The 55,644-nt window shown below is 74.5% G+C and carries 49 protein-coding genes and 2 pseudogenes (2 of these 51 only partly in view); 28 read left to right on the top strand and 23 right to left on the bottom strand.

Going from position 1 to position 55,644, the window contains the following annotated elements:
• The 3 genes from ACGF1Z_RS15545 to ACGF1Z_RS15535 form a co-directional block, all read left to right on the top strand.
• Positions 1 to 659 carry the 3' portion of a thioesterase II family protein gene (locus ACGF1Z_RS15545; RefSeq protein ID WP_393004009.1) on the top strand. It extends 91 nt beyond the left edge of the window, so 659 of the gene's 750 nt are visible here — the last part of the coding sequence; the start codon falls outside the window, past its left edge; its stop codon occupies positions 657 to 659.
• A 4-nt stretch (positions 660 to 663) separates the two neighbouring features.
• Positions 664 to 1,806, top strand: a complete 1,143-nt coding sequence (locus tag ACGF1Z_RS15540) for an acyl-CoA dehydrogenase family protein (protein ID WP_393004007.1) — start codon at positions 664 to 666, stop codon at positions 1,804 to 1,806.
• 338 nt (positions 1,807 to 2,144) lie between these two features.
• Positions 2,145 to 2,747, top strand: coding sequence for a helix-turn-helix domain-containing protein (locus ACGF1Z_RS15535; RefSeq protein WP_393004005.1), 603 nt, complete (start codon positions 2,145 to 2,147; stop codon positions 2,745 to 2,747).
• Between the two features lie 62 nt (positions 2,748 to 2,809).
• On the opposite strand, the gene ACGF1Z_RS15530 is transcribed toward ACGF1Z_RS15535, so the two are convergent.
• A complete protein-coding gene (locus tag ACGF1Z_RS15530) occupies positions 2,810 to 3,802 on the bottom strand; it encodes an NAD(P)/FAD-dependent oxidoreductase (RefSeq protein ID WP_393004003.1) in 993 nt (330 codons plus the stop codon).
• A 217-nt stretch (positions 3,803 to 4,019) separates the two neighbouring features.
• Here ACGF1Z_RS15530 and ACGF1Z_RS15525 point away from each other — a divergent pair, with 217 nt between their 5' ends.
• The 7 genes from ACGF1Z_RS15525 to ACGF1Z_RS15495 all read left to right on the top strand — a co-directional run bounded on the left by ACGF1Z_RS15525 (position 4,020) and on the right by ACGF1Z_RS15495 (position 10,055).
• Complete coding sequence (locus ACGF1Z_RS15525; RefSeq protein WP_393004001.1) at positions 4,020 to 4,877, top strand: HipA family kinase; 858 nt, start codon at positions 4,020 to 4,022, stop codon at positions 4,875 to 4,877.
• Entirely contained in the window at positions 4,874 to 5,257 is a 384-nt protein-coding gene (locus tag ACGF1Z_RS15520; protein ID WP_393003999.1) for a DUF3037 domain-containing protein, read from the top strand. The genes ACGF1Z_RS15525 and ACGF1Z_RS15520 overlap by 4 nt, the downstream gene beginning before the upstream one ends.
• A gap of 174 nt (positions 5,258 to 5,431) precedes the next feature.
• Positions 5,432 to 6,193, top strand: a complete 762-nt coding sequence (gene fabG, locus ACGF1Z_RS15515) for a 3-oxoacyl-ACP reductase FabG (RefSeq protein WP_393003997.1) — start codon at positions 5,432 to 5,434, stop codon at positions 6,191 to 6,193.
• Between the two features lie 26 nt (positions 6,194 to 6,219).
• The gene (locus ACGF1Z_RS15510; RefSeq protein WP_393003995.1) at positions 6,220 to 6,987 is read left to right on the top strand and encodes an SDR family oxidoreductase; all 768 of its coding nucleotides are present in this window, start codon (positions 6,220 to 6,222) and stop codon (positions 6,985 to 6,987) included.
• A 148-nt stretch (positions 6,988 to 7,135) separates the two neighbouring features.
• A complete protein-coding gene (locus ACGF1Z_RS15505; RefSeq protein WP_393003993.1) occupies positions 7,136 to 8,716 on the top strand; it encodes an ABC transporter substrate-binding protein in 1,581 nt (526 codons plus the stop codon).
• Positions 8,717 to 8,807: 91 nt separating this feature from the next.
• A complete protein-coding gene (locus tag ACGF1Z_RS15500) occupies positions 8,808 to 9,491 on the top strand; it encodes a uracil-DNA glycosylase (RefSeq protein ID WP_393003991.1) in 684 nt (227 codons plus the stop codon).
• Between the two features lie 120 nt (positions 9,492 to 9,611).
• On the top strand, positions 9,612 to 10,055 hold the full coding sequence (locus ACGF1Z_RS15495) for a hypothetical protein (protein ID WP_393004203.1): 444 nt from the start codon (positions 9,612 to 9,614) through the stop codon (positions 10,053 to 10,055).
• On the opposite strand, the gene ACGF1Z_RS15490 is transcribed toward ACGF1Z_RS15495, so the two are convergent.
• From ACGF1Z_RS15490 to ACGF1Z_RS15480, 3 genes are all read right to left on the bottom strand, one after another.
• Entirely contained in the window at positions 10,043 to 10,495 is a 453-nt protein-coding gene (locus tag ACGF1Z_RS15490; protein WP_393003989.1) for a hypothetical protein, read from the bottom strand. The genes ACGF1Z_RS15495 and ACGF1Z_RS15490 overlap by 13 nt on opposite strands.
• Before the next feature lie 111 nt (positions 10,496 to 10,606).
• On the bottom strand, positions 10,607 to 11,143 hold the full coding sequence (locus ACGF1Z_RS15485) for a DinB family protein (protein WP_393003987.1): 537 nt from the start codon (positions 11,141 to 11,143) through the stop codon (positions 10,607 to 10,609).
• Positions 11,144 to 11,187: 44 nt separating this feature from the next.
• Positions 11,188 to 11,796, bottom strand: a complete 609-nt coding sequence (locus tag ACGF1Z_RS15480; RefSeq protein ID WP_393003985.1) for a TetR/AcrR family transcriptional regulator — start codon at positions 11,794 to 11,796, stop codon at positions 11,188 to 11,190.
• A gap of 122 nt (positions 11,797 to 11,918) precedes the next feature.
• Here ACGF1Z_RS15480 and ACGF1Z_RS15475 point away from each other — a divergent pair, with 122 nt between their 5' ends.
• Both ACGF1Z_RS15475 and ACGF1Z_RS15470 read left to right on the top strand, forming a co-directional pair.
• Complete coding sequence (locus ACGF1Z_RS15475; protein ID WP_393003983.1) at positions 11,919 to 13,103, top strand: FAD-dependent monooxygenase; 1,185 nt, start codon at positions 11,919 to 11,921, stop codon at positions 13,101 to 13,103.
• A gap of 41 nt (positions 13,104 to 13,144) precedes the next feature.
• Entirely contained in the window at positions 13,145 to 14,050 is a 906-nt protein-coding gene (locus tag ACGF1Z_RS15470) for a Gfo/Idh/MocA family protein (RefSeq protein WP_393003981.1), read from the top strand.
• Here the strand turns inward: ACGF1Z_RS15470 and lnt are convergent.
• The 4 genes from lnt to ACGF1Z_RS15450 all read right to left on the bottom strand — a co-directional run bounded on the left by lnt (position 13,974) and on the right by ACGF1Z_RS15450 (position 17,580).
• Positions 13,974 to 15,545 (bottom strand): apolipoprotein N-acyltransferase, encoded by a 1,572-nt coding sequence (gene lnt / locus ACGF1Z_RS15465; protein WP_393003979.1) that lies wholly within the window; start codon positions 15,543 to 15,545, stop codon positions 13,974 to 13,976. The genes ACGF1Z_RS15470 and lnt overlap by 77 nt on opposite strands.
• Before the next feature lie 65 nt (positions 15,546 to 15,610).
• Positions 15,611 to 16,048 (bottom strand): nuclear transport factor 2 family protein, encoded by a 438-nt coding sequence (locus ACGF1Z_RS15460; protein ID WP_393003977.1) that lies wholly within the window; start codon positions 16,046 to 16,048, stop codon positions 15,611 to 15,613.
• Between the two features lie 81 nt (positions 16,049 to 16,129).
• Complete coding sequence (locus ACGF1Z_RS15455; protein WP_393003975.1) at positions 16,130 to 17,005, bottom strand: undecaprenyl-diphosphate phosphatase; 876 nt, start codon at positions 17,003 to 17,005, stop codon at positions 16,130 to 16,132.
• 113 nt (positions 17,006 to 17,118) lie between these two features.
• Positions 17,119 to 17,580: a winged helix-turn-helix transcriptional regulator gene (locus tag ACGF1Z_RS15450; RefSeq protein ID WP_393003973.1), complete on the bottom strand. Its 462-nt coding sequence runs from the start codon at positions 17,578 to 17,580 to the stop codon at positions 17,119 to 17,121.
• Positions 17,581 to 17,692: 112 nt separating this feature from the next.
• Between ACGF1Z_RS15450 and ACGF1Z_RS15445 the strand changes: the two genes are divergently transcribed.
• Positions 17,693 to 18,862 (top strand): thiolase family protein, encoded by a 1,170-nt coding sequence (locus ACGF1Z_RS15445; protein WP_393003971.1) that lies wholly within the window; start codon positions 17,693 to 17,695, stop codon positions 18,860 to 18,862.
• Positions 18,863 to 19,497: 635 nt separating this feature from the next.
• Here ACGF1Z_RS15445 and ACGF1Z_RS15440 read toward each other — a convergent pair.
• Positions 19,498 to 20,238, bottom strand: a complete 741-nt coding sequence (locus tag ACGF1Z_RS15440; protein WP_393003969.1) for a TVP38/TMEM64 family protein — start codon at positions 20,236 to 20,238, stop codon at positions 19,498 to 19,500.
• A 638-nt stretch (positions 20,239 to 20,876) separates the two neighbouring features.
• Between ACGF1Z_RS15440 and ACGF1Z_RS15435 the strand changes: the two genes are divergently transcribed.
• From ACGF1Z_RS15435 to ACGF1Z_RS15425, 3 genes are all read left to right on the top strand, one after another.
• Positions 20,877 to 21,587: a DNA alkylation repair protein gene (locus ACGF1Z_RS15435; protein WP_393003967.1), complete on the top strand. Its 711-nt coding sequence runs from the start codon at positions 20,877 to 20,879 to the stop codon at positions 21,585 to 21,587.
• Between the two features lie 259 nt (positions 21,588 to 21,846).
• Positions 21,847 to 23,025, top strand: coding sequence for an elongation factor Tu (locus ACGF1Z_RS15430; RefSeq protein WP_393003965.1), 1,179 nt, complete (start codon positions 21,847 to 21,849; stop codon positions 23,023 to 23,025).
• 517 nt (positions 23,026 to 23,542) lie between these two features.
• Positions 23,543 to 24,388, top strand: coding sequence for a spermidine synthase (locus ACGF1Z_RS15425; protein ID WP_393003963.1), 846 nt, complete (start codon positions 23,543 to 23,545; stop codon positions 24,386 to 24,388).
• Here the strand turns inward: ACGF1Z_RS15425 and ACGF1Z_RS15420 are convergent.
• Together ACGF1Z_RS15420 and ACGF1Z_RS15415 are read right to left on the bottom strand one after the other, a co-directional pair.
• Entirely contained in the window at positions 24,350 to 25,759 is a 1,410-nt protein-coding gene (locus ACGF1Z_RS15420) for an MFS transporter (protein WP_393004201.1), read from the bottom strand. The genes ACGF1Z_RS15425 and ACGF1Z_RS15420 overlap by 39 nt on opposite strands.
• The gene (locus ACGF1Z_RS15415) at positions 25,756 to 26,832 is read right to left on the bottom strand and encodes a hypothetical protein (protein WP_393003961.1); all 1,077 of its coding nucleotides are present in this window, start codon (positions 26,830 to 26,832) and stop codon (positions 25,756 to 25,758) included. Before ACGF1Z_RS15415 ends, ACGF1Z_RS15420 begins: the two co-directional genes overlap by 4 nt.
• A gap of 94 nt (positions 26,833 to 26,926) precedes the next feature.
• Here ACGF1Z_RS15415 and ACGF1Z_RS15410 point away from each other — a divergent pair, with 94 nt between their 5' ends.
• From ACGF1Z_RS15410 to ACGF1Z_RS15400, 3 genes are all read left to right on the top strand, one after another.
• The gene (locus ACGF1Z_RS15410; RefSeq protein WP_393003959.1) at positions 26,927 to 27,379 is read left to right on the top strand and encodes a DUF4442 domain-containing protein; all 453 of its coding nucleotides are present in this window, start codon (positions 26,927 to 26,929) and stop codon (positions 27,377 to 27,379) included.
• A 142-nt stretch (positions 27,380 to 27,521) separates the two neighbouring features.
• Positions 27,522 to 30,071 (top strand): glycoside hydrolase family 3 C-terminal domain-containing protein, encoded by a 2,550-nt coding sequence (locus ACGF1Z_RS15405; protein WP_393003957.1) that lies wholly within the window; start codon positions 27,522 to 27,524, stop codon positions 30,069 to 30,071.
• Positions 30,072 to 30,135: 64 nt separating this feature from the next.
• On the top strand, positions 30,136 to 30,807 hold the full coding sequence (locus tag ACGF1Z_RS15400; RefSeq protein ID WP_393003955.1) for a DedA family protein: 672 nt from the start codon (positions 30,136 to 30,138) through the stop codon (positions 30,805 to 30,807).
• 55 nt (positions 30,808 to 30,862) lie between these two features.
• Here the strand turns inward: ACGF1Z_RS15400 and ACGF1Z_RS15395 are convergent, their stop codons facing one another.
• Positions 30,863 to 31,402, bottom strand: a complete 540-nt coding sequence (locus tag ACGF1Z_RS15395; RefSeq protein ID WP_393003953.1) for a gamma carbonic anhydrase family protein — start codon at positions 31,400 to 31,402, stop codon at positions 30,863 to 30,865.
• 113 nt (positions 31,403 to 31,515) lie between these two features.
• Here ACGF1Z_RS15395 and ACGF1Z_RS15390 point away from each other — a divergent pair, with 113 nt between their 5' ends.
• The gene (locus ACGF1Z_RS15390; RefSeq protein ID WP_393003951.1) at positions 31,516 to 32,316 is read left to right on the top strand and encodes an acyltransferase; all 801 of its coding nucleotides are present in this window, start codon (positions 31,516 to 31,518) and stop codon (positions 32,314 to 32,316) included.
• Positions 32,317 to 32,386: 70 nt separating this feature from the next.
• On the opposite strand, the gene ACGF1Z_RS15385 is transcribed toward ACGF1Z_RS15390, so the two are convergent.
• A complete protein-coding gene (locus ACGF1Z_RS15385) occupies positions 32,387 to 33,256 on the bottom strand; it encodes an EamA family transporter (protein WP_393004199.1) in 870 nt (289 codons plus the stop codon).
• A 104-nt stretch (positions 33,257 to 33,360) separates the two neighbouring features.
• On the opposite strand from ACGF1Z_RS15385, the gene ACGF1Z_RS15380 reads away from it, so the two are divergent.
• Together ACGF1Z_RS15380 and ACGF1Z_RS15375 are read left to right on the top strand one after the other, a co-directional pair.
• Complete coding sequence (locus ACGF1Z_RS15380) at positions 33,361 to 33,933, top strand: helix-turn-helix domain-containing protein (protein WP_393003949.1); 573 nt, start codon at positions 33,361 to 33,363, stop codon at positions 33,931 to 33,933.
• A 168-nt stretch (positions 33,934 to 34,101) separates the two neighbouring features.
• Positions 34,102 to 34,692, top strand: a complete 591-nt coding sequence (locus tag ACGF1Z_RS15375; RefSeq protein ID WP_393003947.1) for a YbaK/EbsC family protein — start codon at positions 34,102 to 34,104, stop codon at positions 34,690 to 34,692.
• On the opposite strand, the gene ACGF1Z_RS15370 is transcribed toward ACGF1Z_RS15375, so the two are convergent.
• Positions 34,685 to 35,113, bottom strand: coding sequence for a CoA-binding protein (locus ACGF1Z_RS15370; RefSeq protein ID WP_393003945.1), 429 nt, complete (start codon positions 35,111 to 35,113; stop codon positions 34,685 to 34,687). The genes ACGF1Z_RS15375 and ACGF1Z_RS15370 overlap by 8 nt on opposite strands.
• A gap of 153 nt (positions 35,114 to 35,266) precedes the next feature.
• On the opposite strand from ACGF1Z_RS15370, the gene ACGF1Z_RS15365 reads away from it, so the two are divergent.
• From ACGF1Z_RS15365 to ACGF1Z_RS15355, 3 genes are read left to right on the top strand one after another with little or no spacing between them, the layout of a single operon-like run.
• Positions 35,267 to 35,893 (top strand): YigZ family protein, encoded by a 627-nt coding sequence (locus tag ACGF1Z_RS15365; RefSeq protein ID WP_393003943.1) that lies wholly within the window; start codon positions 35,267 to 35,269, stop codon positions 35,891 to 35,893.
• Positions 35,894 to 35,947: 54 nt separating this feature from the next.
• Positions 35,948 to 37,120: an exonuclease SbcCD subunit D gene (locus ACGF1Z_RS15360; protein WP_393003941.1), complete on the top strand. Its 1,173-nt coding sequence runs from the start codon at positions 35,948 to 35,950 to the stop codon at positions 37,118 to 37,120.
• The gene (locus ACGF1Z_RS15355; protein WP_393003939.1) at positions 37,117 to 40,164 is read left to right on the top strand and encodes an AAA family ATPase; all 3,048 of its coding nucleotides are present in this window, start codon (positions 37,117 to 37,119) and stop codon (positions 40,162 to 40,164) included. The genes ACGF1Z_RS15360 and ACGF1Z_RS15355 overlap by 4 nt, the downstream gene beginning before the upstream one ends.
• On the opposite strand, the gene ACGF1Z_RS15350 is transcribed toward ACGF1Z_RS15355, so the two are convergent.
• From ACGF1Z_RS15350 to ACGF1Z_RS15320, 7 genes are all read right to left on the bottom strand, one after another.
• A complete protein-coding gene (locus tag ACGF1Z_RS15350) occupies positions 40,154 to 40,603 on the bottom strand; it encodes an Lrp/AsnC family transcriptional regulator (protein WP_393003937.1) in 450 nt (149 codons plus the stop codon). The two genes, ACGF1Z_RS15355 and ACGF1Z_RS15350, sit on opposite strands and share 11 nt — an antisense overlap.
• Positions 40,604 to 40,726: 123 nt before the next feature.
• Positions 40,727 to 42,454, bottom strand: coding sequence for a DUF885 domain-containing protein (locus ACGF1Z_RS15345; RefSeq protein WP_393003935.1), 1,728 nt, complete (start codon positions 42,452 to 42,454; stop codon positions 40,727 to 40,729).
• 657 nt (positions 42,455 to 43,111) lie between these two features.
• Complete coding sequence (locus tag ACGF1Z_RS15340; RefSeq protein WP_393004197.1) at positions 43,112 to 44,545, bottom strand: GNAT family N-acetyltransferase; 1,434 nt, start codon at positions 44,543 to 44,545, stop codon at positions 43,112 to 43,114.
• Between the two features lie 85 nt (positions 44,546 to 44,630).
• On the bottom strand, positions 44,631 to 47,342 hold the full coding sequence (locus ACGF1Z_RS15335) for a DUF6493 family protein (protein ID WP_393003933.1): 2,712 nt from the start codon (positions 47,340 to 47,342) through the stop codon (positions 44,631 to 44,633).
• Positions 47,343 to 47,353: 11 nt separating this feature from the next.
• Positions 47,354 to 48,745, bottom strand: coding sequence for an SWIM zinc finger family protein (locus ACGF1Z_RS15330; protein ID WP_393003931.1), 1,392 nt, complete (start codon positions 48,743 to 48,745; stop codon positions 47,354 to 47,356).
• A gap of 81 nt (positions 48,746 to 48,826) precedes the next feature.
• Positions 48,827 to 50,422, bottom strand: coding sequence for an alkaline phosphatase D family protein (locus ACGF1Z_RS15325; protein ID WP_393003929.1), 1,596 nt, complete (start codon positions 50,420 to 50,422; stop codon positions 48,827 to 48,829).
• Positions 50,423 to 50,614: 192 nt separating this feature from the next.
• Positions 50,615 to 52,015, bottom strand: a complete 1,401-nt coding sequence (locus tag ACGF1Z_RS15320; RefSeq protein ID WP_393003927.1) for a PLP-dependent aminotransferase family protein — start codon at positions 52,013 to 52,015, stop codon at positions 50,615 to 50,617.
• A 454-nt stretch (positions 52,016 to 52,469) separates the two neighbouring features.
• Between ACGF1Z_RS15320 and ACGF1Z_RS15315 the strand changes: the two are divergent.
• Positions 52,470 to 53,306, top strand: a pseudogene (locus tag ACGF1Z_RS15315) (DMT family transporter); the annotation flags it as partial.
• A gap of 51 nt (positions 53,307 to 53,357) precedes the next feature.
• On the opposite strand, the gene ACGF1Z_RS15310 reads toward ACGF1Z_RS15315, so the two are convergent.
• On the bottom strand, positions 53,358 to 54,191 hold the full coding sequence (locus tag ACGF1Z_RS15310; protein ID WP_393003925.1) for an alpha/beta fold hydrolase: 834 nt from the start codon (positions 54,189 to 54,191) through the stop codon (positions 53,358 to 53,360).
• 150 nt (positions 54,192 to 54,341) lie between these two features.
• Here ACGF1Z_RS15310 and ACGF1Z_RS15305 point away from each other — a divergent pair.
• Positions 54,342 to 54,512: pseudogene (locus tag ACGF1Z_RS15305) on the top strand (RNA polymerase subunit sigma-24); the annotation flags it as partial.
• A gap of 237 nt (positions 54,513 to 54,749) precedes the next feature.
• Positions 54,750 to 55,490, top strand: coding sequence for a GntR family transcriptional regulator (locus ACGF1Z_RS15300; protein WP_393003923.1), 741 nt, complete (start codon positions 54,750 to 54,752; stop codon positions 55,488 to 55,490).
• Positions 55,491 to 55,575: 85 nt separating this feature from the next.
• Here the strand turns inward: ACGF1Z_RS15300 and ACGF1Z_RS15295 are convergent, their stop codons facing one another.
• Positions 55,576 to 55,644: the final stretch of an ROK family transcriptional regulator gene (locus tag ACGF1Z_RS15295; RefSeq protein WP_393003921.1), read on the bottom strand. The gene runs 1,089 nt beyond the window's last position; the window shows 69 of its 1,158 coding nt (coding positions 1,090-1,158); the start codon falls outside the window, past its right edge; it ends in the stop codon at positions 55,576 to 55,578.

The raw sequence follows: 55,644 nt of genomic DNA, 5'->3' as shown, positions 1-55,644 counted from the left end.
GCGAGCCGCACCTGCTGGTCCGGGGCGTGGACGCGCCCGGCCGCGGCACCCGCCGCCGTGAGCGCAAGGCGGCCGGCTTCCACGCGCTCGTCCGGTGCATGGCCGAACAGCTCGTGGCCGACCTGCTGACCGAGCGGGAACGGACCCCGGGCCTGCGCTGGGCCACCTTCGGGCACAGCTTCGGCTCGACCACGAGCCTGGCGGTGGCCGCGGAGGTGACCCGTCAGGTCGGCGTGGCTCCGGAGCGGGCCGTGCTCTCCGGGGCGGTCCCGCCCCGGCTCCAGCGGCCCGGGCCGCTGCTCGACTCCGTACCCGACGAGGAGCTGCTGGCCCGGACGGCCGCCGACGGCGGCACCCCTCCGGCCGTGCTCGCCGACCCGACGATGAGCCGCATCCTGCTGCGGATGCTCCGTGAGGACGACGCCGTACGGGCCGAGTTCGCCACCGAGGCGGCCGGGCTGCGGGTGGACTTCCCGCTCACGCTGATCGGCGCCCGCGAGGACGTGCACGCCCCGCCGGAGAAGGTCTGGCAGTGGGCCGCGCACAGCTCGGTACCGGCCCGCCGGACCGAGATCGACGGCGGCCACTTCGCGGCCGTCCAGCGCCCCAAGGACACCCTCGCCGGCATCCTCGACGACATCGACCCCGGGAAGGGGTGAACACATGGCACGCAGCAGGTACGAGGCGGAGCACGAGCAGTTCCGGGCCACCTGCCGGGAGTTCCTCCACCGCGAGGTGCTGCCGCACCACGCGCGGTGGGAGCGGGACGGCATCGTCGACCGGGAGGTGTGGCGCAAGGCCGGCCGGGCGGGACTTCTCGGCATCGGCGTGGACCCGGCGTACGGCGGGGGCGGCGAGCCCGACTACCGCTACCCGGCGGTGTTCGCGCAGGAGATCATGTGGGCCCGCGCCACCGCCCCCGGCTTCGTGGCCCACAACGACGTCATCGCCACCTATCTCGCCGAGCGCACCACCGAGGAACAGCGCAAGCGCTGGCTGCCCGGGCTCTGTTCGGGCGAGCTGATCGCGGCGATCGCGATGAGCGAGCCCGACGCCGGCTCCAACGTCGCCGACATCCGCACCACCGCCGTCCGCGACGGCGACTCCTACGTCCTCAACGGGCAGAAGACCTTCATCACCAACGGCGAGAACGCCGACGTGGTCGTGGTCGCCGCCAAGACCGCACCCGAGCGCGGTGCGCAGGGCATCAGCCTCCTCGTAGTGGAGCGCGGCACGCCCGGATTCACCCGCGGGCGGCGCATGGAGAAGCTGGGCTGGCACGCCAGCGACACCTGCGAGCTGTTCTTCGACGACTGCCGGGTGCCGGCCGACAATCTCGTCGGCAGGGAGAACGCCGGTCTCGCCTACATGATGGCGGGGCTGCCCCGGGAACGGCTCAGCATCGCCACCGTGGCGGTCGGCGCGGCCGAGCGGATGCTGGCGGACACCCTCGAATACGCCAGGACCCGCGAGGCCTTCGGTCAGGTCATCGGCAGCTTCCAGCACAACCGCTTCCAACTGGCCACGATGGACACGGAACTGACGATCGCCCAGGTCTTCCTGGACCACTGCGTCGCCGAACTCAACGCCGGGCGCCTGTCGGTGACGGACGCCGCCAAGGTGAAGTGGTGGACCACGGAGCTGCAGGTGGACATCGCCAACCGCTGCCTCCAGATCCACGGCGGCTACGGCTACCTGAAGGAGAGCGCCATCTCCCGGGAGTGGGCCAACAGCCGGGTGCAGACGATCTACGGCGGGACGACCGAGGTGATGAAGGAGCTGATCGGCCGCTCCCTCGGCCTCTGACCGGCCCGGCTTCCGAGCCGTCCCGCGGCCTCCGACCGGCCTCGGGCCTCTCTGGGTCCCGCGGCTTCCGACCGGCCTCGGGCCTCTCTCGGTCCCGCGGCCTCCGACCGGCCCCGGGTTTCGTCGGTCCGCGGCCTCCGACCGCTCCCTCGGCTTCCGGCCGGCCCGGCTTCCGGGACACCGGGATACCGGTCCGCTGTCCCGGTGTCCCGGGCACCGCACCACCCCGCCCCGCTCCCGGCACGGATCCGTGCCGGGAGCGGGGCGCACTTTCGGCCATGTCCCGAAATCAGCACCTATGATTGCGATTTCGGGAACGCGCACGATCTAATGGCGGGATGGAGCAGTCACCGGCCATCACCCAGGCCCTGTCCGCTGTCGGTCCCCGGCTCAAGCGGGTGCGCACCGCCCGTGGTGTCACGCTCGCCGCGCTGTCGGAGGCCACCGGGATCTCCAAGAGCACGCTGTCCAGACTCGAAGCGGGACAGCGTCGCCCCAGTCTCGAACTGCTGCTGCCCATCGCCCACGCGCATCAGGTCCCGCTCGACGAACTCGTCGGCGCCCCGGAGGTGGGCGACCCGCGCGTCCGGCTCAAGCCGCACGCCGTGAACGGCAACACGGTGTTGCCGCTGACCCGCCAGCCGGGACCGCTGCAGAGCTACAAGATGGTGCTGCCGGCGAGCCGCGACACCCCGGAGATGTGCACGCACGAGGGCTACGAGTGGCTGTACGTGCTCTCCGGGCGGCTGCGGCTCGTCCTGGCCGACCACGATCTGGTGCTCGACCCGGGGGAGGTGGCCGAGTTCGAGACCCGGCTGCCGCACTGGTTCGGCAGCACGGGGGAGGGTCCGGTCGAGGTGCTGAGCGTGTTCGGCCGCCAGGGGGAGCGGATGCACGTCCGCGCCCGCCCGACACGCCGAACGCCCGCCACCGGCTCGTAGCCGGGGCGGGCGTGCGGCGGCGGGCGCGCGGGGGAGGCGACGCCGCGGCCGTCGCCCGTCGCTCAGGACGCGGGGACGGGCGCTTCGGTGGAGCGGCCGGCGGCGGCGCGGTGCGCGGCGAGGTCGCGTTCGATCTCCTCGTCCACGAGGTCGTGGTTGAGGGCGAACGCGGCCGCGGCCCCCATGCCGGCGGCCGTGACGGCCTGGGCGCGGGAGTCCACCACGTTGCCGACGGCCCAGAGGCCGGGGCGGCTGGTGCGGCCGGCCCGGTCGGTGACCAGCCAGCCCTGGTCGTCCTTCGCGCAGCCGAGACCGTCGAAGGCCCCGTCGTTCGGGGTCATGCGGGGGAAGAGGAACACCCCGGCGCAGTCGATCGTCGTGCCGTCGGCGAGTTCCACCGCGTGCAGGCGCCCGTCCTTGCTCAGGAGCGTCGACACCGGCCCCTCGACCACCTCGACGCCCCGCGCGTCCATGCGCTCGCGCTCCTCGTCGGTGAGCGGCCGGCTGTGCGGCACGTACACGACCTGCGGCGACCACTGGCGCAGCAGCAGTGCCTGGCCGGGCGACGCGGGGTGGACGCCGAGCACGACGATCGGCCGGTCGCGGACCTCGTAGCCGTGGCAGTACGGGCAGAAGTGCACGTCCTCGCCCCACATCGCGCGGACGCCCGGGATCTCGGGGAGTTCGTCGCGCAGGCCCGTGGCGAGCACGACGTGCCGGGCGCCGAGGGAGGCGCCGCCCTCCAGACGGACCAGGTACCCGCCGGTCTCCGCGGCCTCCACCTGGTCCACCCGCCCTTCGATCCGGACCGCGCCGTACCGCGCGATCTCCGCGCGGCCGGCCTCCAGCACGGTGAGCGGGGGGACGCCGTCACGGGAGAGGAAGCTGTGCATGTGGGCCGAGGGGGCGTTGCGGGGCTCCCCGGAGTCGACGACGGCTACGGTGCGACGGGCCCGGGCGAGCACGAGTGCGGCGTTGAGCCCACCCGCCCCGCCGCCTATCACGATGACGTCGTACGAAGTGCGGTCGTGGTGTGCGTTGTTGGCGCCGGTCATGGCGATCACCTCCGCCGCAAGAGTGCGGCCGGCCGGAGAGCCGGGCAATCTTTGTTGCCGTTTCCGGGACGCGGCCCGTCGGGCCCCGCCGAGGCCCGTCCCCGGTGGGGCGGAGTCCGTCGACGGCATGCCCCCGTACGCCGCCGTCCGCCGCACCCCGCACCGGACGCGGGGCGCGCGGGACCGGTCCGCCGCGGCCGCCGGATAGCCTGGCCGGATGCTTACAGAAGTGACAGCGACCCGCTATGTCACCCCCCTGCGTGAGGGCGGCTCGCTCCCCGGGATCGTCGAGGCCGACGACCTCGGCACGTACGTCATGAAGTTCACCGGCGCCGGTCAGGGCCGCAAGACCCTCGTCGCCGAGGTGATCTGCGGGCAGCTGGCCCGTCGGCTCGGGCTGCGGGTGCCGGAGCTCGTCACCCTCCAGCTCGACCCCGTCATCGGGCTCTCCGAGCCCGACCAGGAGGTGCAGGAGCTGCTCAAGGCGAGCGGCGGCCTCAACCTCGGCATGGACTTCCTCCCGGGCTCGCTCGGCTTCGACCCCCTCGCCTACGAGGTCGACCCGCAGGAGGCCGGCCGGGTCGTGTGGTTCGACGCAGTGATCAACAACGTCGACCGGTCCTGGCGCAACCCGAACCTGCTGGTCTGGCACGGCGACCTGTGGCTCATCGACCACGGCGCCACCATGATCTGGCACCACAACTGGCCCGGCGCCCAGGCCTCCGCCGCCAAGCCCTACGACGCCTCCGACCACGCCCTCGCGCGGTTCGCGCCGGACGTCGCGGCGGCGGCCGCCGAGCTGGCCCCGCTGGTCACCCGGGAGCTGCTCACCGAGGTCGCCGCCGAGGTGCCCGACGAGTGGCTGGTCGACGAGCCCGGCTTCGCGAGCACCGACGAGCTGCGGGCGGCCTATGTGGCGGCCCTGCTGCCGCGCGCCGCGACCATCCACGAGCGGATCACGCTCGGACCGCGCTCCGAGCGGCGCCCCCAGCAGCCGCCCGGCTGGCTCGCCGAACGCCTCGCCCCCCGGCCCCAGGCCGCCCAGCACGCCACCGAGAAGGACAGCACCCCGTGACCGACCGCGATGTCTTCGAGTACGCGCTGCTGCGGGTCGTGCCCCGCGTCGAGCGCGGAGAGTGCTTCAACGCCGGCGTGGTCGTCTACTGCCGCGCCCGGTCCTTCGTGGCCGCCCGTACGCACCTGGACGAGGCCAAGCTGGCCGCGCTCGACCCGCGTGCCGACGTCACCGGCGTACGGGCCGCGCTGCACGCTGTCGAGGGGGTCTGCACGGGCGGCGAGGCCGCGGGGCAGGCCGCCGGCGACGACCCGGGACGCCGCTTCCGCTGGCTGATCGCGCCCCGCTCGACGGTGGTGCAGCCCGGCCCGGTGCACACCGGTCTGACCACCGATCCCGGGGCCGAGGTGGAACGCCTGCTCGATCTTCTCGTGCGCTGAGTGATCCGGTGCACCCGGTGGGCCGTTGACACCGGGTGCCAGGGCTTCTAGCGTCTCGTCTGCGGGCGATACTAAGCGGTCGCTCATCTCCGGAAGTGCGGGTCTCCGGGAGAACGGGCGGCGTGCGGGGTACGGACCGTATCCAGGGACGAACCAAGGGCGAGGAGAACCAGCATGTCCACCACCGAGCAGCGCGTAGCCGTCGTCACGGGTGCGGCGCGGGGCATCGGAGCCGCCACCGCGATCCGGCTCGCGGCCGAGGGCCGCGCCGTCGCCGTACTCGACCTCGACGAGGCGGCCTGCAAGGACACCGTCGAGAAGATCACCGCCGCCGGCGGCACCGCGCTCGCCGTCGGCTGCGACGTCTCCGACAGCGCCCAGGTGGAGGCCGCGGTCGCCCGGGTCGCCGCCGAGCTCGGCGCCCCGACGATCCTCGTCAACAACGCGGGCGTGCTCCGCGACAACCTGCTCTTCAAGATGTCCGAGTCCGACTGGGACCTCGTGATGAACGTGCACCTCAAGGGCGCGTTCCTGATGGCCAAGGCCTGTCAGAAGCACATGGTGGACGCGGGCTTCGGCCGGATCGTCTCGCTGTCCTCCTCCTCCGCCCTCGGCAACCGCGGCCAGGCCAACTACTCCGCCGTCAAGGCCGGCCTCCAGGGCTTCACCAAGACCCTCGCCAAGGAGCTCGGCAAGTTCGGCATCACCGCCAACGCCGTCGCCCCGGGCTTCATCGTCACCGAGATGACCGCGCAGACCGCCGAGCGCGTCGGCATGGGCTTCGAGGAGTTCCAGGCCGCCGCCGCCACCATGATCCCGGTGCAGCGCGTCGGCACGCCGGACGACATCGCCAACGCCATCGCCTTCTTCACGGGCGACGACGCGGGCTTCGTCTCCGGCCAGGTCCTGTACGTGGCCGGCGGCCCGCTCAACTGACCCGCGGCGCGGAGGAGTACACGCACATGAGCACGAAGGAGCTGCCCGAGCTCTCGGGCAAGGTCGCCCTCGTCACCGGCGCGAGCCGGGGCATCGGCTACGGAGTCGCCGAGGCCCTCGTGGCCCGCGGCGACCGGGTGTGCATCACCGGCAGGGGCGAGGAGGCCCTCAAGGAGGCCGTGGAGCGCCTCGGCGCCGACCGGGTCATCGCGGTGCCCGGCAAGGCCCACGACGAGGCCCACCAGGCCGCTGCGGTCGACGCCGCCATGGAGGCCTTCGGGCGGGTCGACTACCTGGTGAACAACGCCGGCACCAACCCGGTCTTCGGCCCCATCGCCGAGCTCGACCTGGGGGTGGCCCGCAAGGTCTTCGAGACCAACGTGGTCTCGGCGCTCGGCTTCGCCCAGCAGACCTACCGGGCGTGGCAGAAGGAGCACGGCGGGGCGATCGTGAACATCGCCTCGGTCGCCGGCCTCTCCGCGTCGCCGTTCATCGGCGCGTACGGGATGAGCAAGGCGGCCATGATCAATCTGACCCTGCAGCTGGCGCACGAGTTCGCGCCGATGGTCCGGGTCAACGCGATCGCGCCGGCGGTCGTGAAGACGCGGTTCGCCGCCGCGCTCTACGAGGGCCGGGAGGCCGAGGCGGCCGCCCCGTACCCGCTCGGCCGGCTCGGCGAGCCGTCGGACATCGGCGGCGCGGCCGCCTTCCTCACGTCGTCCCAGTCGGACTGGATCACCGGTCAGACCCTGGTCGTCGACGGCGGGATTTTCCTGAACGCCGGTGTCGGGTGACCGGTATCCGGACACATCGCTGAATTATTGACCGGTTTGGCCCCGGTTATACGACGAATGCCTCGAGTGCCCCGCCCGGGCGGACCATTGACCTGGCGGGGCGCTGCGGTATCGTCTGCCGATCCCAGGCTGAACGAGGAGCGTGCACGTGTTCAACCGGACCAGTCTGCAGGCCGCTGCAGCCCTTGCGTCCATATCCCTCCTGTCCGGATGCAGTGTGTTTTCGGACAGTGAATCCGCAGCGGAACAGAGAATCGTCGTAGGGACGACGAGTTCTCCCACGACCCTCGATCCGGCAGCCGCCTGGGACAATTCCTGGGAGCTTTTCCGGAATGTCTTCCAGACGCTCGTGAGTTTCCCGACCGGCAGTACGAGTCCGCAGCCGGACGCCGCGGACTGCCAGTTCAAGCAAGGTTCCTCCAGTCGTGTCTTCGAGTGCCAGATACACGACGGGCTCACCTTCTCCAACGGGCACAAGCTGGACGCCGAGGCCGTCAAGTACTCGATCGAGCGCATCCGCACGATCAACTACAAGGGCGGTCCCAACGGAATGCTGGGCTCGCTCGACAAGATCGAGGTCCTCGACCCCCGCACCGTGGTCTTCCGGCTCAACAAGCCCGACGCCACCTTCCCCTTCATCCTCGCCACGCCGGCCATGTCGATCGTCGACCCGGCCGAGTACCCGGCGGACAAGCTCCGCGAGGACGGCAAGCTGCTCGGTTCCGGCCCGTACGTGCTCGACGCATACGCCGAGAACGACAAGGCCGAGCTGACCCGCAACCCGAGCTACAAGGGCTTCGCCGAGCGCAAGAACGGCGGCGTGACCATCCGGTACTTCAAGGAGTCCGAGGCGATGGTCGCGGCCCTGAAGAAGAAGGAGATCGACGCCACCTACCGCGGTCTGACCGCCGCCGAGGTCGTCGACCTGCAGTCCGACAAGCCGGAGAACCAGGGGCTCCAGCTCGTCGAGTCGACCGGCGCCGACATCCGCTACCTCGTGTTCAACACCAAGGACGACTCGGTCGCGAGGCTGCCCGTCCGCAAGGCCATCGCCCAGCTCGTCGACCGCGACGAACTGGTCAACAAGGTCTACCAGGGCACCGCCGAGCCGCTGTACTCGATGGTCCCCAAGGGCATCGCGGGCCACACCACGAAGTTCTTCGACCGCTTCGGGCAGCCGGACCCGGCCAAGGCCAAGTCCATCCTGCGCGCCGCCGGCATCAGGAAGCCGGTCAAGCTCGACTTCTGGTACACCACCGACCGGTACGGCTCCTCGACCGCGCCCGAGTTCGCCGAGCTCAAGCGCCAGCTGGAGGAGTCCGGGCTCTTCGAGGTCACCCTGCACGGCAAGCCGTGGAAGGAGTTCCAGGCGGGCTACCAGAAGGGCGAGTACCCGGCCTTCGGCCGCGGCTGGTTCCCCGACTTCCCGGACCCGGACAACTTCATCGCCCCCTTCGTGGGCAAGGAGAACGTCCTCGGCACCCCGTACGTCAGCCCCCGCATCACCGACGAGCTGATCCCCAAGTCCCGGCGCGAGAGCGACCGCGCGTCCGTCACGGACGAGTTCACCGAGGCGCAGGAGATCATGGTCCAGGACGTGCGGCTGCTGCCCCTGTGGCAGGGCAAGCTCTACATCGCCGCGAGCGAGGACATCGCCGGCGGCGAGCGGGCGCTCGACCCGCAGACCGTCATGCAGATGTGGGAGCTCCAGCGCCGCACCAGCTGGTAGAGCGCGGGACCCGGGCGGCGGACGGCGTTGTCAGTGGGCCCCGGTAGGTTCTCGTACGCAGTCATACGAAAGCCCACCGGAGGTTGTTGACGTGACCGACACCGACATGCTGCCCGAGTCCTGGCGCGGCGTCCTCGGCGACGAGCTGGAGAAGCCCTACTTCAAGCAGCTCACCGAGTTCGTCGAGGAGGAGCGGGCGAAGGGGCCGGTCTACCCCCCGCGCGAGGAGGTCTTCGCCGCCCTCGCCGCCACCCCGTACGACAAGGTGAAGGTCCTGGTGCTCGGCCAGGACCCCTACCACGGCGAGGGCCAGGGCCACGGACTGTGCTTCTCGGTCCGTCCCGGCGTGAAGACCCCGCCCTCGCTGCGCAACATCTACAAGGAGATGCAGGCCGAGCTCGGCCACGACATCCCGGACAACGGCTATCTGATGCCGTGGGCGGAGCAGGGCGTGCTGCTGCTCAACGCGGTCCTCACGGTCCGGGCCGGCGAGGCCAACTCGCACAAGGGCAAGGGCTGGGAGAAGTTCACCGACGCCGTGATCACGGCCGTGGCCTCCCGCCCCGACCCGGCGGTCTTCGTCCTGTGGGGCAACTACGCCCAGAAGAAGCTTCCGCTCATCGACGAGGAGCGGCACGTGGTCGTCAAGGGCGCCCACCCCTCGCCGCTGTCGGCGAAGAAGTTCTTCGGCTCGCAGCCCTTCACCCAGATCGACGCGGCCGTCAAGGCCCAGGGGCACGAGCCGATCGACTGGCGCATCCCCGACCTCGGCTGAGCCTCGCCCGGATCCGGCGCGGCGGGAGCTAGCGTCGGGTCCGGTCCCTCGTGCCGAGGGCCGGGGAGCCAGCACGTGGAGGCCGTAGTGACCGGGCAGCAGGTGTCGGACGACGCCGTCATGACCAGGATCGGGCAGGCGATGATGCTGCTCCACGGCGGCGACCGGGAAGAGGCCCGCAATCGCTTCGGCGCCATCTGGGATCAGCTCGGCCCGGACGGCGACCCGCTGCACCGCTGCACGCTCGCCCACTACATGGCGGACGCCCAGGACGACCCCGATGTGGAGCTCGCCTGGGACCTGCGGGCGCTGACGGCCGCCGAGGGCCTGGACGACGACCGGCTCGCCCTGCACGACTCCACGGCGGCCTTGCGTGCCCTGTACCCCTCGCTGCACCTCAATCTGGCCGCCGACTACGTGAAGCTGGCGCGCCCCGACGCGGCCCGGATCCACCTGGACCGGGCCCGCGCGGCCGCCGAGAGCCTGGACGACGACGGGTACGGCAACGGGGTGCGGGCCGCGATCGAGCGTCTGGAGCTGCGGCTGCGGGGTCAGCGCCCGTAGCCGCCCCGGCAGATCCGGGCCTGGTCGCTCCCCGGGCTCCAGCCGCCGTAGGACTCGCCGAGCGCGCACACGTCGGCCCGGTCGCGGGGCAGCTTCGGCAGCGCGGGGAGGACGAGGTCCGGATACGGCCGCGGTCGCGGTACGGCGGACGGGTGCGGTCGTTCGGTCCGGTGCGGGCGGGCGGGACCGGCTCCGCCGGGACCGGGCCGCCCGGCGGACGGGCGGGGGCCGGGCGCCGGCTCGTCGGGCATCGCCGCCTCCAGGGCCTCGCGGGCGGGGCCCTGGACGATCTGGGGCGCGACGTCCTGGCCGGCGGGGTCGGCCGCCCGGCTCGGGGCGGGCGCGGGGGCCGTCGGCGGCGGTTCGACCGCGACACAGCCCGTGAGGGCGGCCATGGCCATCCCGGCGAGCAGTGTCACTGTGGTTCGGGTTGCATGCACCCGCGCCACTCTGCTGGCCGCAGGGCGTTTCCCGCGCCCCTACTCGCGGGGAATGCCCCGCATGAGTGATCACCCGGGTGCGGGCTGACCCGCTCGCACCCTGCTCCGGAGTCAGTCGCCGGTGGCGCCGTCGATCCGCTCGCGGACGAGGTCGGCGTGGCCGTTGTGGCGGGCGTACTCCTCGATCATGTGCAGATAGATCCAGCGCAGGTTGAAGGTCCCGCCGCTGCGGTGCTTACCGGCGCCGATGTCGTCGAGCTCGCGCCCGGCGGCGTTGGCCCGGGCCACGGCGATCTCGCCCTGCCATGCGGCGTAGGCCTCCTCCCAGGTGTCCTCCCCGGTGACGTGGAAGTCCCGGTCGTGGTCCTCCTCGGTGGCGAAGATCCAGCCCGTCTCCTCGCCGGCCAGGACCCTGCGGAACCAGCCGCGTTCGACCTCGGCCATGTGCCGGACCAGGCCCAGCAGCGTGAGGTTCGAGGGCGGTGCGGAGGCGGTGCGCAGCTGGGTCTCGTCGAGCCCCTCGCACTTCATGGCCAGGGTCGCCCGGTGGAAGTCGAGCCATTCCTCGAGGGCCGCGCGCTCTCCGGTGAGGGTGCCGGGGTCGGTGCGGGGGGTGGATGCGATGCGTTCGGCAGTCATGCCCCGCATCGTCGCCGATCCTGCGCCTCCCTGGCCAGGGAATTGACGCCCGCTCAGCCGCCGGCGCCGCCCAGCATGCCGCGCAGCAGCTCGTCGAAGCCGGTGCGCAGGTCCGCGCGGCTCGGCACGGCCGCGTGGAAGGAGCCCGCCGCGCAGGAGAACATCAGCCCCTCGCACCAGGCGATGAGGGACAGCGCGTGCCGCTCCGGCGCGGGGGAGCCGGCCTCGCGCATCATCGCGATCAGCGGGCCGTGGAACACGGCGCCGGCGGAGTCGAAGAAGGTCCGCAGCTCGGGACGGCGGGTGGCCTCCAGGGCGAGCTCGTAGCGGGACACGAGCAGTGCCCGGTGGTCCGTCAGGTAGCGGTGCAGGGCCAGTGCGAGGGCGTCCGTGAGGGCCTCGGGGCCGGCGCCGGCGGCGGGCAGCTCGTGCGGCGCGAGGACCGCCGCCTCGTGCCGGACCTGGCGCCGGACGGCGGTCTCCAGGAGGGCCTGGCGGGTGCGGGCGTGGTTGGAGGTGGAGCCCTGGGGGAGTCCGGCCCGTTCGTCGACGGCGCGATGGGTCAGCCCGCGCATCCCGCGTTCGACGAGCAGGCCGAGGGCTGCGTCGCCGATGCGGTCGGCGCGGCTCAGGGGGGCGTCGGCGGCCGGTGCTGCGGTCATGGGGACAACCTATCGAGCCTCCTCCCCCTCCCCGCCTCACTACAGATGTAGTACGCTCCGGGTGACACTACAGCTGTAGTGGGGATGTGTCAGTCCCGATCCGTCGTCCCCGAGGGGGAGTCATGGCACAGCACCGCGCCGTCGTCGCCGGAGCCGGCATCGGCGGCCTCACCGCCGCCCTCGCCCTGCGCGACCGCGGCTGGGACGTCACCGTCCTCGAACGCGCCCCCGGCCTCGCCCCGGTCGGCGCCGGCATCGGCCTCGCCCCCAACGCCCTCCGCGCACTCGACGTCCTCGGCCTCGGCGACCGGGTCCGGGCCCTCGCCGCCTGGCAGGGCGACGGCGGCATGCGCCGCCCCGACGGACGCTGGCTCTGCCGCACCGACGCCCGGGCCGCCGCCGAGCGCTTCGGCGGACCGCTCGTCCTGCTGCACCGCGCCACCCTCGTCGAACTCCTCGCCTCCGGCCTGCCCGAGGGCACCGTCCGCACCGCCACCCAGGCCGCCCTCACCGACCCGGGCGACACCCACCGCCCCGCCCGCGTCGCCACGCCGGACGGCGAACTGGAGGCCGAACTCGTCGTCGGCGCCGACGGCATCCGCTCCGCCGTCCGCACCGGGCTCTTCCCCGGTCATCCCGGGCCGCGCTACTCCGGCTTCACCACCTGGCGGGTCGTCATCCCCGCCCCCGAGCGCCCCTTCGCCCCGCACGAGACCTGGGGACCGGCCCGCCTGTGGGGCAGCCAGCCCCTCAAGGACGGCCGCACCTACGCGTACGCCATGGCCGCGGCGCCCGCCGGAGCGCACTCCGCCGACGGCGAGAAGGCCGAGCTCCTGCGTCTCTTCGGCGACTGGCACCACCCCGTGCCGGCGATCCTCGACGCCGCCGACGACCGGGCGGTCCTGCGCCACGACGTGCACCACCTGATCGACCCGCTGCCCGCCTTCCACCGCGGCCGTACCGTCCTGCTCGGCGACGCCGCCCACGCCATGCAGCCCACCCTCGGCCAGGGCGGCAACCAGGCGATCGAGGACGCCGTCGTGCTCGCCCACCACGCGGGCGGCCGGCCCGTGCCCGCCGCCCTCGCCGCCTACACCGCCGACCGGCTGCCGCGCACCACCGCGATCGTCCGCAAGGCCGCCCGCACCGGCCGCCTCGCGCTGCTCTCCGCCCGGCCCGCCGTCGCCCTGCGCGACGCGGCCGTGACCGCGGTCTCCCGCTTCGGCCCCGGACTCCTCCTGCGCGGCTTCGACGACATCGCCGACTGGCACCCGCCGGTCCCCGACGCACCCGCGCGCGTAAGCTGACCGGCGCGAACTCCCGCACCGCGAACCCAGAAGGAGACCCCGTGAAGGTCGGCTGCATCGGACTCGGCGACATCGCGCGCAAGGCCTATCTGCCCGTCCTGTCCAGCCTTCCCGGGGTCGAACTCCACCTTCACACCCGCACCCCCGCCACCCTCGACGAGGTCGGCGCCGCCCACCACGTGCCCGCCGCGCGCCGCCACCGCGACCTCGACTCGCTGCTGTCCGCCGGACTCGACGCCGCCTTCGTGCACGCCTCCACCTCGGCGCACCCCGGCATCGTCACCCGGCTCCTGGAAGCCGGCGTCGCCACCTACGTCGACAAGCCGCTCGCCTACCACTACGCCGAGTCCGAAGCGCTCGTGGAACTCGCCGAGAAGCGGGCCGTGAGCCTCGCCGTCGGCTTCAACCGCCGGCTCGCGCCCGGCTACTCCCAGTGCCTCGACCACCCGCGCGAACTGATCCTCATGCAGAAGAACCGCATCGGTCTGCCCGAGGACCCGCGCACCTTCGTCCTCGACGACTTCATCCACGTCGTCGACACCCTGCGCTTCCTGCTCCCCGGCGACGTCGACCACACCGACGTACGGGCCAGGGTCCGCGACGGTCTCCTGGAGCACGTCGTGCTCCAGCTGTCCGGCGACGGCTTCACCGCCGTCGGCATGATGAACCGCCGCTCCGGCTCCACCGAGGAGACCCTGGAGGTCTCCGGCCAGGACTCCAAGCGCCAGGTGCTCAACCTCGCCGAGGTGGTCGACCACAAGGGCCAGCCGAGCGTGCGCCGCCGCGGCGACTGGGTGCCCGTGGCCCGTCAGCGAGGCATCGAACAGGCCGTCCTGGCCTTCCTCGACGCCGTACGCGAAGGGGAGCGGCTCAGCGCCCGGGACGCGCTGCTGACCCACGAGATGTGCGAGCACGTGGTCCGCGAGGCTCTCGCCCAGGCGTCCTGAGCCGCTCCCGGAGGGCCACCACGCCCACCGCGGCGACCACCAGGAGCGCCCCGTACAGCGGCCACGCACCGACGCGGTCGTACAGCGTCCGGCCGGTCGAGAGCGGCAGCGGGTAGACGGCGGAGGCGCTCGCGCCGGTGCCGAGCACCGGGCCGGTCCGCCGCCCGTCCGGCCCGTACGCGGTGCTGATCCCGGTCAGCGTCGCGTGCACCGTCGGCCGTCCGGTCTCCGCGGCCCGCAGCGCGCCCAGCGAGGCGTGCTGGGCGGGCGCCCAGCTGTGCTGGAAGGTGGAGGTCGAGGACTGGGCGACCAGCACGTCCGCGCCGTCCCGGGCGAGCCACCGGCTCATGTCGGGGAACGCCGTCTCGAAGCAGATCAGCGGCCCGATCCGCAGGCCCGGACCCGCGGGCCCGGCGGCGTCGGGCAGCGACAGCACCACCGGTCCCGCGCCGCGCCGGCGGTCCTCGCCGGCCGCCTTGCCCACCGAGGTGACCCAGCCGAGGACGGCCCGCGCGGGCACGTACTCGCCGAACGGCACGAGCCGCGTCTTGTCGTACCGTTCGCCGGTCGGGCCCTCGGGGCCGACCAGGATCGCGCTCTTGAAGATCCCGGGCCGGTCGGTGCGGCGCGCGTCCACGTTCACGAGCAGCGGAGCGTGGACGGTGCGGGCGAGTGCGGTGAGCCGGGCCGCGAGGTCCGGGCGGGCACCCAGGTCCGCGCCGACGCTGCTCTCGCCCCACACCACCAGGTCCAGCCGCTGCCCGGCGAGCGCCCGGGTCAGCTCCTCGGCCCGGGCGAAGCGCCGCGCGACGCCGTCGGGGCCGTCGTACACGCCCGGCTGGACCACCGCGATCCGCACCGTGCCCGCGGCCGACGGCGGCGCGGCGCCCCACCACGCGAGCCCGACGACCAGGGCGCAACCGGTGAGGCCGGCCAGCGCGGTCCGGCGTAGCGGGGGCAGCGCGAGCAGCAGGACGGCCGCCGTGTTCACGGCGACCACGAGCAGGGACACCAGCCAGACCCCGCCGGCCGAGGCCAGCCGCAGGGCGGCCGGCACCTGCCACTGGCTGGCCCCGAGCAGACCCCACGGCCCGCCCAGGCCCTGCCAGGAGCGCACCAGCTCGACGAGCAGCCAGCCGGAGGGGATCACGACCAGCGCGGCGGCCGCCCGCCGCGGGGAGGGCGTGCCGCCCAGCATCGCGTGCACCAGACGTCCCCACGGCAGCCACAGCAGGCCGAGGAGCACGGAGAGGAGGAGCAGGAAGACATGGAGGCTCGGCAGCAGCCAGTGGTGCACGGCCAGCATGAAGCCGACGCCCCCGCACCAGCCGTCCAGGCCGGCTCGGCGCGGGCCGGGCGCCGCGCGGATCAGCAGCAGCCAGGGGACGAGGGCGAGCCATGCCCACCACCACAGGCCGGGGGCGGGAAAGGCGAGCGCGGGCAGCGCGCCGAGGCCGACGGCGAGCGCGGAGCGGGCCGAGGACGAGTGGCGCATGCCCTGCCTCCTGGGGTCGCCTCCAGTGTGCGCGAGACCGGCCCCGCGGGCCGGATCGACGCGGCTCACATCCGGCGCCACTTCTCCTCGACCACGACGGAGCGCAGCCGCCAGCCGGTGTCCGTGCGGCGCAGGGCGAAGGCGTACCGGCCGCCGCACACGAAGTCCTCGCCGGACTCGAAGCGCATCGGGTTCACGTAGTCGGCGCGCACGGTCGCCGTGTCGCCCGGGTAGCCGCCGAGGTCCTGGATGCGGACCCGGCGGTTGACGATGAGGTGCTGGCGCACCGGGAACAGGCGCATCGTCGCGGCGAGCCAGTCGGCGACCTCACCGGCCGGCCCCTCGATCCCGCCGGACCCGCGGTAGTCGGCGCGGCCCTCCGGGGCGAACAGCTCCCGGTACGCGGCCCAGTCGGAGTCGTCCACGGCCACCGCGTAGCCGGTGACCAGATCGTCGATGGCGAGCCGGTCCATCACGGTGGCGAGGTCCACACGCTGCGTCATCGGATCAGTGTCGGGCAGCGCGGGCGCGGGGCCAAGGGGTGTGCGGACGCCTGTTCAGGAACCGGACGCGGTGGCGGAGGATCAGCCGCCGGACTCGCCCGCGTGGGGGCTCAGGACGTCGGCGCCGACCAGGATGAAGAGCAGGATGCCCAGCGCGATCCGGTAGACGACGAAGGGCATGAAGGACTTCGTGGTGATGAACTTCATGAACCAGGCGATCACGGCGTAGCCGACGCCGAAGGCGATGACCGTCGCGAAGATCGTCGGACCCCAGGAGACGTGGCCGCCCTCGGTCGCGTCCTTCAGCTCGAACACGCCGGAGGCGAGCACGGCAGGGATGGCGAGGAGGAAGGAGTAGCGGGCGGCCGCCTCGCGGCTGTAGCCCATGAGCAGACCGCCGGAGATGGTGGCGCCCGACCGGGAGACGCCCGGGACCAGGGCCATCGCCTGGCAGACACCGAAGATCAGGCCGTCCCGTACGCCGAGGTCCTTGAGTGACTTGCGCTCGCGGACGGCCCGGTGGCGGCCGCCGATCTCGTCACGGGCGGCCAGCCGGTCGGCGACGCCGAGCACGATGCCCATGACGATCAGGGTGGTGGCGGTCAGCCGCAGGTCGCGGAACGGGCCCTCGATCTGGTCCTTGAACGTGACGCCGAGGACGCCGATCGGGATCGAGCCGACGATGACCAGCCAGCCCATCTGCGCGTCGTGGTCCTGGCGCATCTCCTTGTCGAAGAGCGACCTGAACCAGGCCGAGACGATCCGCGCGATGTCCTTGCGGAAGTAGATGAGGACGGCGGCCTCGGTACCGATCTGCGTGATGGCCGTGAACGCCGCGCCCGGGTCCTCCCACCCGGCGAACGCGGCGGTGAGCCGCAGATGCGCGCTGGAGGAGATGGGGAGGAACTCCGTAAGCCCCTGGACGAGTCCGAGGATGAAAGATTCGAACCAACTCATGGGGCCAGGGCCGTCCCGAATGTACGTGTGCGGTCATAAGGTCGGTGCGCAGCGTACCGTCCCGACGTTACAAGATCGTCCGCAGGGTTCCGGGGCCCGGAGCCGGGGGAGGCTCAGCCCTCCACGGGGCCGGCGGTGGTCCAGCCGGGCGCGTGCACGTGGTACGTCAGGTTCGTGCGGTCGGCGCTCTCGCCGCAGCTCGCGCAGACCACCCGCGGCGTCAGCACCTCGCCGCAGCTGTGTTCCAGGGCCACCGGCCGGGCGTCCGCGTTGAGGTGGCGGTCGCCCCAGGCCATCAGGGTCACCAGGACCGGGCCCAGTTCCTCGCCGGCCGGTGTGGCCCGGTACTCGAAGCGCTGGGGCCGCTCGCTGTAGGCGACCTTCTCCAGGATCCCGGCCTCGACGAGCCGCTTGAGGCGGGCGGTGAGGATGTCGCGCGGCGCGCCGGTGTTGCGGGCGATGCGGTCGAAGCGGCGCACGCCGAGGGAGATCTCGCGCAGGACGAGGAGGGAGTACTTCTCGCCGACGAGCGCGAGGGTGTCGGCGATCGAGCAGGGGCGGGGCGCGGCCTTCATGGGCCAAGACTAAGGCAAGGGCGCGGGGGAGGGTTTGATAATCCAACCTACTGGGCTATGTTACCGGCTAGTGTTGGTCCAGTTTTCCAACTCTCCAGGTGGGAGCAGTGCCATGCGTGACGCCGTCATCGTCGAAGCAGTCCGTACGCCGATCGGGAAGGGCAAGCCGGGTGGCTCCCTCTCCGACGTGCACCCCGTCGCCCTCCTCTCGCACACCCTGCGCGCCCTGATCGACCGCTCCGGCATCGACCCCGCCCTCGTCGACGACGTCATCGGCGGCACCGTGGACCAGGTCGGCGAGCAGGCCATGAACACCACCCGCTACGCCTGGCTCGGCGCCGGACTGCCCGAGACCGTGCCCGCCACCACCGTCGACCGGCAGTGCGGCTCCTCCCAGCAGGCCGTGCACTTCGCCGCCCAGGGCGTCCTGTCCGGCGCGTACGACATCGCCGTGGCCTGCGGCGTCGAGTCCATGAGCCGCGTCCCCATGTGGTCCAACGTGCCGCCCGGCGCCGACCCCTTCGGACCCGGCGTGGCCGCCCGCTACCCCGACGGCCTGGTGCCGCAGGGCATCAGCGCCGAGCTCATCGCCGCCAAGTGGTCCATCGGCCGCGCGGCCATGGACGAGTTCTCCGCCGCCTCGCACGCCAAGGCCGCCCGGAGCTGGGCGGACGGCCTCTTCGACGACCAGGTCGTGACCTACGGGGACGTACGCCGCGACGAGTCGGTACGGCCCGCGACCACGCCCGGGATCCTCGCCGGCCTGCGCCCCGCCTTCGAGGACCCCGGCTTCGCCGAACGCTTCCCGCAGATCGACTGGTCGGTCACCGCCGGGAACAGCAGCCCCGTCAACGACGGCGCCTCCGCCGTCCTCGTCATGGCCGCCGAGACCGCCCGCGCCCTCGGTCTGCGCCCGCTCGCCCGGCTGCACTCCTTCGCCGTCACCGGCTCCGACCCGCTCCTCATGCTCAGCGGCGTCATCCCCGCCACCGAGAAGGTGCTGCGCCGGGCCGGACTCTCCCTCGGCGACATCGACCTCTTCGAGATCAACGAGGCCTTCGCGAGCGTCGTCCTCGCCTGGCAGCAGGAGACCGGCGCCGACCCGGCGAAGGTCAACGTCCACGGCGGCGCCATCGCCCTCGGCCACCCGCTCGGCGCCAGCGGCACCCGCCTGACCACGACCCTCCTGCACGCGCTGCGGGCTCGCGGCGGACGGTACGGGCTGCAGGCCATGTGCGAGGCCGGCGGACTGGCCAACGCGATGATCGTCGAGGCGCTCTGAGAGCGGCCGGCGGGGGAGCGAGGGACCGTGAGGCCGCGGGCCGGGGTCGTGGGCGGGGGTGAGGCCGCGGGCCCGGGCCAGGGCCAGGGCCCGCGGCGGGGGCGAGGTGCCGGGCCCGGCAACGGGCGGGTGACGGGGCCGCGCGCTGGGGTCGTGGGCTGGGGGTGAGGTCGCCGGCTCGGGGCCTGGGGCCGGTGGTGGCATCGGCGGGCGGGGCAGGGCCGGTGCTGGAGCGGCCGGTCCGGTCCGGTCGGGGCGGTTGAAGCGGGCGGTCACTCCGGGACGGGGAGCGGGTGCGGGCGGCGCGGGCGCGGGCGCGGGCCCGGGGCCCGGGCGGGCGATGCACGCGGCTGCCGGGGGCGTGGTCGGTGTCGAAGCGTTCGGCCGGGGCGGATCCGGGCGGGGAGCGGGCCCGGGAACGCCGTCCGACAGGGGGTGCCGGCCCCGTGGGCGAATCGTGGTGCGGGCGAGTGCCCCGGCCGTGGGTCGGCCGCGCGCGTGACCCGTACCGGGTACGAGCCCGGCGGGCGGGCCACCCGTGCCGGGTACGACGGACGCGGGGTCCCTGCCGGGTAGGAGCCGCCCGGGCGGGTGGCCCGGGCGGGTGCGAGACCTGAGGGCGTCCCGGCGCCCGGCTAGCGTCCGGCCGCCCCCGCCGGCTCCGCGGTCTGCGCGGCTTGCCTCGGCTCCGTGGCCGGGGCCGGGGCCGCGTCCACGGGTGCCCCGGCCGGCCTGCGGAGGTGGTGCCGCTTACGCCAGCCCAGCACCGCGGCACCCAGGGCCGACACGACGATGAAGCCCGTCGAGATCAGGAAGGCGGGGGAGGTCGGCGAGGTGGCCTGGCTGCCCGCGACCACGTACGCCACCGTGTTCGGTACGGAGCCGAGGGCCGTCGCCAGGAGGAAGGGGAGGCACCGCATCCGGGACACGGCGGCCGCGTAGTTCGCCACGACGAACGGCATCCCGGGGAAGAGCCGGATCGCCAGCATCGAACGGAAACCGTGCCGGCTCAGCTGCCCGTCCGCCGCCTTCAGCCAGCGGCCCCGGACGTACGGGCGGAGCGCCTCCTGACCGAGTGCCCGGCCCAGCGCGAAGGACAGGCCCGCGCCCAGGACCGTCCCGCCGAGCGCCGCGGCGAAGCCCGCCTGGGTGCCGAAGAGCGCGCCCGCCGCCAGGTTGAGGATCGGCCGCGGCACCAGCGCCGCCGTGCACACCCCGTACGCGAGCCCGAAGACCAGCACCGCGCCCGCGCCGCTCACCTGCGGTGGCCACCCTGCCGACAGCATCCGCTGCGGCTCGAAGAGCAGCACCGAAACGCCCGCGGAGAGCAGGATCACGGCGAGATACGTCAGCCGGGCCTTGGGCGACAGGAGCATCCGGGGAGATTAACCGACATCCATGGGTGATCGCCGTAACGTGCGCCATGCCGAAGGCCGGGAACCGCCCCCCGCGGAGACACCTCAGACCGGTGGGCCGCCCGTGCGGAGACCTGCAGCGGGTGGCCCGCCCCGCGCGGAGACCTGCGCCCGGTGGGCCGCCCGCGCAGCACCTGCGTCCGGCGGGCCGCAGCGCGGAAACCTGAAGCCGGGAACTCGCCGCCGCGCAGGCGCCCGTAACGGTCGGGTCGCCCCACGCGGACACCTGCGCCGGGAATCCGCGCTCGGGACACCGGACGTATCGGCCGCTCGGCCGCCCGGCCAGGCCACGGGCAGACACCCGGGCCGGTGGGCCGCCCGCGCCTGCGGCCGGTGGGCCGTCCGTGCGGAGACCTGCGCCCGGTAGGCCGCCCGTGCGGTTACCTGCGGCGCCGTCCGTGCGGAGACCTGCGCCCGGTAGGCCGCCCGTGCGGTTACCTGCGGCCGGGAAATCGCCCCCGCGTCGACATCTGAGCCCGGCAGGCCCCCCGCCGACACCTGACCCCGGTAGCCCGCCCCCGTGCCGAGACCTACGGTCGGCGGGCCACCCGCGCCGGCGCCGACGCCGCGGGAGTCCCGCCCGCGCCTACAGTGAGACCGTGACAGCCTCCGTGACCCCCGCCGTTCCCGAGAGCGCCCTCGCGGACACCGTGCTCGCCCGGCTCACGGAGGTCTACCCCGCCGCCGGCGATCCCTTCCGCGCCCAGGAGATGATCGCGTACATGAAGGGCGTGGCCCCCTTCCTCGGGCTGCGCACCCCCGAGCGGCGGACCCTGTCCCGTACCGTCCTCGACGGCCTGTCCGCCCCCGGCGAGGCCGACTGCACGGCCGTCGCCCTGCGCTGCTTCGCCCTGCCGGAGCGCGAGTACCACTACTTCGCGGTCGACTACCTGCGCCGCCATGTCAGGCGCTGCTCCTCGGACTTCCTCCCGGTCGCCCACGCGCTGGTCACCACCGTCCCGTGGTGGGACACGGTCGACCACCTCGCCGCCCACGTCGTCGGCCCGCTCGTCGCCGCCGTCCCGGCGCTCGTGGCCCGCATGGACGAGTGGATCGCCGACGAGGACCTGTGGGTCGCCCGCACCGCCCTGCTCCACCAGCTCCGCTACCGGTCCGCAACGGACGCCGACCGGCTGTTCACGTACTGCCTGCTGCGCGCCGGGCACCCGGACTTCTTCATCCGCAAGGCGATCGGCTGGAGCCTGCGCGAATACGGCAAGACCGCGCCCGACGAGGTGCGTGCCTTCGTCGCGGAGAACACCTCCCGCCTCTCCCCGCTCTCCGTGCGCGAGGCCCTCAAGAACCTCTGAGCGCCCCGAAATCCGGTCGACGGCGGCAGCCCGGGCGGCGATGATCGGGGCATGTCCCGGTACGCCTTCCCCGCAGCGCCGTCCGCAGCCGCGGACGCCCCGAAGGCTGCCGCTCCGACGACTCTCGCCGTTCTCGCGAGGCTCACCGGCGACCGAAGCTGACCCTTCCCGGACCGTCCGGCGGATCCCCCAGGGGAAGGGTCGGTCCGGCCCAGGGGTCCCCGCACACGCTTCGAGCACCGAAACGAGCGATTCAGCCATGCCCAAGCAGGCGTACGCGCGCACCAAGCCGCACCTCAACATCGGCACCATGGGCCACGTCGACCACGGCAAGACCACCCTCACCGCCGCCATCACCAAGGTCCTCAGCGAGCGCGGCGCCGGCGGCCCCACCGCCTACGTGCCCGTCGAGCGGATCGACCGGGCCCCGGAGGAGGCGCGGCGCGGCATCACGATCAACGCCGCCCATGTCGAGTACGAGACCGACACCCGGCACTACGCGCACGTCGACCTGCCCGGACACCCGGAACACATCACGAACATGGTCACCGGTGCCGCCCAGCTCGACGGGGCGATCCTCGTCGTCTCCGCGCTCGACGGGATCATGCCGCAGACCGCCGAACACGTGCTGCTGGCCCGTCAGGTCGGCGTCGACCACCTCGTCGTCGCCCTCACCAAGGCGGACGGCACCGACGACGAACCGGCCGACCTGGTCGAGCTGGAGGTGAGGGAGCTGCTCACGGCGCACGGCTACGGCGGCGACGCGGTGCCCGTGGTCCGGGTCTCCGGGCTGCGCGCCCTGGCGGGCGACCCGCGCTGGACGGCGTCCGTGGAGGCGCTGCTCGACGCCGTGGACACCTACGTGCCGCTGCCCGAGCGCTCCGTCGAGGCGCCGTTCCTGCTGCCGGTCGAGAGGGTGCTCACCATCGCCGGCCGCGGCACCGTCGTCACCGGCGTGATCGAGCGCGGCACGGTACAGGCCGGCGACCGGGTCGAGCTGCTCGGCCCGGGCACCGAGACGGTCGTCACCGGCGTCGAGACCTTCGGCCGCCCGATGGAGTCGGCCCAGGCCGGCGACGACGTGGCCCTGCTGCTGGGCGGCGTGGCGCGCGGCGCGGTCCGCCGTGGGCACGTCGTGGCGGAGCCGGGAACGGTCGTGCCGAGAGGTCGTTTCACGGCGCGGGTGCACGTCCTGTCCGCCCGTGAGGGCGGCCGCGGCACCCCGGTCACGACCGGCTGCCGGCCGCAGTTCCACCTCCGCACCGCGGACGTGGCCGGCGCCGTCGACCTGGGCGAGCCGGCCGTGGCCCGCCCCGGCGAGACGGTCACCATGACCGTCGAGCTCGGCCGCGCCGTGCCGCTGGAGCCGGGCCTCGGCTTCGCCATCCGCGAGGGCGGCCGGACGGTCGGTGCGGGGACGGTGACGGAGGTCCTCTGACCGCCCCACGGCTCCCGGCCCCCAAGCAGCCGTGCGTCCCCGGTCGCCTGGTGGGGCGCTCGATGAGGTCTGCTGCTAGCCGTCGGACGTGAACTCCGCGGGACCGGTCGACGGCGGGCCGCCGGGCGGACGGGTGCCGCGTGGACCCGGGGTCTGACCACCCCACGGCTCCCGGCCCCGGCAGCCGGGCGCCCCCGGTCGCCTGGTGGGGCGCTCGACAGGCTCCGCTCCTCGCTGCCGACGCGAACTCCACCGCCTCGCCGCCGGGTACGGCCGTGTCGTCGTCATCGCGCCCACCGGCACCGGCACCGGCAGCGAGATGGCCCTCTCCCCGGCCGCCCAACGGCGCCGCCCTCGCCGCCGCCGCGGGGCGAGGGCGGCTCTCTCGACGCGGAGGCCACGAGGCTCTTCGGGCGCGAACCGCCGGACCCCACCCGCCGCCTCCCGGCTGCCCGGGCCGGGCGGGCGCACGCCGCCCACGCGCGGGCGGTCGCGGCCGTGTGGGCACAATGAGGACGTGAACGAGCAGATTCCCGTCATCCGTGACGTCGACCGGGGCACCGCCCGGCTCATGCCCGACGTGGACACCGAGCGGGGCTGGCTGCTCACCGTCGACGGCGCGCCCCAGTCGTACGTCGACCTCGACGACCCGACGCACCTGGAGTTCGAGTACGTCCGGCGGCTCGCCCACGTCGTCGACCACGCCGCCGACGAGGGGACCCCGCTCGACGTCGTGCACCTCGGCGGCGGGGCGCTCACCCTGCCCCGCTACGTGGCCGCCACCCGGCCCGGCTCCCGGCAGCAGGTCGTCGAGGCCGACCGGGGGCTGCTCGACCTGGTCGGCGAGCACCTGCCGCTGCCGGAGGACGCGGGGGTCGCGGTGCACGGCGCGGACGCCCGCGAGTGGCTGGAGGCCGCGCCGGACGCCTCCGCCGACCTGATCGTCGCCGACGTCTTCGGCGGCTCACGGGTGCCGGCGCACATCACGTCCGTCGAGTACGCCCGGGAGGCCCGCCGGGTCCTGCGCCCGGGCGGGACCTACGCGGCGAACCTCGCGGACGGCGCGCCCTTCGCCTTCCTCGGCTCCCAGCTCGCCACCTTCGCGGCGGTCTTCCCCGAGCTCGCGCTGATCGCCGAGCCGGCGGTGCTGCGCGGGCGCCGGTTCGGCAACGCGGTCCTCGTCGCCTCCGACCGGGAGATCGACACCGCGGCCCTCGCCCGCCGCACGGCCGGGGACGCCTTTCCGGCCCGTGTGGAGTGGGGCTCGGCCCTGACCCGGCTCACCGGCGCGGCGCGGCCGGTGCGGGACACGGAGGCCGTGCCCTCACCCGTGCCCCCGGACGGTACCTTCGGCATCGGCTGAGCCGGTGCCGCCCACCGCCTCGGCCGGCGGGGTTGCTTCGGGGGACACGGCCGGCGGCGTGACGCCGGCATGCATCGCCCCGGCCGCCGGCGCTCCGGCGGCCGCCACCGCGGCGACCGCCACGCCGGCCGCGTCCGGGCCGGCGCCCGTCACCTGCTTCGTACGCCGGGTCAGGTTCCGTACGTCCGGGACCAGCAGCACCAGCGCCGTCACGATCACGATGAGCGTCGCCGAGCCCCACAGCGCCGCGCTCCGCCCGAAGACGCTCTCGGCCGGGCCCGCGAGCGCCGTGGAAAGCGGCAGCATGGCCGTCGAGCCGAACCAGTCGTAGGCGGAGACCCGCGACAGTTTCTCCTCCGGGATCTCCTGGTGCAGCGTCGTCATCCAGCACACGCCGAAGACCTCGATCGCCACACCGCTCACGAACATGGCCACGGAGAGGCCGACCACGTCGAGCGGGACGGCGAGGGCCGCCGAAGGCAGGGCGATCGGGAAGACGCCCAGGGTGCCCACGAGGAGCATCCGGCGCGGCTTCCAGCGGGTCATCAGGATCGCGCCACCCAAGGTGCCCGCCCCGAACGCGGCGAGCGCCAGGCCCCAGGGCCGGGCACCGCCCAGTTCGTCGCGGGCGACCAGCGGTCCGTAGACCGACTCCGCCGCACCGACCAGGGCGACGACGACGGCGAACTGGGCGACGACCGCCCAGAGCCAGGAGCGGCCGATGAACTCGTCCCAGCCCTCGCGCAGATCGGCGAGCAGCCCGCCGCCCGGCGCGCGCTCGGCGATGTGCCGGACGTCGAGGAAGGCGCGCAGTCCGCCCGCGACGGCGAAGGCGGCCGCGTCGATGGCGAGCACCCAGCCGGGGCCGAAGGCCGCGATCAGGGCGCCGCCGAGCGCGGCCCCGCCGATGCCGGCGCCGTTCATCGCCATCCGGAAGAGGGCGAAGGCACGGCCGGCCTGTTCGCCGTCGACGCTGGACATCAGCATGCCCTCGGCGGCGGGGTTGAAGAACGCCTGCCCGGTGCCGCACAGGGCGGTGAGCACCATCATGTGCCACAGCCGCGCCTCGCCGGTGAGGACCAGGACGGCGAACACGGCCTGGGAGACGCAGTTGAGGGCGTTGGCGGCGACCATCACCCGGTGCCGCGGCACCCGGTCGGCGATGGCGCCCCCGATGAGCAGGAAGAGCACGAGCGGCAGGGTGCGGGCCATCGCCACCAGGCCGACGTCCCCGCCGTCGCCGCCGGACTGGATGACGGCGAACGCCGCCGCGATCAGGGCGCCGTGGGTGCCCAGGTTGGTGACGATCGCGGCGGCGGTCAGCAGCAGGTAGTTCCGCCCGGCCCAGCCGGGTGTGCGGGCGCGGATCAGGACGACTCCGGGGCCTCGGGAGCAAGGCGCACGGTGGAGACGACCTGCTTGATGGTGGCGTCGGACAGTTCTTCCTTCACGCCCTTCGCGGCGTAGAGCACGAAGGACGAGAAGTCGCCCTTGGCGTTCTTGAAGGAGAAGGCGACGGACTTGCCGTCCGACTCGCACTTGTTGCGCTTCTTGATGTTCGGGGCGACGGCCGTGGCCATGCTCCCCTGGAGGCCGGACGTGGTGGTGTACGGCACGGCCTTGGTGATCTTGATGGTGCCCTTGGGCATGTGCTGGGCGTAGCCCGCCCACACCCAGTTGCCGGCCTCGTTGTAGGCCGCCTCGGCGGTGTTCTTGGCGCCCTGGCCGCCCTTGGTGCCGGCGGTGCTGAGCCCCCAGGTCTCCTCGGTGCCGTTCTTGTCGGTGTCGTACGCGCACCAGTTGCTCTTCAGGTGCGCGGGCGAGGACATCGTGACGACGGGGGAGCCGTCGCCCTTCTTCTCGTCCTCGAAGTAGGTGACGACGCCCGGCTTCGACAGCTCCCAGTCCGGCGGCACGTCGAAGAGCGTCCCGTACTTGGGGTTGTAGACGACCTTCCAGCCGGGGATGGTCGGCTGGTGCGAGGCCGCCCCGCGCGGGTTGTCGAGCGGGGACGAGGAGGTGGTGGGCGCGGTCGGCGCCGACTGCGTCGGCTTCGGGTCGTCCGCCTGGGCGTTCTTGTCGTCGTCCTTGCCGAGCACCAGGTACCCGGCGACGCCGGCCGCCGCGAGCACGGCCACGGCGGCGACGATCGCCACCAGCGTCGTCTGCTTCTTGCCGCCCCCGTCACCGCCGCCCGGCTGGACGGGCCCCGGCACCGCGTACTGCGGGACCGTCGGCTGCTGGTAGGGGTTCGGCTGTCCGTATCCGGCCTGCGCCGGCTGCTGCTGGTACGGGTTGGGCTGTCCGTACCCCGGCTGCGTCGGCGGTTGCTGATACGGATTCGGCTGCCCGTAGCCGGGCTGCTGCCCCGGCTGGGCGTACGGGTTCTGGTTCTGGTCCTGCGGGTTCTGCTCGCCCCCGGGCGGCTGCTGTCCTGGCCACATGGCCAGTAACGATAGAGGTGCGGTCCCGGCCCTGCCACGCCCGCCCCCGTGCGGGGATGGCGAAGACTGCTACTGGTGGGTAACATCTCGGTCCATGAGCGCAGACCAGATGAACGTCGGCGAGATGCTCGCCGCGACCGTGCCGATGGCCCGGACCCTCGGCCTGAAGTTCCTGGAGACCACCGCCGAGCGCGCGGTCGTGGAGCTTCCGGACCAGGCCGACTACCACAACCACGTGGGCGGCCCGCACGCCGGCGCCATGTTCACCCTCGCCGAGTCCGCCAGCGGCGCCATCGTCCTGGCCGCCTTCGGCGACCAGCTGAGCCGCGCCGTGCCCCTCGCCGTCAAGGCCGAGATCGGCTACAAGAAGCTCGCGATGGGTGTCGTCACCGCCACCGCGACCCTGGGCCGCCCGGCCGCCGAGGTCGTCGCCGAACTCGACGCAGGTCAGCGCCCGGAGTTCCCCGTCAAGATCGACATCACCCGCGCGGACGGCGCCGTCACCGGCGAGATGACCGTCGTCTGGACCCTGCGCCCCAACGCCTGACGCGGACTCCGGGGCGGTCGCGCGACGCCTTCACGGCGCGCGCACCGCTCTCGGCACGGCGACGCGGAAACGGACGAACCGTCACGCATAGTGCGATCAACGCATGATCGCTGGAATCGTGCCGGTTCGAAGGAGCGCCGCCGTGCCCCACGCCCCCACCCCGGACCACGACGAGCCCACCACCGCTCCCGTACCCCTCCGCGTCTCCCGGCGCCGGCTGCTGCTCGCCCTCGCCGGCGCGGCCGCCCTCACCGCCGCCCCGCTGGGCGGCGCCCGGGCCGGCGCCGCCCCCGCCAGGGCCGCCGAGCGGGCCGCCCGACGCGCCGGCGCCCGGGCCGCCGAGCGGGTCATCGAGCTCCTCGCCCGGCTCACCCTCGACGAGAAGACCGCCCTGCTGCACGGCGCCACCGACCCCGACGCGCTCGGGCAGGCGGGCTACGTGCCCGGCGTCCCCCGCCTCGGCATCCCCGCGCTCCGTCTCGCCGACGGCCCCGCCGGGGTCCGGGTCCGCAGGGCCGCGACCGCGCTCCCCGCCCCCGTCATGCTCGCGGCCGCCTTCGACCCGGGACTCGCCCGCGCCTACGGCCGCGTCATCGGTCACGAGGGCCGCGCCCTCAGCCAGGACGTGCTGCTGTCGCCGATGGTCAATCTCATCCGCACCCCGTACGCGGGACGCAACTTCGAGACCTTCTCCGAGGACCCGCTGCTCTCCGCCGACCTCGTGGCCGAGGAGATCCGCGGCATCCAGGCCGAGGGCCTGATCGCCACCGTCAAGCACCTCGCCCTCAACAACCAGGAACGCGACCGGATGTCCGTCGACGTCCGGGCCGGCGAACAGACCCTCCACGAGACCGAACTCCGCGGCTTCGAGGCCGCCGTCGCCGCCGGCGCGGGCGCCGTGATGGCCGCGTACAACAAGGTCGACGGCGTCCACGCCACCGAGAGCCGCGCCCTGCTCACCGACATCCTCCGCGAGCGCTGGGGCTTCGACGGCTGGGTCATGAGCGACTGGGGCGCCGTGCACTCCACCGGGCCCGCCCTCACCGCCGGCTGCGACATGGAGATGCCCGGTGGCGCCTACTACGGGGCGGCCCTGCGCCGCGCCGTGCGCGACGGACGGATCGACGAGGCCGCCGTCGACACCGCCGTCCGCCGCGTCCTCGCCGTACGCGAACGCTTCGGCCTCCTCGGCGGCCCGGGCGAGGCCGCGCCCCGGCCCGAGCGCGACCCCCGGGCCGGGGCCCGCCTCGCGCTCCGCGTCGCCACCGCCGGGGCCACCCTGCTCCGCAACGAGCACGGGACGCTGCCACTCACCGGGCCGGCGGCCCGCTCGATCTGCGTCGTCGGGCCCACCGGCGCCGTGCCCTTCGTCAGCGGCGGCGGCAGCGCCCATGTCGTCCCGGACACCGCCGTCAGCCCCCTCGACGCCCTGCGGGCCCGCGCCGGCGCCGCCGCCACCGTGACGTACGCCCTGGGCGAGGACGTCTACGGCAAGCCGCTGACGCGCACCGACCCGGCCCACCGGCTCGACGACGTCGGCGTCGCCGCCGGCGAGACCCATCGGTACGAGGGCACCCTGACCACCACGGCCGACGACGACTGGAGCTTCTTCGTCCACTACAGCGGGCGGCGTCCCGTCGTGACCCTCGACGACGCCGAACTCTTCCCCGCCCAGGCGGGCGTCGGCGGCTTCGTCAACGGCGGGATCGGCGGGCGTGCCGCGGACGGACTGCACCTGCGCCGAGCCGACCGGCACCTCCCGGCGGGCACCCACCGCCTCACCGTCACCGCCCAGGGCGGCGCCGCGGGCCAGCGCTTCCGGCTGCGCGCCGCCTGCGGCGCCGACCGCGCCGCCGACGTCGCAGGGGCGGTCGCCGCCGCCCGCGCCGCCGACAGCGTCGTGCTCTTCGCCTACGAGGACGCCACCGAGGGCCGCGACCGCACCGGACTCGCGCTCCCCGGCCGCCAGGACGCCCTCATCCGCGCCGTGACCGCCGCCAACCCCCGCACCACCGTGGTCCTCAACACCTCGTCCGCGGTCACCATGCCGTGGCTCGACGCCACCGGCGCCGTGCTCCAGATGTACTACCCGGGCCAGGAGGGCGGCCCCGCCACCGCGGCCGTGCTCTTCGGCGACGTCGACCCCGGCGGGCGGCTCACCCAGACCTTCCCGCGCTCCGAGACCGCCCACCCCACCGCCGGCGACCCCGTCCGCTATCCCGGGCACGGCGGCGTCGAGGAGTACGGCGAGGGCATCCACGTAGGCCACCGCTGGTACGACGCCGAGGACGTGACCCCGCTCTTCCCCTTCGGGCACGGCCTGTCGTACACGCGCTTCGCCTACGAGTGGCTGACCGTCGTCCCCGACGGCGAGGGGCTGCAGGTCACCTTCACCGTCACCAACACCGGAACCCGCGCCGGCGTGGAGGTGGCGCAGGTCTACGCCGGGCCCTCGCCGGACCTCGCGGCCCGCGGGATCGACCAGCCGCGCCGCCTCCTCGCCGGCTACCGCCGCCTCCCGCTCGCCCCCGGGGAGCGCCGCAGGATCACCGTCCCGGTGGCCGCGCGGACCCTGTCCTCCTGGGACGTGACCCGGCACGGCTGGGTCCTCGGCACCGGGGCGCGCGAGATCTGGGTCGGGGCGTCCTCCCGCGACCTGCGGCTGCGGGCCCGGACCTGGGTGGCCGCTTAGCGGCCGCTTACCGTCTTCGCGGTACCCTGCCCGCATTCGATCGCCGACCGGGAGAGGAACCCGCGTGCACGTCCAGGAATGGCTGGAGACGATCCCCGCGGTCGCCGTCTACGCACTGGTCGGGGTGGTGATCGGGATCGAGAGCCTGGGCATCCCCCTGCCCGGCGAGATCGTCCTCGTGAGCTCCGCCCTGCTCGCCTCCCAGCACGGAGACATCAATCCCTACGTCCTGGGCGCCTGCGCCAGCGTCGGGGCCATCGTCGGCGACTCGATCGGCTACGCGATCGGGCGCAAGGGCGGCCGCCCGCTGCTCGAGAGGCTCGGCAGGCGGTTCCCCAAGCACTTCAGCGAGGCGAACATCGGCCTCGCCGAGCGCTCCTTCGAGAAGTGGGGCATGTGGGCCGTCTTCTTCGGCCGCTTCGTCGCCCTGCTGCGGATCTTCGCCGGGCCGCTCGCGGGCGTGCTGCGCATGCCGTACTGGAAGTTCCTCACCGCCAACATCCTCGGCGGCATCCTCTGGGCCGGCGGCACCACGGCCGTCATCTACACGGTGGGCGTCGTCGCCGAGGCCTGGCTCAAGCGCTTCTCGTGGCTGGGCCTGGTGCTCGCGGTGCTCATCGGACTCACCTCGATGCTGGTCCTGAAGAGCCGCGCCAAGAAGGCCGTTGCGGCGCAGGAGGCGCGGGCCGAGGCACGGGCCGCGGCCCCGGCGACCGCCGAGGCCGCCGCCGAGTAGCCGCCGACCGGTCCGCCGGGGCAGCCGCCGGCCGGCCGCGGCCCCGGCCGGGGACTCAGTCCTGGTAGGCCTCGGCGTGGCCCTTGGCGAGGAGCAGGTACATCTCGGCGTTGAGCCGGATACCCGCCTGCTCCTCCTCGGTCAGCGGTCGCCGCACCTTCGCGGGCACGCCCGCGACCAGCGAGCCCGGCGGCACCTCCATCCCCTGGGGGACCAGCGCCTGCGCGGCCACCAGGGAACCGGCGCCGATCCGGGCACCGTTGAGGATCGTGGCGCCCATGCCGACGAGGACGTCGTCCCCGATGGTGCAGCCGTGCACGGTCGCGTTGTGGCCGATCGTGACGCGCGCGCCGATCGACACCGGGAAGCCCGGGTCGACGTGGACGGTGCAGTTGTCCTGGACGTTGGCGTCCTCGCCGATCTCGATCGGACCGCAGTCCGCCCGCAGCACCGCGTGGTACCAGACACTGGCGCGCGGCCCGAGGGTGACCTCGCCGAGCACGACCGAGGTGGGCGCCGTGAAGGCGGTCGGGTCGACCTTGGGCTCCTTGCCGCCGACACTCCTGATCAGGGCCCCCGGCACTGCTTCTGCCATCGTTTCGCTCCTTCGCTCCGTCACGCCTCGGGCGGAAGACTAGTCCGGGCCCATGACGGACATCACAGCGCACCGAACCGATCGGCCAGGACGCCGCCGACTACGGTGTCCGGGTGCCCCGGAACAGAAACACGTTCTCCTCGCTGACCGCCTGGCGCCGCCGCCTCGTCGCCCGCGCCCTGCAGAGCGGCTGGCGCCGGATCCAGCAGGCGGGCGCGGTCACCGCCGAGCACCCGGGGCGGCTGAGGTTCCGCCGGATCGGCGAGGGCACCCGGCTGGCCTTCCCGCAGGGCTCCGTCTTCGGCGAGCAGTGGATCGAGATCGGGGCCTGCTGCATCATCGCCGAGCAGGTCACCCTGACCGCCGGCATGCTGCCGGACCTCGACCTCGGCAAGGACACCGTGCTGAGCCTCGGTGACGGCGTCGTCCTCGGCCGCGGCAGCCACGTCATCGCCGACGCGCCGATCACGATCGGCTCGGACGTCTACTGCGGCCCGTACGTCTACATCACCTCGACCAATCACAGTTACGACGACCCGGACGAGCCCATCGGCCGGCAGTGGCCGCGGTCCGCGCCGGTCGAGATAGGCCCGGGCTGCTGGCTCGGCACCGGCGCGGTCATCCTGCCCGGCGCCCGGCTGGGCAGGAACGTGGTGGTGGCCGCCGGAGCCGTCGTACGGGGCGAGGTGCCGGACCACTCCGTGGTGGCGGGCGCGCCGGCGAAGGTGGTCCGCTCCTACGACCGGGAGAAGGGCTGGCAGCCCCCGCTGCGCACCCCGGCGCCCACGCCCATCCCCGAGGGCGTCACGCCGGAGCAGCTGGCCGCGCTCGCGGCCCTCGACGATCTGGACGCGCTCGAAGCGCTCGACGCCCGCCTCGACGACGTGACCGACCTGGCGGCACGGGAGGGCTGACGCCCGGGGCTCCCGGCGGAGCGGGGGCCGGTGCGGGGGCTCCGGAACGCGTGGAGGGGCGGCGGCCGGGTCAGCCCGTGGCCAGGAGGACCGTGCCCACCAGGGCCAGTCCCGCGCCCGCCGCCTGCACCGCCCGCAGGCGTTCCTTGAGCACCCCGCGGGCCGCCAGAGCCGTCACCACCGGGTACAGGCTGGCGAGGACCGCGGCGACCGTCACCGGGCCGCGCTGCGCCGCCAGGGCGTAGGTGCCGTTGGCGGCGACGTCCGCCAGTCCGACGAAGGCGAGCGCGGGGAGCGCGGCCAGCACGGCCCGCGCGCCGCCGCCCTCCTCCGGCAGCACGCGGCCGCCGCGCCGCACGGAGAGCCAGAGGGCGCCGCCGCCCACCGCCACGTTGGTGACCCGCTGGACGAACAGGGCGAGGAAGAGCCCGGTCAGGCTCGTCGAGGCCTCGGAGATCAGGGACATCACCGCGCCGAAGCCGAAGGCGGCGACGAGGGTGAGCAGGACCGCCTGGCGCTGCACGGGAGCGCCGCGCAGCTCGGGGCCCCCGGCCAGGACCACGCCGACGACCGCCACCGCGATCCCGGCGAACTGCATCAGGCCGGGCCGGTCGCCCAGGAGGAGTCCGACGCCGACGGGGACGACCACGCCCAGCGAGCCGAGGGGCGAGACCACGCCCATCGGGCCGAGCGCGAGGGCGCGGTAGAAGGCGAGCATCGCGGCCGGGCCGACCGCGCCCGCCGCGACCGCGTACCAGAGCCGCGGACCGGCCTCGTCCAGGGCGCCGGTCGCGAGGACGAGGGACCCGAGGACGACGACGGCGATGCTCTGGGAGACCACGACGACGGTCAGTGCGGGGAAGCGTCGGGTGAGGAGCCCTCCGCCGAAGTCGGCCAGGCCCCAGAGCAGGCTGGTGGACAGGGCGAACAGCGCCGTCAGTGCCGTCATGGGTGGTGCCTCGCAGTACAGTGCGATGAACAATCGGGTGCACCACACGGTAGTACAGCCTGTTGAACTCTGCCATTCAAAATATTGGACGGAATGTGTCGGACCTCGACCAGCTCACCCAGTCGCTCGCACGGAACCTGAAGCGCTGGCGCAACGAGCGCGGCTTCACTCTCGACGCGCTCGCTGCCCGGGCCGGGGTCAGTCGCGGCATGATCATCCAGATCGAGCAGGCCCGCACGAACCCGAGTGTCGGCACCACGGTGAAGCTGGCCGACGCTCTCGGCGTCTCCATCACCACCCTCCTCGACTACGAGCAGGGCCCGCACGTCCGTCTCGTCCCGCCGGAGCAGGCCGTCCGGATGTGGTCGACGTCGACCGGCAGCCACACCACCCTGCTCGCCGGCACCGAGGCCCGGGGGCCGCTGGAGCTGTGGCACTGGACCCTGAAGCCCGGGGACGGCAGCGCCTCCGACCCGCACCCCGACGGCACCACCGAACTGCTCCACGTCACGGCGGGCACGCTCACGCTGGTCGTGGACGGCGAGGACCACGTCATCCCGGCGGGCACCTCCGCCGTCTTCGAGAGCAACGTGCCGCACGCCTACCGCAACGAGGGCGAGGACACGGTCGAGATGACCATGGCCGTCTCCATCCCGCCCGCGCGCTGAGCCCGCGCGCCGAGCCGGTCCGTTCGGTCTGCGCCCCGTGCCTACGGCCCGCGCGCCCGGCTCCGCCCGTTCGGTCTGCGCCCCGTGCCTACGGCCCGCGCGCCCGGCTCCGCCCGTACCGTGAGACGAACAGCCGTGTCCGGACGCCGACTTGTTAGCGTGTCCGCTATGCGTGCACCCATCGGAGACTTCGCCGACGCCCGTCCCGCCGTCGACTGCCTGGACCTGCTGCCGGACCCCGTCGCGGCGGCCGTCCGGGCCTGGCGGGGCACCGTCCCCGCCGACTCGTTCCTCTACGTGGACTCCGACCCGGCCGTCGCCGACACGTCCGTCTTCGTCGAGCACCACGGACAGGAGCTGCTCGACGCCTCCGCCAACTGCGTGATCGTCGCGGGCAGGCGCGGCGAGACCACGACCCTGGCCGCCTGCGTGGTGCGCTCGGCCACCCGGGTCGACGTCAACGGGGTCGTCCGCAAGGAGCTCGGCTCCCGCAGGGTCCGCTTCGCGCCCGCCGACGTCGCCACCGGCGACAGCGGCATGGAATACGGCGGCATCACGCCCCTCGGCCTGCCCGACGGCTGGCCGGTCCTGGTGGACGCCCCCGTCGTCGACACCGAGTGGGTGCTCGTCGGCAGCGGTCGGCGCCGCGGCAAGCTCATCCTGCCGGGCAAGGCCTTCGCCGAGCTGCCGGGCGCCGTCGTCCTGGAGGGGCTCGGCGTGCGGCCCGAGCCCGCTCCCGAGCAGCCCGGGGTCAGCTGAGCTTCGGTATCTCGATGGCCGGGCAGCGGTTCATGACCATGTCCAGACCGGCCCCGCGGGTCCGGGCGTACGCCTCGGTGTCGACCACGTCGAGCTGGAACCAGACCGCCTTGGCGCCGATCGCGACCGCCTGGTCCGCGACATCGCCCGCGAGGCCGCTGTTGACGAACACGTCGACCACGTCGACCGGGAAGGGGATGTCGGCCAGGCTCGCGTACCCCTGCTCGCCGTGCACCGTCTCCGCCCTGGGGTGCACGGGCACGATCCGCTTCCCGAAGCGCTGGAGCAGGGCGGCGATCTTGTAGGCGTCGCGCGCCCTGTTGTTGGACAGTCCCACGATCGCCCACGTGTCGCCGCTCTCGGTGAGGATCCTGCGGACGGTCTCCGACTCCGTCCCGGCCGCCCTGGTCTCCGCGCTCATGTGCCGCTGCCTTCCGTGACTTCCCTGCCTCCGGCGAATGCCCGGTCGCCCTGGTGAACGATCCGTGACCCTCGGTCATTCCCGGGCCCGGACCGGGAGGGGCCGGGCCCGCCCGCGCACGGGACGGGCCCGCCGGGCGCATAGGCTGGCGGGATGCAGGAGCAGTACCGCACGCTCGCCGGCGAGGGCGTCCACGAGTCCGAGATCAACCGATCGCGCTTCCTCTGCGCCCTGGCGCCCGTCGCCACCGAGGAGGAGGCGCAGGCGTTCGTCGCCCGGATCCGCCGCGAGCACCCCACCGCCAGCCACAACTGCTTCGCCTACGTCGTCGGCGCCGACGCCTCCGTCCAGAAGGCCTCCGACGACGGCGAACCGGGCGGCACCGCGGGCGTCCCCATGCTCCAGATGCTGATGCGCCGCGAGATGCGCTACGTCGCCGCCGTCGTCACCCGCTACTACGGGGGCGTGAAGCTCGGCGCCGGCGGCCTCATCCGCGCCTACGGCGGGGTCGTCGGCGAGGCACTGGACGCGCTGGGCACGGTCACCCGGCGCCGCTACCGGCTCGCCACCGTCACCGTCGCCCACCACCGCGCCGGCAAGCTCGAGAACGACCTGCGGTCCACGGGACGGGCCGTGCGCGAGGTCACCTACGGCGACGCCGTCACCATCGAGATCGGGCTCCCCGACGCCGACGTGACGGACTTCACGGCCTGGCTCGCCGACGCCACGGCCGGCGAGGCGACCCTCGAACTGGGCGGGGAGGCCTACGGCGATGCCTGAGCAGGCGCCGACGACACCCCGCGCTGTCGCACCCCACCGATACCCTCACCCGTCATGAGGCTTCTGCACACGTCGGACTGGCACCTGGGACGCTCGTTCCACCGGGTCGCCCTGCTCGACGCCCAGGCCGCGTTCCTCGACCACCTGGTGGCGACGGTGCGCGAGCGCGAGGTGGACGCGGTCCTCGTGGCCGGGGACGTCTACGACCGGGCCGTGCCCCCGCTCGCCGCCGTCGAGCTCTTCGACACGGCCCTGCACCGGCTCGCCGAGGCCGGCGTGCCCACCGTCATGATCTCCGGCAACCACGACTCGGCCCGCCGCCTCGGCGTCGCCGCCGGCCTCATCGGACGCGCCGGCATCCACCTGCGCACCGACCCCGCCGGCACCGGCACCCCCGTCGTCCTCTCCGACGCCCACGGCGACGTCGCCCTCTACGGCCTGCCCTACCTCGAACCCGCCCTGGTGCGCGAACAGTTCGGCGCCGAGAAGGCGGCGCACGAGTCCGTGCTCGGCGCCGCCATGGACCGGGTGCGCACCGACCTCGCGACCCGCCCCGACGGCACCCGCTCCGTCGTCCTCGCCCACGCCTTCGTCGCCGGCGGCGAGGTCAGCGACAGCGAGCGCGACATCAGCGTCGGAGGCGTCGCCGCCGTGCCCGCAGGGATCTTCGACGGCGTCGACTACGTGGCCCTCGGGCACCTTCACGGCAGCCAGACCCTCACCCCCCGGATCCGCTACTCCGGCTCGCCCCTGGCCTACTCCTTCTCCGAGACCGCCCACCGCAAGACCATGTGGCTGATCGAACTCGGACCGGACGGTGCGATCGACACCGCCGAGCGGATCGACTGCCCCGTGCCCCGCCCGCTCGCCCGGATCCGGGGGCGGCTCGACGACCTGCTCGCCGATCCCGGACTCACCCGCCACGAGGAGGCCTGGGTCGAGGTCACCCTCACCGACCCGGTGCGGCCCGCCGAGCCCATGGCCCGGCTCACCGAACGCTTTCCGCACACCCTCCATCTGGTCTTCGACCCCGAGCGCACCGGCGACGACCCCCTCGTCTCCTACGCCGCCCGGCTGCGCGACCGCAGCGACCGGCAGATCGCGGAGGACTTCGTGGCCCACGTACGCGGCGGAGCCGGCCCCGACGGAGCGGAGCGCGCCGTCCTCCGCGGTGCCTTCGACGCGGTGCGGGCCGACGCCGCGGAGCGCGAGGTGAGCGCCGGATGAGGCTCCACCGCCTGACGATCTCCGCCTTCGGGCCCTTCGGATCCCCCCAGGAGATCGACTTCGACGCCCTGTCGTCGGCAGGGCTCTTCCTGCTCCACGGACCCACCGGCGCCGGCAAGACCTCCGTCCTCGACGCCGTCTGCTTCGCGCTCTACGGCGCCGTCCCCGGCGCCCGCCAGAGCCCCGGCACCGTGCTGCGCAGCGACCACGCGCCCGCCGGCACCACCACCGAGGTCACCCTGGAACTCACCGTGGGGGACCGGCGCCTGGAGATCACCCGGCGCCCGGCCCAGCCGCGCCCCAAGAAGCGCGGCGGCGGCTTCACCACGGAGAAGGCCCAGAGCACGCTGCGCGCGTACGACCCGGAGACCGGCACCTGGAAGGCGCTCAGCCGCTCCCATCAGGAGATCGGCGAGGAGATCACCCAGCTCCTCGGCATGAGCCGCGACCAGTTCTGCCAGGTCGTCCTGCTGCCGCAGGGCGACTTCGCCCGCTTCCTGCGCGCCGACGCCGAGGCCCGCGGCAAGCTCCTCGGCCGGCTCTTCGACACCCGCCGCTTCGCCGCCGTCGAGGACCGCCTGGCCGAACTGCGCCGGGCCGCCGAGCACGAGGTCCGCGAGGGCGACGAGCGACTCCTCGCACTGGCCCACCGGATCGCCCAGGCCGCCGGCGCCGGCGCCACGCCTCCCGGACAGCGCCCCGGCGAACCCGGCCTCGCCGAGGCCGTCCAGACCGCCGCCGCCCTCGCCCGCACCGACGCCCGCGAGGCCCTCGACATCGCCCGGCTGCGCCTGGCCGCCGCCGAACGGCGCCAGAGCGCCGCCCGCGCCGCGCTCGACGCCGCACGCGAGCTCGCCGACCGGCAGGCCCGGCACGCCGACGCACTGCGCCGTCAGGACGACCTCGCCGCCCGCCGCCCGCAGCGCGACCAGTGGCAGACCGCCCTCGACCGCTCCCTCAAGGCCGACCGGGTGGCCCCCGCGCTCGGTCTGCGCGAGCAGGCCGAGCACGCCCACCGGGCCGCGAACGCCGCCCGCGACCGGGCCCGCGCCCTGCTGCCCCCCGACCTGGCCGAGGCCGGCGCGGAGCACCTCTCCACGGTGGAGCGGCGGCTCCGTGAGGAACTCGGCGGCCTGGAGTCCGCCCGTCGCGCCGAGCTGCGCGGCGCGGAGATCGCCGACGAGCGTGCCGCCCTGGACCGCGAGGCGCGCGCCGACGAGGAGTTCCTCCAGGACGCCGCCGTCTGGCTGGCCGACTGGGAGCCGCGCCGCGCCGGCCTGCAGCGGCGCGTGGAGGAGGCCCAGGAGGCCACCGCCCGCGCCGAACAGCTCGCCGGGCGCCTCGAGCCGGCCCGCCGCCGCCTCGCCGCCGCCCACCGCCGCGACGCGCTCGCCACCGAACTCGGCGCCGCGCGCACCCGGTTGACGGAGGCCCGCGAACGCCGCAACGAGGCCCATGAGCACTGGCTCGACGTCAAGTCGCGGCGCCTGCAGGGCATCGCGGCCGAGCTCGCCGCGGCCCTCGAACCCGGCGCCCCCTGCCAGGTCTGCGGCTCGGCGAACCACCCGCATCCGGCCCGTACCACCGCCGACCACGTCGACCGCGCCGCGGAGGACGCCGCCTACGCGGCCTACACGCGCGCCGACGAGGCCCGCACGGCCGCCGAGACCTCCGTCGCCGCGACGGCCGAGGCCTGGGAGGCCGCCCGCCAGGAGACGTCGGCGGCGCGCGGGCCCGGCGAGGGCGGACCGGAGGCCGGCGGCGCCGGCGAACCCACCGTCGAGGCGCTCTCCCGCGTCGTGGACGACCTCGCTCGCGAGTACGCCGAGACGCACGCGCTCGCCGCTCGGACGCATGCCGCGCGTGAGACGCTCGCGCGGGCCGAGCGGGAGCACGACGAGCGGGTGGGCGCGCTGCGGGCTGCCGAGAGACGGGTGGCGGCGCGGACGTCCCGGCGGGAGGCGCTGGAGCAGCAGCACAGCGCGATCGAGGCCGAACTGGCACGCTCGCGGGGCGGGGCCGGCAGCGTGGCCGCGCACGCGACGGTGCTGGAGCGGCGGATCGCCCTGCTCACGGAGGCCGCCGAGACCGTACGCGCCGCCGAGGCCGCCGCGCGTGGCCTGAAGGAGGCCGACGACCGGCTCGCCGACGCCGCCTTCAGGGCCGGCTTCGCCACCCCCGCCGAGGCCGCCGCCGCTCTCCTCGACGAGCCGGAGCGGCGCGCCCACCAGCAACGCGTGGACGCCTGGCAGGCCGAGGCCGCCGCCGTCGCGGACCGGCTCCGCGAAGGCGCCGCCGCGGCCGCCCTCCCGCCCGCCGACCCGGCCTCTGCCGAGGCCGTGCACTCCGCCGCGGCGCGGGCGCTGCGCGACGCCGACACGGAGCTCGCCGCCGTACGCGAACGGGCCGCCGCCCTGGACGGCCTGTCCCGGCAGGCCGACGCCGAGGTCCGCCGGCTCGGCCCGCTCCGCGAGGAGTACGAGCGGGTGGCACGGCTCGCCGGGCTCACGGCCGGCACCTCCGTCGAGAACGAGCGCAAGATGCGCCTGGAGTCGTACGTCCTCGCGGCCCGTCTGGAACAGGTCGCCGCCGCGGCCACCGCCCGCCTCCAGCGCATGTCCTCGGGCCGCTACACGCTCGTCCACTCCGACGCCCGGAGCGGCGGCCGCCGCTCCGGCCTCGGCCTGCACGTGGTCGACGCCTGGACGGGCAACGAGCGGGACACCGCGACGCTGTCGGGCGGCGAGACCTTCTTCGCCTCCCTCGCGCTCGCCCTCGGCCTCGCCGACGTCGTGACCGAGGAGGCCGGCGGGGTCCGGCTCGACACCCTCTTCATCGACGAGGGCTTCGGCAGCCTGGACGACCAGACCCTCGACGAGGTGCTCGACGTCCTCGACTCCCTGCGCGAACGGGACCGCAGCGTCGGCATCGTCAGCCACGTGGGCGACCTGCGCCGCCGCATCCCGGCCCAGCTGGAGGTGATCAAGGCCCGGCACGGTTCCGCGGTGCGGCTGCGCACCGGCGCGGAGGCGCTCAGCGGCTGATCGGCCGCCGGGGGAGCGGGGAGGAGTAGACCACGCTGGTGGTGACCGAGCCGAGCGCGCCGACCTTCCCGGAGATCTCCTCCAGGTGCTTCATCGACCGCGCGGCGACCTTCAGGACGAAGCAGTCGTCGCCGGTCACGTGGTGCGCCTCCAGGACCTCGGGCGTGGTGTCGAGGAGGTCGTGGAAGGGCTTGTAGTTCCCGTTCGGGTAGCGCAGCCGGACGAAGGCGAGGATCGGCAGCCCGAGCCGCTCCTGGTCGACGACCGCGGTGTATCCCGCGATCACCCCGGCCTCCTCCATGCGCCGCACCCGCTCGGTCACCGCCGACGGCGACATGGACACGGCCCGGGCGAGCTCGGCGAAGCTGGCCCGCCCCTGGTCCTGGAGGGCCGCGAGAATCCGCCAGTCCGTGGCGTCCGGGAGGTATCCGCTGGTCATGGGCGTGACCATGCAGGGAAAACCCCGGGAGTGCAAGTGCCTCCCGGGGTTCGCCCACCATCCGGATCGGTCGGAAAGGCGTGAAGGGGGATCGGTCCTGCCGAATCCCTCCCTCGGCACCTCTCAGAGGCGTGAGATCTCGTCCACCAGGTCGTCCAGGCCGAGCGGTCCCTGCGACAGGGCCGCCATGTGCCAGGCCTTCGCGTCGAACGCGTCCCCGTGGGCCGCCCGCGCGTTGGCGCGGCCCAGCAGCCAGGCCCGCTCGCCCAGTTTGTAGCCGATGGCCTGGGCCGGGACGGAGAGGTAGCGGGTCATCTCGCTCTCGACGAAGGCCGGCGGGCGGCTGCTGTGCCGCTGGAAGAACTCCTGTGCGAGGTCGGGCGTCCACCGCTCGCCGGGGTGGAACGGCGACTCCGCCGGGATCTCCAGCTCCAGGTGCATGCCGATGTCCACGATCACCCGGCAGGCTCGCATCATCTGGCCGTCCAGGTAGCCGAGCCGCCGCTCCGCGTCGGGCAGGAAGCCCAGCTCGTCCATCAGCCGCTCCGCGTACAGCGCCCAGCCCTCGGTGTTGGCGCTTACCTTGCCGACGGTGGCCTGGTAGCGGGAGAGCCGGTCCGCGACGTGCACCCACTGCGCGATCTGCAGGTGATGACCGGGCACCCCCTCGTGGTACCAGGTCGACACCAGGTCGTACACGGGGAACCGGGTCTGGCCGTCCACCGGCAGCCAGGTGCGGCCGGGCCGGGCGAAGTCCTCCGACGGGCCCGTGTAGTACGGGGCGGCGGCGCCGCCCGGCGGCGCGATCCGGGACTCCACCCGGCGTACCCGGTCGGCGAGTTCGAAGTGGGTGCCGTCGAGCGCCTTGACGGCCTCGTCCATCAGCTGCTGCAGCCAGGCCTGGACCTCGTCCACGCCCTCGATGTGGGTGCCGTGCTCGTCGAGGTGGGCCAGTGCCTCCCACGGCTCGGCACCCGGCAGGATGCGGTCGGCCTCGCGCCGCATCTCGCCCAGCAGCCGGTGGTACTCGGACCAGCCGTACGCGTAGGCCTGGTCGAGGTCGAGGTCGGTGCCGTTGAAGAACCGCGACCAACGGCGGTAGCGCTCGCGGCCCACCGTGTCGGGCGCGTCGGCCACCGCCGGGGCGTACACGTCGCGCATCCAGTCCCGCAGCGTCACCACGGCCCGGTCCGCCTCCGCGCCCGCCGCCGCGAGTTCGGCGCGCAGCTCCTCCGGCACCGTGTCCTCCGCCTTCCCGGCGCCGTCGGTGAATCCCTCGAACCAGCCCCGGGTCTGCCCGTCCTCGCCCGCGCCGCCCGCGCCCGCCCACTCGGTGAGCTGCCCGACGAAGGTGGCCGTGGCGCGGGGGCCGCCCCGCAAGCCGCGTTCGAGGCCGAGCGTGAGCGAGGCCCGGTAGCCCTCCAGGGCCGCCGGGACCGCGCGCAGCCGGGCGGCGACGTCCCTCCAGTGGGCGGCGGTCGCCGTCGGCAGCATCGTGAAGGAGATCCGCACGCTGTGCGCGGGCGAGCGCAGGTTGCTCACCGTGCACAGACCCTCACCCGCCTCGTGCACGAGGAGTTGGGCGGAAAGGCGCTCCCGGAGCAGCCGCGCGCAGCGCCGCTCCGCCTCGTCCTCGGCGCCGGACTGCCGCTCAGCCTCGTCGAGCCGGGAGAGGGTGCGCCTGGCCAGGTCGGCGACGGCCTCCTGGCCGGCCGGGGAGAAGTCGGGCAGGCGTCCCGCGCTCTCGTGGACTCCCAGGAAGGTACCGGCGATCGGGTCGAGTTCGATGAGTGCGTCGACGTAGTCGTCGGCGACCTGGCGGGGCAGTGCGGCGCTGGAAGTCTCTGACATGACACTCATCCTCGCCCGTTCGGGGTCCCCGCGTCACCTCAACCGAGCTCGGTCGGCTGACAAGTGAGCGCCCGGGACCGGCGTGCGGAGTGCCCGGCGCGCCCCGTTCCGGAAGACCGGCCCGGTGTCGGCCCGCGGCGTTCCACGCGGCGGGGCGGGACCCTCCCCGGCGCGTCGCCGCAGGTCGGCCGGGCCCGCGACGGCCGGATCCGCCCGGTGGGCCTCGTTACCGGTGGGAGGGAAGTCCGCCCGGGACTCCGGCATACCCCGCCCGAGCCTGACGGGCCGCCCCGGCCGGTTCCCGCCGGGGCGGACCCTCCAGGGCGAGCGGCGGGACGGCGGAAGCCCCGTGGACTTTGGCCGGATCCGGACGGTGCCGCCGCCCGGCGGGGCGCCGGTGCGGCGTCCCCGGCGAGGCCGGCGGAGGTGGCCGCACCGACCTCCCGGGCGGGCTGTGGGCAGGTCGTCCGGGTGTGCTGTCCGGCCCTCGGCGGCCGCGGGAGGGGCCGGGCTCGCTTTGAGGAAACCGGCCAATGGCCGGACTCCGCAGGGCGATTTCCCGCTACCGTCCGGTAACCGTTCGCGGTGCCGCCCGGGCGGCATCCCGGTCGGCGGCACCGCCGTCCGGACCGCGGCCCGACCACCGTCCGGACAGCGTCAGTGCCCGGCCCGGCGCGCTGCCGGTGTGTCCGCCGGAGTCTGCGTGGTCGCGTCCGGGGCCGCCTCCGAGACCGTGTCCCGGCGGCCGCTCAGGCGGGCGGTGATGACCAGCGTGCCCTCCTCGATCTGGTAGTCGAGCGGGAGGTTCAGCGCACGCATGGCGGCCACCATGCCGGTGTTGGAGGACTGGGTGACGGCGTAGACGCTGTCGCAGCCGGCCTCCTCCGCCAGGGCCACGAGCCGGCCGAGGAGTTCGGATCCGATGCCGCGGCGCTGCCAGTCGTCCTCGACGAGCAGGGCGACCTCGGTCTCCTCGCCGTCCCACAGCAGGTGACCGAGGGCCACCACCCGGCCGGAGGCGGTCTGCACGGCGAGGGTGCGGCCGAAGCGCGGGTTCAGGAGGTGGTCGAGGTAACGGTCGGCGTCGCCGACCGGGCCGTGGTAGCGCAGGCCGAGGGTGCGGCCGGAGCAGCGGTCGTGCATGGTGCGCGCGGCGGGCAGGTCGCGCTGGTCGGCGCGGCGGACGGTGATCTCGTTGCCCTCGGGCAGGGTGAGCACGTCACGGCTGCGGGGGATGCGCGGGCCGAGCCGGGCGTCGAGCTCGACGAGGGCCCGGGCCCGGGCGAACTCGGTCGGGGTGAAGGGCAGATAGGGCCGTTCGACGACGATCGTGCCGCCGTTCGGGTCGCGCAGCCGCATCACCGTCTCCTCCAGGACCCCTTCCACGGGGGCGGGTTCGCCGGTGGGCCGGCCGGCCAGCGAGACCGGCGGCACGGAGTGGATGGTGCACCGGCCGAGCAGCTGGCGCAGGGCGAGCGGCAGTTCGGCCGCGTCGAGCGCGGTGCGGGTGGCGAGCCCGAGCACCCGGGTCGGGGTGTCCACGAGGTCGTGCGCGTCGGCCCGTTCGGTCCAGGTGTCGCTGCCGCCGGCGGCCGCGACGGCCCGGGACAGCTCGCTCGTCTGAAGGGTGGCGGGCGCGCGGAGCAGGAACTCGTCGACCGTGCCCTCGGCGAGCGGATGGGTCTGCAGGGTCAGGATGTCGACGCCGTGCCGGGCGAGCACCGTGCAGAGCGCGGCGAGACTGCCGGGGGTGTCGCGGACCGTGGTCCGCATCCGCCACAGGGCCGTGCCGGCGGGGGCCCCCACGGGGTCGGCGCCGGCACGGACGGCGGGCGGCAGCGGGGTCCCCCCGCTGCCGCCGGGATCGTCCACGGGCGGCGCATGACTGTGCCGCCGGGCCCACCAGGTGTGGAAGGCGGCCGTGGCGACCAGCGCGATCGCCGAGAACACCAGCAGGTAGGGGCCGTCCGGCCCCTTGGCGATGGTCTTGGCGATCGTGTCGGCCACCACCACGGCGGTGAACAGCGCCGCGAGCTCGATCAGGTCGTGCCGCCAGTGGTGGGAGCGGCGGGCGTTCTTCGTGGGCGTCATGTCGGTCATGACCTCACTGTGACCCAGCGGTGTTGCGTGATCACGAACGCTTTGTGACTGACGGGTTAAGCGCCGATCTGGGGGCCTAGTGACTGATTTGGACTGCTTCTGATGGAGTCCGATCGCCACTCCGTCCGAGTGCGGCGAGCAGCCGCCGGGCCTGGGTCACCAGCTGCGAGGAGCCCGGCCGCGCCGCCGTCTCCGCGAGACCCGCGGGCTCGCCCGAGGCCCCGCACCGCTCGACGCACTCCGCGGCCACGGCGACCAGCTCCCCGACGCCGCGCACCGGCTTCGGCGCCGTGAGCAGCCCAGGCAGCAGCCCGGCGAGCACCGCGTGCACCGTCGCGTACGCCCCCGTCGCGGCCGCCGTACGGGCGGCGTCCGCGAGCCGGTTCGGCTTCACCGTCCCGTCCGCGATCAGCTCGGCGAGCCGCGCGGCGAGGAGCGACGGATCCAGCTCGCCCCGGGAGGCCAGGACGAGCAGCGCGTCCACCGCCGTCAGCCGGTCCTCCGCGTGCCGGCAGCCGAGCCCCAGGGCCAGCGCCATGTGCACCGCCGGGCCGACCGGGCCGTCGCCCTCCGCGAGCGCCGTGAGCGCCCAGGCCGCCCCCCGCTCCTCCGACTCGGCCCCGCCCGCCACCGAGGGCAGCAGCCAGGCGGCGAGGGCCTCCCGGTCGTCCGGCAGCACCCCCGGCCACAGCGGACGCATCCCCGACCAGTGGTAGCCGCTGCACCCGCGGGTGATCTCCGCCGGCTCCGCGCCCAGCCAGTGGAATGCGGGCGGGAACTCCTTCCTGATCGACCGGTGCTCCCGGACCGCGAGCACCAGCCGGTCCGCGAGCCGCCACGACCCCGACCGGCTGTCCCTGCCCCTGGGCAGGAGCCGCAGCACCGGCGACAGCTGCTCGCTCGCCGTCAGCAGTTCCGCGAGACGGGTGCCCGCCCGGGTGCCCAGCCCCGCCGCCCGCTCGGCGGCCTCCGCCGTGGAAGGTCCGGCCTTGCGCACCCGCAACAGCGCCTGCGCGAGATCCACCGGCAACGGCTCCACCCCGGCGTCCCGGTACTCCCGCAGCCTCTCCACCAGCACCAGCGGATCGACGGACCCGGTGTGCCGGGTCGGTGTGGCCAGGAGGAACGGGACCGGGGCCGCCGTCGCCACCACCCACGCGGCCTCCCACGAGCGGGCGTCGACCGCCCGGGTCAGCGCCTCGTGGGCACAACCCGGCGTGCCGAGCAGGCGCCTGCGGGCGATGTCGAGCCGGGCCGGCCGCACCGCGCCGACGAGAGCGGCGAGCACGGTGAGGACGCCTTCCGAGCTCTGCGACACGTGGTCCCGGCCTTCCAGCCAGTATGCCCCCGCGAACGTGTCCCGCACCGCCGCGACCAGGGCCTCCCGGTTCCGGTACGCGTGCCGGACGACACCGTCCAGGACCCGCTCGAAGTCCTCGACGGACTCGTAGGGGTGCCGCGCGAACGGGACCAGGTCCGCCATCAGTTCCGCCACCGTCTCCGCCGCCGGTGCCGACGGGCGCGGCTCCGGAACGGGGGGCAGGACCTCCTCGTACGGGCCGGTGTCGACGGCCGCGGCCCCGCCGAACAGCTCGACGGCGGCCGCCCGGTGCACCGGGCTCAGCAGCTCCGCCGCGCCGGCCAGTTCCTCCCGGACCCGCTCGTCCACCCGCGCCAGATGACGCCCGACCAGAGCGAGGGCCCGCTCCTGGACAGCGGTGTCCTCGTGCCCGAACGCGTCCGTGACCACCGGCAGCAGCTCTCCGGCCGCCTCCGGCTCCCGCCGCAGCACCTTGCCGACCAGCGTCAACTGTGCCCGCACCAGCTTCTTCTCCGTGCGGAACAGCGCCGCGCCGGTCATCTCCGCCACCTGCCCCGCCGTGAGCCCCCCGGCCAGCGCCAGCTCCGCGAGGACCTCCTGCGCGTGCGCGGCCACCGGCGACGGTGCGTCCGCCACCATGCCCAGCCAGTCGGGTATCCGCGCGCGCCGCTCCTCGCCCGTCGTCCCCAGCAACTGCAGCAGCGCCAGCGGGAAGCGCAGGTCGCGCGGGCGCCCACCGCGCAGCAGCCTTGCCGCACAGCCGTCGACGAGCGCGGCCCGGTCGAGGACCCCCTCGTCGGCGAGCGTCTTCAGCGCCGTCGGCCAGTGCCCGTCGTCTCCCGGGCCCGCCGACCAGGTCAGCCGGTCCGGCGTCTCGGTCAGGGCGATGACGTACGGCACGAGCACCGGCGTCTGCGGATCGGAGCGCAGCCGCTCCAGGAGCCGCCCGCTCGCCATCTCCCGCGTCCAGCCGCGCAGATAGGCCTCGCCGGTGGGCGTCGCACAGCCCGAACGGAGCACCAGGGTGTGCACCAGCCGGTACTCGTCCTCGGCGACGGCCGGCCGTTCGGCGAGCCGCCGCGCCACGTCCGCGAGCCAGGCCGGCTCACGGTCGGCGAGCACCGCGAGGACCCTGTCGGTGGTCCTCTCTCCCCAGTCCGCCAGATCGCGCGAGCCGATCCAGGCGGCCGCCGCGGCGGCGCCCGTGTGACACCCGGCCCCCGCCAGGCGCAGGGCGCGCTGCACCTTCCGCTGCTCGTTCCACCGGTCCCAGCCCCAGCCGCGCACGTCCTTGCGCAGCTCCTTGAGCAGCGGCAGCGCCGCCCTGCGCCCGCTCGCGTCCAGCCGCGTCAGGATCTGCTGCACCGACAGGTGGGCGCCCGAGCGGACCGCCCGAAGCAGCTCCTCCACCCCGGCCGCCGTCCCGCCGGATGCCGTCGCCGTCTCCGTCACCGTGGCCCCCGTCATCGTCGCCCCCGTCATCGCGCGGCCCCCGCCGCACCGGCCGGCGCACCCGCCGGCGCCTCGCGCCGTGCCATCCGCACCGCGAGCGCGTGCTTGCACGGCCCGCGCCGACCCCGGTACTCCGCCCACCACGCGCAGGTGCAGCTCAGCCGCCCGCTCTCCGACTCCCGCACCTGATAGCGCCGTTCGCCCGAGCCCACCGAGGCCAGCGCGCCGTCGAGCGTCACCGCGCCCTCCGCGAGCAGCGCCCGGGCGGAGAGCAGACGCGGGTTGTGCCGCTCGGCGCGGTCCGCGTCGTAGGGGAGCTCGCGATGGAAGTAGGCCGCGTCCGCCACGTCGTACCCCACGCGCCCCGCCGTGCCGAGCCGGGTCAGCGCCGCCCGCACCCGCTCGACGGGCAGTCCGGACTGCCCGGCCAGGTCGGCCGGGTCGATCCGCGGCTCCCAGGCCAGCAGCACCGAGATCAGCTCCGCGTCCTGCGCCGCCTCCTCGGTGGCGAGCGCCTCCAGGACACCGCCCTCGCCGGAGAAGCCGCGCGCCGGGTCGGGGGAGAGGGTCAGCGTCAGCCGCATGCCCGGCAGCCGCACCTCCCAGGCGCTCGGCGCGGGCCCGCCGTCCGGCACCGGCCCGTACACCCGCAGCGCCGTCGCGTGCCGCAGCACGCGTTCGAGCGCGATCAGCCGGTCGGGTCCCGCCAGGCAGACCGCCCCCGCGACCGGCCGGGTGGTCGGCCGCAGGGTCCGGCCCGACGGGACCACCCACAGGGGACCGCGGCCCCGGGCCGGGGAACGCGGCAGCGAGCGCAGGAAGCGCACCGCCTCCGCCCCCGACAGCTCCGCGCGCAGGTCGAAGCCCGCCGAGGAGACCTGCGCCTCGGCGAAGCCGCGCAGCCAGCGGTCCGGCAGCGGCACCTTCTTCTCCACGACCGGGCCGTCGAGCGTGGTCACCGCCAGTTCCTCCGGGCCGACCCGCAGATGCAGCGGGTCGTCCCCCATGAGCCGCGACAGCGCCTCCCGCAGGGGGTTGTTGACGTCCACATTCGTCGTGCCGTGTCCCGTCCCGGCCCCGTCCAGTCCCGCGCTCAGCACGTCCAGCCGCGCGTACACGCCGCCGCAGCCGGAGAAGGACTCGAAGCGCAGGCGGTCGCCGTTGCCGGTCACCACCGGGTCCAGCGAACCCGGCCGGATCCGCTGGTGGTAGCGCGCGGCCGCCACGTCGGCCACGGCGAGCAGGCCGCGCGCGGCCGCCTGCGGCGACGTGAGGAATCCGGAGAAGAACCGGGGGCGGGCCTCGGCGCCCCGCGGCGTGAGCCCACCCGACGTCTCCAGACCGAGCAGCCGCCCGGAGCCCGAGGGCTCGAGGGCGGACGGGCGTGCGTAGGCCAGCGCCTGTACGGATCGCGTCATGGAAACGACCGTAGGTCCCGGCACTGACAATCCGTCGGGACCGGCCTACGCCCGGTCCGGCCACCCGCCCCGGCGCCCGGACTACTGCCCGACCCGCCCCGGCACGAGCACCTGGGAGAACAGCACCGTGCCGCCCTCGGCGCGCAGTCGGACCGTCAGCTCCCCGCTGTCGCCGTCGATGTCCACCTCGCCGAAGTACTGCGGGCTCTCCATCGGCGACAGGTTGGCCCGCTCGGGCGCCCGGACGAAGACCCGCTCGGGTCCGAAGGTGGCGTCCAGCCGACTGGCGGGGAAGCCGCCCGCGGCCAGCGGACCGGACACGAACTCCCAGAAGGGCGCGAAGTCCTGGAAGGCGGCGCGCTCCGGGGCGTAGTGCTGCGCCGAGGTGTGGTGCACGTCGGCCGTGAGCCACAGGGTGCCCGTGATGCGCCGGTGCTTGATGAAGCGCAGCAGTTCGGCGATCTGCAGCTCACGGCCGAGCGGGGCGCCCGGGTCGCCCTGGGCGACCGCCTCGAAGTCGGTGGCGCCGTCGGGGACGACGAGCCCCAGCGGCATGTCCGCCGCGAGGACCTTCCACACCGCGCGCGACCGGCTCAGCTCGCGCTTCAGCCACTCCGACTGCTCCGTGCCCAGGATGCCGACGGTGTCGTCGGCCTGCCGGCCCGGCGAGTTGGCGTCGCGGTAGGAACGCATGTCCAGCACGAAGACGTCGAGCAGCGGCCCGTAGCGCACCACCCGGTGCATCCGGCCCTCGGACCGCGTCCCGCCCGCGCGCGCGTGCAGCGTGGAGACCGGGAAGTACTCGGCGAAGGCGCGGGAGGCACGGGCCGCGAGGACGTCGATGTTCTTCTCGGTGTAGCGGACGTCGTCGAGGATCTGCCCGGGGTACCAGTTGTTGCGGACCTCGTGGTCGTCCCACTGCACGATCGACGGCACCTGGGCGTTGAAGGCGCGCACGTGCTGGTCGAGCAGGTTGTAGCGGAAGTTGCCGCGGTACTCGTCCAGGGTCTCGGCGACCTTGGACTTCTCGGGGGTGGTGACGTTCCGCCACACCCGCCCGTCGGGCAGGGTGACGCTGGGCTGGATGACCCCGTCGGCGTAGATGGTGTCACCGCTGCACAGGAAGAAGTCGGGGTCGAGCCCGCGCATCTCCTCGTAGGCGCGGAAGCCGCCGATGTCGGGGTTGATGCCCCAGCCCTGCCCCGCGATGTCGCCCGACCACAGGAAGCGCACGCCGTCCCGGCGCCGTGCGGGGGCCGTCCGGAAGGTGCCGACGACCGGCTCTCCGGTGCGGCGCGGGTCGTCCGGGTCGGCGAGCGTGACCCGGTAGTGGATCTGCTCGCCCGCGGGCAGGTCGCGCAGGGCCGCGGTGCCCGTGAAGTCCGTACCGGGGCCGAGGAGCGGCCCGTGGTGGCGGCGCACCCGGCGGAACGACTCGCCGGCCGAGGTCTCCACGATCATCCGGGCCGGCCGGTCCGAGCGGACCCACACGAGACCCGAGTGCGCGGTGACGTCGCCGGTCTGCACGCCCCACGCGGCCGTCGGGCGCCCCGAGAGCGCGAACGCCGGGCTCGCGAACGCGCCGCCGGCGGCCGAGAGGGCGGCGGCCGGGGCGGCGAGCGATCCCCGCAGGACCGTACGGCGGGCGGGCGACAGGCCGGGCGTGGGCTGAGACATCGGAGCGCCTCCGGGAAACGGGAACAGGGCCGCCCCATGCCTAACGCCCGGGGACGGCCGGGAACCGAACCCCGTGTGAACAACACGGTCTCCCCGCACCCGCGTTGCGCCGTCCCCGGGCGCGTCGCCGCCGGGGCGCCCGGAGCTCACGCCCCCGGGGACGGCCGGGCCCGCAGGCCCCCGGACGGCCGCTCAGCCGCCGTACGCTCCGGCCACCAGGCCCACCCCCAGGGCGATCTCCGCGGGCGTGAGGTGGGCGTAGCCGATCACCAGGCGGACCGCGCCGTCGTCGAACCGTGCCGTGCCGTAGTCCTCCGCGGGGCGCAGGCTCACGCCCACCGTGGCCGCCCGCTCCAGGAAGCGGGGGGTGGGGCCGTACGCGGCCGACACGCGCGCGATGACGTGCAGTCCGGCGGCGATCCCGGTGACCTCCGTGCCGGGGAAGTGCCGCTCCAGGGCAGCGACCAGGGCGTCCCGCCGTTCGCGGTAGGCGCGTTGGCAGCGGCGCAGCTGACGGTCGTAGCCGCCGTCGGTCACGAAGCGGGCGAGCACCGCCTGGTCGAGGGCCGGATTGCCGAGGTCCATGGTCCGCTTGCGCTCCACGACCTCGTCGAGCAGTGCCTCCGGCACCAGCATCCAGCCGAGCCGGAGCCCCGGCGCGAGCGACTTGCTCACCGAGCCCGCGTACGCGACCCGCTCCGGATCGAGCCCCTGGAGCGCGCCCACGGGCGCCCGGTCGTAGCGGAAGTCCCCGTCGTAGTCGTCCTCCAGCAGGAAGCCGTCCACGGAGCGGGCCCAGTCGAGGAGTTCCGCCCGGCGCTCCGCCGTGTACGCGATCCCGGAGGGGAACTGGTGGGACGGCGTCACCACCACGGCCCGCACCCCGGCCGCCGCCAACGGCCCCGGTACGAGGCCCTCCGCGTCGACGGGGAGCCCCACCGTGTCCAGGCCGGTCGCGGCGAACAGCCTGGCGTGCTCCGGACTGCCGGGATCCTCCACGCCCACCGTTCGCAGGCCGCGCGCCCGCAGCGCGAAGCCGAGCAGCGTCGCCGCCTGGGCCACCCCCGAACACACCACGAGTCGTTCGGGATCGGCCACCACCCCGCGCCGGCGCGCCAGCAGGGCCGCGACCGCGCTGCGCAGCCCCGGCAGGCCGCGCGGATCGGGATACCCCAGCTGCCGGTGCTCCATTTCGGCCAGCACGGCGCGCTGGGCGGCGCCCCACGCGGGCCTCGGGAACAGCGACAGGTCGGGTGTCCCCGGGCGGAAGTCGACGCGCGTGCCGAGCGGGCGTGGTGCCAGGTCCCGTACGCCCGGCGCGGCGGCCCGCGCCGCCCCGCCGACCCAGGTGCCCGCCCCGCGGTCGCTGCGCAGGTACCCCTCGGCGGTCAGCTGTTCGTACGCCTCGGTCACCAGGCCCCGGGAGACGCCGAGGTCGGCGGCGAGCGCCCGGCTCGACGGCAGCCGCGTGCCAGGTGCCAGCCGGCCGGTGCGCACCGCCTCGCGCAGTGCCTCCTGCAGTGACCGGCCGCGCTGCCGCGCCGGTGCCGCCGCCGCGGGAAGCAGCAGCTCCCAAGCCGGATGCCCGCGCATGCGTCCCGCCCCCTCGTCCCCGTGGCCGCTCGTCCCCCTCGGCCGAAGCGCCCGGCGCGGAGCCTACCCGGGGGACTGCCCCGCTCATGGCGCAGCGGGGCCCGCGCTCACGCCGCGGCGGCCAAGGGGGCGACGCCTCGGAGCCGTTCCCACCGGCCCGGAGCGATAACGGGGCCCTTCCCGGCCGTACATCTGCGGGCCTGCCTTCCGGCGAGGAAGGAGACCGCGGCGGGTCCGGCCGTTCCCGCGGGGGTCCGGCGGCCTCGTCGGTGTGCCGCCGCACTCGGGCGCCCCCGAGGCCGGCAGGGCCGGGGGCCGGTCGAGCACCGTGCCGTCGCACAGCGGAACGGGTGTGGGAAGCGGTGCCTCCCCCGGAGCCGCCGCGAAGTGGTCCCCGACGGCGGGAGGCGAGTGGACCCCGAACCGGGCCCGCCCGGTTCCTAGCGTCGTGAGCATGAACGCGAACACCTTGCGCGGCGCGCTCCTCGTCACCGTCGCCTACGCCCTCGTCGGCGCCTCCTTCACCGCCAACAGCCTGCTCGGAGCCTATCCGTACGCGGGCGGCCAGGCCGTGCGCTACGGCGCCGCCTGTCTGCTCCTGCTGCCCCTGATCGGCCGCGGTGGCGCGGCCCCGCTCCGCGCCCTGACCACGCGCCACTGGCTCCGGCTCGCCCTGCTCGCCGCCGTCGGCATGGTCGGCTTCAACCTCGCCGTCCTCGCCGCCGAACGCACCGCCGAACCCGCCGTCCCCGGGGTCCTGGTCGGCTGCGCCCCCGTCGTGGTCGCCGTCCTCGCGCCGCTGGCCGACGGCCGACGGCCCACCCGGGCCGTGCTGTACGGGGCGGTGCTGGTCGCCGCCGGCGCCGTCACGGTCCAGGGCTGGGGCCGCACCGACGCCGCCGGCCTCGGCTGGTCGCTGGCCGCGCTCGCCGGCGAGGTCGGCTTCACCGTGCTCGCGGTGCCGGTGCTGCGGCCGCTCGGGCCGAAGCTGCTGACCGCGGCGGTGTGCGGCCTCGCGGCCGTCGAGTCGGCGGTGATCGGGCTGCTCGTCGACGGGACGCGAGCCCTGCGCGTACCGACGGCGGCGGAGACCGGCGCGCTGGTGTGGCAGGCAGCACTCGCGACCGGCGTCGGATTCGTGCTCTTCTACAGGGGCGTGCGGCGCCTGGGCATGGAACGGGCCACGCTGTTCACCGGCGCCGTCCCGGTGGCCGCCGCGCTGACCGCCGCCGCGGTCGCGCACGGCTCCTTCGGGCCGGCGCAGGCCGCCGGTGGCCTCCTGGTGGGGGCGGGGGCGGCCCTGGGCACGGGCCTGTTCGGGGGCGGCCGGGCCGCCGGCGCGTCAGCCGGCGCTGCCGTCCAGGACGACCCGGGCCACCAGCGCGGGGTCGTCGTTCATGGGGACGTGGCCACAACCGGGCAGCCGGACCAGCCGGGCGCCGGGGATCGCGTGCTTGGCGCGGACGCCCTGCCGTCGCAGGAGCAGCCGGTCCCGGCTGCCCCAGGCGATGGTCACCGGGACGTCGGGGACGTCGTCGGCGAAGGTCACCGTGCGGCCGGCCGCGAGGGTCTGGTGGAAGCCGGTGGCGGCCCGCAGGGACAGGGTCTCGGCGACCGCCGCCTCGGGTGACAGGCGTCCGGGCCGTGCGTAGATGCTGCTGGTGAGCACCGTGCGGCCGGCCGCGCTGCGGGAGAGCCGCTCGATGAGGGGGACGGGCATCGTGAGCGCCGCGCCCCGCATCGCGCGCAGGGTCGTGAACGCGTACCGCCGCTCCCCTTCGGACCAGAAGCCGGCGGGAGAGAGGGCCGTCACGGAGCGCACCAGCCTCTCGCGGCCGAGCTGGAGGGCGAGGAGACCGCCGAGCGAATTGCCCGCCACGTGCGGCCGTTCGACCCCCAGGGCCGCGCAGAAGGCGTCGAGCACCGGCACCACCGTGCTCAGGTCGTACGCCAGCGGTTGGGGCAGCGCGGGGGAGGCGCCGAAGCCCGGCAGGTCCACGGCGATGACGTCCCGTTCGGTCGCCAGCACGTCGATCACCGGCTCCCAGGCCTGCCAGAGGTGCCCGATCCCGTGGAGCAGCAACAGCGGCGCTCCGCTGCCCCGCCGCTCGTAGGTCATGGTGACCGTGCGCGGTCCGTCGGGGGACTCCACGGCGAACGAGATCTGTGCGGGCATGGCTGCTCCCTGTCGGACGGACACTTACGAGACACCCTGTCAGCAACAATTACCGGTGAGTAGAGTCAAGTTCAAGACCTCCCGCCGTAGGGACAGAGGCCCGCGGGGTCGGCCGGGACGAGCGGGTGCCGACCGGGACGCGTCTGCGGAGAACACCGCGCGCCCCTCACCGGCGTCGCCTGCCGCATGCCCGGAGGCGCGACCGACGCCGAGGACGTGGTGCGGGACGCCCGGCTGCGCCGGACCGCCGACGACCGCGGCGACGTGCGCGAACCCCGCGCCTCCCTGGTACGGATCACCACCCGGCTCTCCCTCGACCGCGCCCCGCCCCGGACCCCACGGTTCCGCGGCGGGGCCCCGTGCTGCGCGCGCCTCACAACGACGCGAACGTCCTGTGAACGATCTAGGTCAGAGGGTCACATTCAGGGGCGTTCGACGGAGGATTGGTCTTGACCAAGGGTGTGCCGAGCTCTATGGTCGCAGAGTTAGTGCAGGAACCTTTAATAAACAAGGGCGCGGAAAACGCCGCGGGACACGGCGAATGTGCGGAGGATCAGGGTGGGGACCACGCAGCTCGAAGCAGCACCGGAGCCGAAGTACTGGCACCTCAAGACCGTGCTCGGCGAAGCCCTCGACTCGGACTTCGCGGTCGGGGAGATCCTGCCCAACGAGCGCGAACTGGCCGCCCGTTTCGGCGTCGCGCGCGCGACCCTCCGGCAGGCACTGGAGCAACTGGAGCTCGAGGGCCGCCTGCAGCGCCGCCGCGGTGTCGGCACCACCGTCGCCCCGCCGCGCGTCGGCGTCGACGTCTCCACCACCCAGCACATCTGGCCCGGCGTCGGCGAGGACACCTGGCAGTCCGTCGACCCGGCCGCCGACAAGGCCCCCGCCGCCGTCACCCGGCTCCTCGACGTCGAGCCCGGCGAGCACGTCCACATCGTGCGCCGGCTCCGCGTCACCGAGGGCCAGCCCGTCGCGGCCGAACTCCTCTACGTGCCCGCCGGCTCCGTGCCCGGCCTCACCGGGACCGACGCCCCCGCCGGGACGGACCGCGCCCGCGACGTCCTGCGGGAACTCCAGCGGCTCGCCCTCGACGGCCAGGACCGCTCCGTCGAGCTGGGCTCCGCCCGCGCCGACGACGCCAAGGAGCTCGACCGCCTGCCCGGCGCGCCCGTCCTCGTCGTCACCACCCGCTACCTCTCCGAGGGCCGTACCGCCGCCGTGTCCGTGGCCACCTACCGCGCCGACACCTGCCGCCTCACGTTCGGCGACTCCGGCGACCTGGCCATCGCCTCCTGACCGGAGCGGCCTCCGCGTACGACGACGGCCCCGGGCGCACCGCCCGGGGCCGTCCTCGTTTCCCCGGACCGGGCACGACGGAAGCTCAGCGGCGGGCCGTCGCCGCACCGTCCACCGCGAACAGCTGCTCCTCCACGTGGTCGAGCGCGAGCCG

It is taken from the genome of Streptomyces sp. NPDC048018 (assembly GCF_043202995.1).
GTDB lineage: Bacteria > Actinomycetota > Actinomycetes > Streptomycetales > Streptomycetaceae > Streptomyces.
Note: the sequence above shows the minus strand (reverse complement) of the source record. Positions and strands in the feature narration are given on the sequence as shown.

Bases quoted from the DNA above. Each gene is read 5' to 3' on its own strand.
- ACGF1Z_RS15540 (WP_393004007.1), top strand. From the start codon at position 664: ATGGCACGCAGCAGGTACGAGGCGGAGCACGAGCAGTTCCGGGCCACC.
- ACGF1Z_RS15535 (WP_393004005.1), top strand. From the start codon at position 2,145: ATGGAGCAGTCACCGGCCATCACCCAGGCCCTGTCCGCTGTCGGTCCC.
- ACGF1Z_RS15530 (WP_393004003.1), bottom strand. From the start codon at position 3,802: ATGACCGGCGCCAACAACGCACACCACGACCGCACTTCGTACGACGTC.
- ACGF1Z_RS15525 (WP_393004001.1), top strand. From the start codon at position 4,020: ATGCTTACAGAAGTGACAGCGACCCGCTATGTCACCCCCCTGCGTGAG.
- fabG (WP_393003997.1), top strand. From the start codon at position 5,432: ATGTCCACCACCGAGCAGCGCGTAGCCGTCGTCACGGGTGCGGCGCGG.
- ACGF1Z_RS15510 (WP_393003995.1), top strand. From the start codon at position 6,220: ATGAGCACGAAGGAGCTGCCCGAGCTCTCGGGCAAGGTCGCCCTCGTC.
- ACGF1Z_RS15495 (WP_393004203.1), top strand. From the start codon at position 9,612: ATGACCAGGATCGGGCAGGCGATGATGCTGCTCCACGGCGGCGACCGG.
- ACGF1Z_RS15485 (WP_393003987.1), bottom strand. From the start codon at position 11,143: ATGCGGGGCATGACTGCCGAACGCATCGCATCCACCCCCCGCACCGAC.
- ACGF1Z_RS15480 (WP_393003985.1), bottom strand. From the start codon at position 11,796: ATGACCGCAGCACCGGCCGCCGACGCCCCCCTGAGCCGCGCCGACCGC.
- ACGF1Z_RS15475 (WP_393003983.1), top strand. From the start codon at position 11,919: ATGGCACAGCACCGCGCCGTCGTCGCCGGAGCCGGCATCGGCGGCCTC.
- lnt (WP_393003979.1), bottom strand. From the start codon at position 15,545: ATGCGCCACTCGTCCTCGGCCCGCTCCGCGCTCGCCGTCGGCCTCGGC.
- ACGF1Z_RS15460 (WP_393003977.1), bottom strand. From the start codon at position 16,048: ATGACGCAGCGTGTGGACCTCGCCACCGTGATGGACCGGCTCGCCATC.
- ACGF1Z_RS15455 (WP_393003975.1), bottom strand. From the start codon at position 17,005: ATGAGTTGGTTCGAATCTTTCATCCTCGGACTCGTCCAGGGGCTTACG.
- ACGF1Z_RS15450 (WP_393003973.1), bottom strand. From the start codon at position 17,580: ATGAAGGCCGCGCCCCGCCCCTGCTCGATCGCCGACACCCTCGCGCTC.
- ACGF1Z_RS15445 (WP_393003971.1), top strand. From the start codon at position 17,693: ATGCGTGACGCCGTCATCGTCGAAGCAGTCCGTACGCCGATCGGGAAG.
- ACGF1Z_RS15440 (WP_393003969.1), bottom strand. From the start codon at position 20,238: ATGCTCCTGTCGCCCAAGGCCCGGCTGACGTATCTCGCCGTGATCCTG.
- ACGF1Z_RS15430 (WP_393003965.1), top strand. From the start codon at position 21,847: ATGCCCAAGCAGGCGTACGCGCGCACCAAGCCGCACCTCAACATCGGC.
- ACGF1Z_RS15415 (WP_393003961.1), bottom strand. From the start codon at position 26,832: ATGTGGCCAGGACAGCAGCCGCCCGGGGGCGAGCAGAACCCGCAGGAC.
- ACGF1Z_RS15410 (WP_393003959.1), top strand. From the start codon at position 26,927: ATGAGCGCAGACCAGATGAACGTCGGCGAGATGCTCGCCGCGACCGTG.
- ACGF1Z_RS15395 (WP_393003953.1), bottom strand. From the start codon at position 31,402: ATGGCAGAAGCAGTGCCGGGGGCCCTGATCAGGAGTGTCGGCGGCAAG.
- ACGF1Z_RS15375 (WP_393003947.1), top strand. From the start codon at position 34,102: ATGCGTGCACCCATCGGAGACTTCGCCGACGCCCGTCCCGCCGTCGAC.
- ACGF1Z_RS15370 (WP_393003945.1), bottom strand. From the start codon at position 35,113: ATGAGCGCGGAGACCAGGGCGGCCGGGACGGAGTCGGAGACCGTCCGC.
- ACGF1Z_RS15365 (WP_393003943.1), top strand. From the start codon at position 35,267: ATGCAGGAGCAGTACCGCACGCTCGCCGGCGAGGGCGTCCACGAGTCC.
- ACGF1Z_RS15360 (WP_393003941.1), top strand. From the start codon at position 35,948: ATGAGGCTTCTGCACACGTCGGACTGGCACCTGGGACGCTCGTTCCAC.
- ACGF1Z_RS15355 (WP_393003939.1), top strand. From the start codon at position 37,117: ATGAGGCTCCACCGCCTGACGATCTCCGCCTTCGGGCCCTTCGGATCC.
- ACGF1Z_RS15350 (WP_393003937.1), bottom strand. From the start codon at position 40,603: ATGACCAGCGGATACCTCCCGGACGCCACGGACTGGCGGATTCTCGCG.
- ACGF1Z_RS15345 (WP_393003935.1), bottom strand. From the start codon at position 42,454: ATGTCAGAGACTTCCAGCGCCGCACTGCCCCGCCAGGTCGCCGACGAC.
- ACGF1Z_RS15340 (WP_393004197.1), bottom strand. From the start codon at position 44,545: ATGACGCCCACGAAGAACGCCCGCCGCTCCCACCACTGGCGGCACGAC.
- ACGF1Z_RS15335 (WP_393003933.1), bottom strand. From the start codon at position 47,342: ATGACGGGGGCCACGGTGACGGAGACGGCGACGGCATCCGGCGGGACG.
- ACGF1Z_RS15330 (WP_393003931.1), bottom strand. From the start codon at position 48,745: ATGACGCGATCCGTACAGGCGCTGGCCTACGCACGCCCGTCCGCCCTC.
- ACGF1Z_RS15325 (WP_393003929.1), bottom strand. From the start codon at position 50,422: ATGTCTCAGCCCACGCCCGGCCTGTCGCCCGCCCGCCGTACGGTCCTG.
- ACGF1Z_RS15320 (WP_393003927.1), bottom strand. From the start codon at position 52,015: ATGCGCGGGCATCCGGCTTGGGAGCTGCTGCTTCCCGCGGCGGCGGCA.
- ACGF1Z_RS15310 (WP_393003925.1), bottom strand. From the start codon at position 54,191: ATGCCCGCACAGATCTCGTTCGCCGTGGAGTCCCCCGACGGACCGCGC.